The 44,962-nt window shown below is 62.3% G+C and carries 36 protein-coding genes and 1 tRNA gene; 16 read left to right on the top strand and 21 right to left on the bottom strand.

Annotated features, from left to right (window positions below):
- Both VNT00_RS14125 and VNT00_RS14120 read right to left on the bottom strand, forming a co-directional pair.
- Nucleotides 1–563, bottom strand: a 563-nt coding sequence (locus VNT00_RS14125; protein ID WP_325588539.1) for a biotin/lipoyl-containing protein, incomplete at its 3' end; no start/stop codon positions are given.
- 29 nt (nucleotides 564–592) lie between these two features.
- Entirely contained in the window at nucleotides 593–3,466 is a 2,874-nt protein-coding gene (locus VNT00_RS14120; RefSeq protein WP_325588537.1) for a 2-oxoglutarate dehydrogenase E1 component, read from the bottom strand.
- Between the two features lie 365 nt (nucleotides 3,467–3,831).
- Between VNT00_RS14120 and VNT00_RS14115 the strand changes: the two genes are divergently transcribed.
- Nucleotides 3,832–6,123, top strand: a complete 2,292-nt coding sequence (locus VNT00_RS14115; protein WP_325588535.1) for an NADP-dependent malic enzyme — start codon at nucleotides 3,832–3,834, stop codon at nucleotides 6,121–6,123.
- Nucleotides 6,124–6,592: 469 nt separating this feature from the next.
- Here VNT00_RS14115 and gltA read toward each other — a convergent pair whose 3' ends face one another.
- The 7 genes from gltA to VNT00_RS14080 form a co-directional block, all read right to left on the bottom strand.
- The gene (gene gltA / locus VNT00_RS14110) at nucleotides 6,593–7,897 is read right to left on the bottom strand and encodes a citrate synthase (RefSeq protein ID WP_325588533.1); all 1,305 of its coding nucleotides are present in this window, start codon (nucleotides 7,895–7,897) and stop codon (nucleotides 6,593–6,595) included.
- Nucleotides 7,898–7,915: 18 nt separating this feature from the next.
- Nucleotides 7,916–8,176, bottom strand: coding sequence for an FAD assembly factor SdhE (locus VNT00_RS14105; protein WP_325588531.1), 261 nt, complete (start codon nucleotides 8,174–8,176; stop codon nucleotides 7,916–7,918).
- A gap of 14 nt (nucleotides 8,177–8,190) precedes the next feature.
- Nucleotides 8,191–8,907 (bottom strand): succinate dehydrogenase iron-sulfur subunit, encoded by a 717-nt coding sequence (locus tag VNT00_RS14100; protein WP_325588529.1) that lies wholly within the window; start codon nucleotides 8,905–8,907, stop codon nucleotides 8,191–8,193.
- A 13-nt stretch (nucleotides 8,908–8,920) separates the two neighbouring features.
- Nucleotides 8,921–10,699: a succinate dehydrogenase flavoprotein subunit gene (gene sdhA / locus VNT00_RS14095; RefSeq protein WP_325588527.1), complete on the bottom strand. Its 1,779-nt coding sequence runs from the start codon at nucleotides 10,697–10,699 to the stop codon at nucleotides 8,921–8,923.
- A 3-nt stretch (nucleotides 10,700–10,702) separates the two neighbouring features.
- On the bottom strand, nucleotides 10,703–11,086 hold the full coding sequence (gene sdhD / locus VNT00_RS14090; protein WP_325588525.1) for a succinate dehydrogenase, hydrophobic membrane anchor protein: 384 nt from the start codon (nucleotides 11,084–11,086) through the stop codon (nucleotides 10,703–10,705).
- Nucleotides 11,086–11,499, bottom strand: coding sequence for a succinate dehydrogenase, cytochrome b556 subunit (gene sdhC / locus VNT00_RS14085; RefSeq protein ID WP_325588523.1), 414 nt, complete (start codon nucleotides 11,497–11,499; stop codon nucleotides 11,086–11,088). The genes sdhD and sdhC overlap by 1 nt, the downstream gene beginning before the upstream one ends.
- 96 nt (nucleotides 11,500–11,595) lie before the next feature.
- A complete protein-coding gene (locus VNT00_RS14080; RefSeq protein WP_325588520.1) occupies nucleotides 11,596–12,363 on the bottom strand; it encodes a GntR family transcriptional regulator in 768 nt (255 codons plus the stop codon).
- A 316-nt stretch (nucleotides 12,364–12,679) separates the two neighbouring features.
- On the opposite strand from VNT00_RS14080, the gene VNT00_RS14075 reads away from it, so the two are divergent.
- Nucleotides 12,680–13,669, top strand: coding sequence for a malate dehydrogenase (locus VNT00_RS14075; RefSeq protein WP_325588518.1), 990 nt, complete (start codon nucleotides 12,680–12,682; stop codon nucleotides 13,667–13,669).
- 112 nt (nucleotides 13,670–13,781) lie between these two features.
- Here the strand turns inward: VNT00_RS14075 and prpR are convergent, their stop codons facing one another.
- Nucleotides 13,782–15,743, bottom strand: coding sequence for a propionate catabolism operon regulatory protein PrpR (gene prpR, locus VNT00_RS14070; RefSeq protein WP_325588516.1), 1,962 nt, complete (start codon nucleotides 15,741–15,743; stop codon nucleotides 13,782–13,784).
- A 252-nt stretch (nucleotides 15,744–15,995) separates the two neighbouring features.
- Here prpR and prpB point away from each other — a divergent pair, with 252 nt between their 5' ends.
- The 9 genes from prpB (at nucleotide 15,996) to efp (ending at nucleotide 29,012) form a co-directional block, all read left to right on the top strand.
- Nucleotides 15,996–16,901 (top strand): methylisocitrate lyase, encoded by a 906-nt coding sequence (gene prpB / locus VNT00_RS14065; RefSeq protein ID WP_325588514.1) that lies wholly within the window; start codon nucleotides 15,996–15,998, stop codon nucleotides 16,899–16,901.
- A gap of 24 nt (nucleotides 16,902–16,925) precedes the next feature.
- Entirely contained in the window at nucleotides 16,926–18,098 is a 1,173-nt protein-coding gene (gene prpC, locus VNT00_RS14060; protein ID WP_325588512.1) for a bifunctional 2-methylcitrate synthase/citrate synthase, read from the top strand.
- A 15-nt stretch (nucleotides 18,099–18,113) separates the two neighbouring features.
- Entirely contained in the window at nucleotides 18,114–19,565 is a 1,452-nt protein-coding gene (locus tag VNT00_RS14055; protein ID WP_325588510.1) for a bifunctional 2-methylcitrate dehydratase/aconitate hydratase, read from the top strand.
- Nucleotides 19,566–19,898: 333 nt separating this feature from the next.
- On the top strand, nucleotides 19,899–20,174 hold the full coding sequence (locus tag VNT00_RS14050; RefSeq protein ID WP_325588508.1) for a GNAT family N-acetyltransferase: 276 nt from the start codon (nucleotides 19,899–19,901) through the stop codon (nucleotides 20,172–20,174).
- Between the two features lie 200 nt (nucleotides 20,175–20,374).
- Nucleotides 20,375–22,966 (top strand): bifunctional aconitate hydratase 2/2-methylisocitrate dehydratase, encoded by a 2,592-nt coding sequence (acnB, locus tag VNT00_RS14045; protein WP_325588506.1) that lies wholly within the window; start codon nucleotides 20,375–20,377, stop codon nucleotides 22,964–22,966.
- A gap of 166 nt (nucleotides 22,967–23,132) precedes the next feature.
- On the top strand, nucleotides 23,133–25,835 hold the full coding sequence (gene acnA / locus VNT00_RS14040; RefSeq protein WP_325588504.1) for an aconitate hydratase AcnA: 2,703 nt from the start codon (nucleotides 23,133–23,135) through the stop codon (nucleotides 25,833–25,835).
- A 156-nt stretch (nucleotides 25,836–25,991) separates the two neighbouring features.
- Nucleotides 25,992–27,197: a DUF2863 family protein gene (locus VNT00_RS14035; RefSeq protein ID WP_325588502.1), complete on the top strand. Its 1,206-nt coding sequence runs from the start codon at nucleotides 25,992–25,994 to the stop codon at nucleotides 27,195–27,197.
- Between the two features lie 54 nt (nucleotides 27,198–27,251).
- The gene (gene earP / locus VNT00_RS14030) at nucleotides 27,252–28,373 is read left to right on the top strand and encodes an elongation factor P maturation arginine rhamnosyltransferase EarP (protein ID WP_325588501.1); all 1,122 of its coding nucleotides are present in this window, start codon (nucleotides 27,252–27,254) and stop codon (nucleotides 28,371–28,373) included.
- An 81-nt stretch (nucleotides 28,374–28,454) separates the two neighbouring features.
- A complete protein-coding gene (efp, locus tag VNT00_RS14025; protein ID WP_325588500.1) occupies nucleotides 28,455–29,012 on the top strand; it encodes an elongation factor P in 558 nt (185 codons plus the stop codon).
- Between the two features lie 26 nt (nucleotides 29,013–29,038).
- Here the strand turns inward: efp and VNT00_RS14020 are convergent, their stop codons facing one another.
- From VNT00_RS14020 to VNT00_RS13985, 8 genes are all read right to left on the bottom strand, one after another.
- Complete coding sequence (locus VNT00_RS14020) at nucleotides 29,039–29,533, bottom strand: DUF1178 family protein (RefSeq protein ID WP_325588499.1); 495 nt, start codon at nucleotides 29,531–29,533, stop codon at nucleotides 29,039–29,041.
- A gap of 79 nt (nucleotides 29,534–29,612) precedes the next feature.
- A complete protein-coding gene (locus VNT00_RS14015) occupies nucleotides 29,613–31,367 on the bottom strand; it encodes an ABC transporter ATP-binding protein (protein WP_325588498.1) in 1,755 nt (584 codons plus the stop codon).
- Nucleotides 31,364–32,827, bottom strand: a complete 1,464-nt coding sequence (locus VNT00_RS14010; RefSeq protein ID WP_325588497.1) for an ABC transporter permease — start codon at nucleotides 32,825–32,827, stop codon at nucleotides 31,364–31,366. Before VNT00_RS14010 ends, VNT00_RS14015 begins: the two co-directional genes overlap by 4 nt.
- 14 nt (nucleotides 32,828–32,841) lie before the next feature.
- Nucleotides 32,842–33,819, bottom strand: coding sequence for an ABC transporter permease (locus VNT00_RS14005; protein ID WP_325588495.1), 978 nt, complete (start codon nucleotides 33,817–33,819; stop codon nucleotides 32,842–32,844).
- A complete protein-coding gene (locus VNT00_RS14000; protein ID WP_325588541.1) occupies nucleotides 33,816–36,032 on the bottom strand; it encodes an ABC transporter substrate-binding protein in 2,217 nt (738 codons plus the stop codon). The genes VNT00_RS14005 and VNT00_RS14000 overlap by 4 nt, the downstream gene beginning before the upstream one ends.
- On the bottom strand, nucleotides 36,026–36,631 hold the full coding sequence (locus tag VNT00_RS13995; RefSeq protein WP_325588493.1) for a thermonuclease family protein: 606 nt from the start codon (nucleotides 36,629–36,631) through the stop codon (nucleotides 36,026–36,028). The genes VNT00_RS14000 and VNT00_RS13995 overlap by 7 nt, the downstream gene beginning before the upstream one ends.
- A 150-nt stretch (nucleotides 36,632–36,781) precedes the next feature.
- The gene (locus VNT00_RS13990; protein ID WP_325588491.1) at nucleotides 36,782–38,422 is read right to left on the bottom strand and encodes an isovaleryl-CoA dehydrogenase; all 1,641 of its coding nucleotides are present in this window, start codon (nucleotides 38,420–38,422) and stop codon (nucleotides 36,782–36,784) included.
- A gap of 43 nt (nucleotides 38,423–38,465) precedes the next feature.
- The gene (locus tag VNT00_RS13985; protein WP_325588490.1) at nucleotides 38,466–39,461 is read right to left on the bottom strand and encodes a magnesium and cobalt transport protein CorA; all 996 of its coding nucleotides are present in this window, start codon (nucleotides 39,459–39,461) and stop codon (nucleotides 38,466–38,468) included.
- A gap of 162 nt (nucleotides 39,462–39,623) precedes the next feature.
- Between VNT00_RS13985 and VNT00_RS13980 the strand changes: the two genes are divergently transcribed.
- Together VNT00_RS13980 and VNT00_RS13975 are read left to right on the top strand one after the other, a co-directional pair.
- Nucleotides 39,624–39,998, top strand: a complete 375-nt coding sequence (locus VNT00_RS13980) for a DUF423 domain-containing protein (RefSeq protein ID WP_325588488.1) — start codon at nucleotides 39,624–39,626, stop codon at nucleotides 39,996–39,998.
- Nucleotides 39,999–40,008: 10 nt separating this feature from the next.
- Nucleotides 40,009–41,055, top strand: a complete 1,047-nt coding sequence (locus VNT00_RS13975) for an adenosine deaminase (protein ID WP_325588486.1) — start codon at nucleotides 40,009–40,011, stop codon at nucleotides 41,053–41,055.
- A gap of 48 nt (nucleotides 41,056–41,103) precedes the next feature.
- On the opposite strand, the gene VNT00_RS13970 is transcribed toward VNT00_RS13975, so the two are convergent.
- Nucleotides 41,104–41,313 (bottom strand): cold-shock protein, encoded by a 210-nt coding sequence (locus VNT00_RS13970; RefSeq protein ID WP_325588484.1) that lies wholly within the window; start codon nucleotides 41,311–41,313, stop codon nucleotides 41,104–41,106.
- A 182-nt stretch (nucleotides 41,314–41,495) separates the two neighbouring features.
- On the opposite strand from VNT00_RS13970, the gene VNT00_RS13965 reads away from it, so the two are divergent.
- The gene (locus VNT00_RS13965) at nucleotides 41,496–42,059 is read left to right on the top strand and encodes a DNA-3-methyladenine glycosylase (protein WP_325588482.1); all 564 of its coding nucleotides are present in this window, start codon (nucleotides 41,496–41,498) and stop codon (nucleotides 42,057–42,059) included.
- Between the two features lie 126 nt (nucleotides 42,060–42,185).
- On the opposite strand, the gene VNT00_RS13960 is transcribed toward VNT00_RS13965, so the two are convergent.
- Nucleotides 42,186–42,824 (bottom strand): NAD(P)-dependent oxidoreductase, encoded by a 639-nt coding sequence (locus VNT00_RS13960; RefSeq protein WP_325588480.1) that lies wholly within the window; start codon nucleotides 42,822–42,824, stop codon nucleotides 42,186–42,188.
- A gap of 153 nt (nucleotides 42,825–42,977) precedes the next feature.
- Here VNT00_RS13960 and VNT00_RS13955 point away from each other — a divergent pair, with 153 nt between their 5' ends.
- Entirely contained in the window at nucleotides 42,978–43,889 is a 912-nt protein-coding gene (locus VNT00_RS13955; RefSeq protein WP_325588478.1) for a LysR family transcriptional regulator, read from the top strand.
- Nucleotides 43,890–43,988: 99 nt separating this feature from the next.
- On the opposite strand, the gene VNT00_RS13950 is transcribed toward VNT00_RS13955, so the two are convergent.
- On the bottom strand, nucleotides 43,989–44,438 hold the full coding sequence (locus VNT00_RS13950; protein WP_325588476.1) for a DUF3293 domain-containing protein: 450 nt from the start codon (nucleotides 44,436–44,438) through the stop codon (nucleotides 43,989–43,991).
- Between the two features lie 222 nt (nucleotides 44,439–44,660).
- Here VNT00_RS13950 and VNT00_RS13945 point away from each other — a divergent pair.
- Nucleotides 44,661–44,737 (top strand) — tRNA-Arg (locus VNT00_RS13945).
- Nucleotides 44,738–44,962: the final 225 nt, after the last annotated feature.

The following is a 44,962-nucleotide window of genomic DNA, read 5'->3' as shown; positions in this document are numbered from 1 at the left end:
ACGCGGGCGCGCAGGCGGCTCATGGGAACGCGCTGCTCGGGGCGGCCGTCCAGCGAAAGCGTGGGAGGCGCGACGGGCGCGGCGGCCTTCTTGGCGGGAGCCGAACCGGCTTCCAGCGCATCGCCCTTGGTGATGCGTCCGCCACGGCCCGAGCCTTCGACGGATGCCGGATCGATGCCCTTGTCGGCAAGGATCTTGCCGGCGGCGGGCGAAGCCACCGACGAGACAGCGGCGGCCACAGGCGCAGCGGCGGGCGCAGAGGCGGCGGCAGGCGCGGGAGCCGGTGCAGCGGCGGCGGCCGGGGCGGCGGCGCCAGCCTTGGCTTCGGTGTCGATGCGGGCCAGGACTTCGCCGGCCGTCACGGTGCTGCCGTCGGCCTTGACGATTTCGGTGAGCACGCCCGAAGCCGGCGCCGGCACTTCCAGAACCACCTTGTCGGTCTCGACTTCGATCAGGATTTCATCGGCAGTCACCGCTTCGCCCGGCTGCTTTTTCCAGGTGAGCAAAGTGGCCTCGGAAATCGACTCGGAAAGCTGGGGAACGAGAACCTCTGTAATAGCCATGATATGTATTCCGTAATGAAAGATATTTGTTATTTAGTCAGCATGAAGCCCTTGAACTTGCCCGCCATTGCCTGCTCGAGCAGCGCTTTCTGCTGCTCTTGGTGCTTGGCAAGGTAGCCCACAGCCGGCGATGCCGACGCGGAACGTCCTGCGTATCCCAGCTTCTGGCCTTCGGACATGTTCTCGTACAGGTGGTGCTGGACATAGAACCAGGGCCCCTGATTCTGAGGCTCGTCCTGGGCCCAGACGATTTCCTTGGCGTTGGTGTATTTTTGCAGCTCGGCCTGGAATGCCTTGTGGGCAAACGGGTAAAGCTGTTCGATGCGCACGATGGCGACGTCGTTGCGCCCAGCTTCGGTGCGGGCATGAACCAGATCGTAATACACCTTGCCCGAGCAAACCACGACGCGCTTGACGGCTGCCGGATCGATGGCTTCGTCCTGCTCGCCGATGACGGGCAGGAACTGGCCGCCGGTGGCCAGGTCGGCCAACGGCGACGTGGCGTCCTTGTTACGCAGCAGGGACTTGGGCGTAAAGAGAATGAGCGGCTTGCGGAATGCGCGGATCATTTGACGGCGCAGCACGTGGAAGATCTGCGCGCCGTTGCTGGGCTGAACCACCTGCATGTTGTTGTCGGCGCAAAGTTGCAGGAAGCGCTCGATGCGGGCGGAAGAGTGCTCGGGGCCCTGGCCTTCGTAGCCGTGCGGCAGCATGAGCACTAGGCCGCACTGGCGGCCCCACTTGGCTTCGCCCGAACTGATGAACTGGTCGATGACGACCTGGGCGCCGTTGACGAAATCGCCGAACTGCGCTTCCCAGATGGTAAGCGTATTGGGTTCGGCTGTGGCATAGCCGTACTCGAAGCCCAGCACGGCTTCTTCGGAAAGCACCGAGTCGATGACCGTGAACGTCGCCTGGTTTTCGGAAACGTTTTGCAGCGGAATATACGTGCCGTCGTCCCAGCGCTCGCGCTTTTGATCGTGCAGAACCGCATGGCGGTGCGAGAACGTGCCGCGGCCGGAGTCCTGGCCGGTGATGCGGATGTTGTAGCCCGACGAAAGCAGCGTGGCGAATGCCAGGTGCTCGCCCATGCCCCAGTCCAGCTTTTGCTCGCCGCGCGCCATTTTGAGGCGGTCGTTGAGCAGCTTGTTGACCAGGGGGTGAACCGTGAAGTTCTCGGGCACGATGGTGAGCTTTTCGCCGATGCGGGTCAGCTCGGTCAGGGGCACGCCGGTGTCGGCCTGGTCGGTCCACTTGGCATTGAGGAAGGGAGTCCAGTCGGTGGAGTACTTGTTCTTGTAGTCGGTAAGAACAGGCTCGACCGTGCGCTGGCCGTCTTCCATGAGCTGGCGGTAGTCCTTGACCATTTGGTCGGGTTCGCCCTCGGACAGGACGCCCTGCGCAACCAGCTTGTCGCCGTACAGCTTGCGCGTGCCCGGATGCTGGCCGATGCTTTTGTACATGAGCGGCTGGGTGAGCGAAGGCGTGTCTTGTTCGTTGTGGCCCAGCTTGCGGAAGCACACGATGTCGACGACGACGTCGTGTTCGAATTCGCGGCGGTAGTCCAGCGCAAGCTGCGTGACATACACGACGGCTTCGGGATCGTCGCCGTTGACGTGGAAGACCGGCGCTTCGATCATCTTGACCACGTCGGTGCAATACAGCGTGGAACGCGTATCGCGCGGATCGGAGGTAGTGAAGCCAATTTGGTTGTTGATGACGATATGCAGCGTGCCGCCCGTGCCATAGCCGCGGGTTTGCGCCAGATTGAGCGTTTCCATGACGACGCCCTGGCCGGCGAAAGCGGCATCGCCGTGCACCAGCACCGGCAGGACTTGGCTGCCGTCGTCGTCGCCGCGGCGGTCCTGGCGGGCGCGTACGCTGCCTTCGACCACGGGATTGACGATTTCAAGGTGCGACGGATTGAACGCCAGCGACAGGTGGACGGGGCCGCTGCGCGTGGACAGGTCGCTGGAAAAGCCGTTGTGGTATTTGACGTCGCCGTCGGTCAGGCCCTGGGCATGCTTGCCTTCGAACTCGGCAAACAGGTCGCCGGGCATCTTGCCCATGATGTTGACCAGCATGTTCAGGCGGCCGCGGTGAGCCATGCCGACCACGATTTCCTGCACGCCGTTGTCGCCCGCATGGTTGACGACTTCGTCCATGGCGGCGATGAAGCTTTCGCCGCCTTCCAGCGAGAAGCGCTTTTGCCCCACGTATTTGGTGTGCAGGAAGCGCTCGAGGCCTTCGGCCTCGGTGAGCTGCTGCAGGATGTGGCGCTTGCGTTCGGCCGGAAGGGCCGGCACGCCAGTGGTGGACTCAAGGCGTTCCTGGATCCAGCGCTTGGCGGCCGGATCGGAGATGTGCATGAATTCGGCGCCGACGTTGCGGCAATAGGTGTCGCGCAATGCCTTCAGCATGTCGCGCATGGTCATGGTGTCGGCTTTGGTGAAATAGGTGTTCGTAGCCGAATACACCTGGTCCAGGTCGGCCTCGGTGAGCCCGTAGAAGCCCGGGTCGAGCTCGGGGATGTCGGGGCGGCCGTGGCGCTTCAGCGGATCGAGGTCGGCAAAGCGCGGACCGAGCGAGCGATAGGCGGCGATGATGGACTGTACATAGACCTGCTTGCTCGCGACGGAGAGGTCGGGTTCTTGTGCACGCACGACGAAAGCATTGGCCTTGGCGCGCTGCGCGAACGACTCGACGATGGGCGCATGGGCCTGGTCGCGGGTGACTTCGCGGCCATCGGTGGCAGGTTGATGCTGGAGCTGATCGAAGTAGTCGCGCCATTGATCCGCCACGGACGAGGGATTGTCCAGGTAGGATTCGTAGAGTTCCTCTACGTAAGGGGCGTTACTGCCGAAAAGATAGGAATTGGATGAAAGTTCTATTTCCGATGACATAAATGCGCTTCACCTATGCGAGCGTCTCGCTCGTTTTGATGCAGGGAACAACCTTCCGCGACACGGCCAGACCGGTTAGCGGATAGCAGGGCAGAAGGCAACGTACGACGCCTTGATTAGCCGTATTGCCGTCCAGTATACCCAGATTCAAAGTGGAAAGTAACGCCGCCCGGCCGAAAAGCCCCAGAAAAAGGCCCAAACGAAGTCCAAACGTTGACTATAAGTGACACCGGCCCGCAGCGCCGCGGGCCGGGCCTTGCGCCGGGGACCGCCACCACCCCAGGCTCGAAAAGATTACACTTATGTCTCGCAAATATGACTGGCTTCGGCCGGAACACTAAAAATCGCCTCAGGAGCTACACCCCATGGACGCCAACGCGGATCTCTCGAAACTGGCACTCGATTACCATGCCAACCCCGTCCCGGGAAAAATCTCGGTCACGCCGACCAAAACCCTTGCCAACCAGGACGACTTGTCATTGGCCTACTCCCCCGGCGTGGCAGTAGCCAGCATGGCCATCCACGAAGGCGGCGACGACGCGGCCGCGAAATACACATCGCGCTCCAACCTGGTGGGCGTCATCACCAACGGCACGGCGGTGCTGGGCCTGGGCAATATCGGCCCCCTGGCCGCCAAGCCCGTCATGGAAGGCAAGGGCTGCCTGTTCAAGAAATTCGCCGGCATCGACGTCTTCGACATCGAACTTGCCGAGAACGATCCCGACAAGCTGGTGGACATCATCGCCGCGCTCGAGCCCACGCTTGGCGGGGTCAACCTCGAAGACATCAAGGCGCCCGAATGCTTCTATATTGAAAAGAAGCTGCGCGAGCGCATGAAGATCCCCGTCTTCCACGACGACCAGCACGGCACGGCCATCATTTCCTCGGCGGCGATTCTCAACGGCCTCAAGGTCCTGGGCAAAGACATCGGCAAAGTCAAACTAGTCTGCTCGGGCGCGGGCGCCGCCGCCATCGCCTGCCTCAACCTGCTGGTCAACCTGGGCCTGGAACGCTCCAACATCTACGTGGTCGACTCGCGCGGCGTCATCTGGGAAGGCCGCGACGCCAACATGGAACCCACCAAGGCGGCCTACGCGCAAAAAACCGAGGCCCGCACTCTGGCCGACGTCTGCCGCGACGCCGACGTGTTCCTGGGCTGCTCGGCGCCTGGCGTCCTTACCGCCGACATGCTCAAGACCATGGCGCCCCAGCCGCTCATTCTGGCGCTGGCCAACCCCGAGCCGGAGATCCGCCCCGAGATCGCCAAGGCCGCCCGCCCCGACTGCATCATCGCCACCGGCCGTTCCGACTACCCCAACCAGGTCAACAACGTCCTGTGCTTCCCGTTTATTTTCCGCGGCGCCATGGACGTCGGCGCCACGGTCATCAACGAGGAAATGAAGCTGGCCTGCGTCAAGGCCATCGCCGAACTCGCCCAGGCCGAACAAAACGACGAAGTGGCCAACGCCTATGCCGGCGAAGAACTTTCGTTCGGGCCCGACTACATCATTCCCAAACCTTTCGATCCCCGCCTGATCATCAAGATCGCCCCGGCGGTGGCTGAGGCCGCCATGGCCTCGGGCGTGGCCAGACGCCCCATCGAAAACATGGAAGCCTACCGCCAGCGCCTCATGAGCATCGTGTACCACACCGGCCAGCTCATGCGCCCGCTGTTCATGCAGGCCAAGAACGGGCCCAAGCGGGTCATCTACGCCGACGGCGAAGACGAACGCGTGCTGCGCGCCGCGCAAACCGTCATCGACGAAAACATCGCCCAGCCCATTCTCGTCGGCCGCCCCGCCGTCATCCAGATGCGCATCGAGAAATTCGGCCTGCGCCTGGCCATCGGCGACAACATCGAAGTGGTCAACCCCGAAGACGACAGCCGCTTCAACGACACCTGGAAAGCCTATTACAAGCTGCAGGGCCGCAACGGCGTCACCCCCGAAATCGCCAAGGCCATGGTGCGCAAGCACAACTCGCTCATCGGCGTCATGCTGCTGCAGCGCGGAGACGCCGACGCCATGCTGTGCGGCGTCGCCAGCCGCTACGACAATCAGCTCAAGTACGTCCAGGAAGTCATCGGCCTGAAGTCCGACGTCAAGACGTTCGCGGCCATGAACGTGCTGATGCTGCCCGATCAAACGCTGTTCATCTGCGACACCCACGTCAACGAAAACCCCAGCGCCGAGGAAATCGCCGACATGGCCATCCAGGCCGCGGCCGAAGTCCAGCGTTTCGGCGTCGTGCCCAAAATCGCCCTGCTGTCGCACTCCAACTTCGGCAGCCGCCCGACCGAATCGTCGCGCAAAATGGCCGAAGCACGCCAACTCATCGGCGAGCTCGCCCCTCACCTGGAAGTGGACGGCGAAATGCACGCCGACTCGGCCCTGTCCGAAAAAGTGCGCCTCAAGGCCTTCCCCGACTCCACGCTCAAGGGCCCGGCCAACCTGCTGATCATGCCCAACCTGGACACCGGCAACATCACCTACAACATGCTGAAAATGACCGGCAGCCACGGCGTGGCCATGGGCCCCGTGCTGTTGGGCGCAGCGCGCCCCGTGCACATCCTCACCACCAGCGCCACGGTGCGCCGCATCGTCAACATGACCGCCCTCGCAGTGGTCGATGCCCAACAGGAGGCCGGGCAGGTGTAACCCCCTTCCCCGCCTGCCTCAAGGCGCTGCACCTTGGTTATGCAAACCAAAGGGCGGCGCCTTTTTCATGGGTGGTTGCTGGTTGCTGGTACCTAAGACGGCGAGGGAGGCGCATCGTGAACAGCGATGCCGCTACCGTGTACTGGCCTCAGGCTGGCGGGCCAGGGGCTGGAGGAGCGAATTTGAGCGCGCCGGCCGGAGCGCCCGGATCAAGGAGGCAAGCGAGCGCATGTTTGAGGACGATGTTTACGGCCAGCCGGGGGCTGGCCGTTCGTCCGAGTTCGCGAGCGCCTTGATCCGGGTGCTCTGGCCGGGAAGCCCAGGCGCAGCCTGGGCCGCGCGAGCTGAGCGGATCCAGCTCCTGGCCCGCCAGCCCTCAAGAACTCAAAAACGCCACCTACAAAAAAGCGCCCCGAAAAGGGCGCTTTTCTGTTCGCAGGGCGCCGCCGGCCCCCTGCTCCGCAAGCCATTAACGCTTGGCGGGAACGTCGCGAACCGCCGAGCCCGTGTACAGTTGGCGGGGACGGCCGATCTTGTAGTCGGGATCGGACAGCATTTCGTTCCATTGAGCGATCCAGCCCACCGTGCGGGCCAGCGCGAAGATGGCCGTGAACAGCGAGGTGGGGATGCCGATGGCGCGTTGAACGATGCCCGAGTAGAAGTCCACGTTCGGGTACAGCTTGCGATCCACGAAGTACTTGTCTTCCAACGCAATGCGTTCCAGTTCCATGGCCAGCTTGAACAGTGGATCGTTTTCCAGGCCAAGTGCGCTGAGCACTTCCTTGCAGGTTTCCTGCATGAGCTTGGCGCGAGGATCGTAGTTCTTGTAGACACGATGGCCGAAGCCCATCAGGCGCACACCCGAATTCTTGTCCTTGACCTTTTCCATGAACTCGCCGACCTTGGCCACGCCGCCATTGGCTTGCAGCTCTTCGAGCATTTGCAGGCAAGCCTCGTTGGCGCCGCCGTGAGCAGGACCCCACAGGCACGCCACGCCGGCGGCAATTGCCGCGAAAGGATTGGTGCCCGACGAACCGCAAAGACGCACGGTGGACGTGGAGGCGTTCTGCTCGTGATCCGCGTGCAGGATGAAGATGCGATCCAGCGCGCGCTCGACCACGTCGTTGACCTTGTAGTCTTCGCACGGAGTGGCGAACATCATGCGCACGAAATTACCCGTGTAGGACAGGTCGTTTTGCGGGTAGATGAACGGCTGGCCTTGCGAATACTTGTACGCCATGGCCACCAGGGTGGGCATCTTGGCGATGAGGCGGATTGCCGAGATTTCGCGATGGCGCGGATTGGTGATGTCCAGCGAGTCATGGTAGAACGCCGACAGCGCTCCCACCAGGCCGGTCAGAACCGCCATGGGGTGGGCATCGCGACGGAAGCCGCGCAGGAAGAAATGCAGTTGCTCGTGCACCAGCGAATGATGGGTGACCAGAGAATCGAACTCGGCCTTTTGCGCCGCATTGGGCAGGTCGCCGTTCAGGATCAGGTAGCTGACATCCATGAAGTCGCAGCTCTTGGCCAACTGGTCGATGGGGTAGCCGCGATACAGCAACTGGCCCTTGTCGCCATCGATGTAGGTGATGGCCGATTCGCACGACGCCGTCGCAAGAAAGCCGGGGTCGTACGTGAACATGCCGCTTTGGCCATACAGTTTGCGGATGTCGATGACATCGGGACCGACCGTGCCGGAGTAGACGGGGAATTCGATGGGCGCACTGCCATCGGAGAACGATAGCGTGGCTTTTTTATCTGACAGTTGCATCACTTTATTCCTCAAAAATTATAGCTCTCGCATTTGCGAGATCAGCCGGCGTATGTCGGGTGTGTCGTACACGCCCGAAAGCTCGACTCGACCAAGCAAAACGTCAAGTAACTCGTTATCGCCCATCTCAAAAAGCTGAGACAAGGCCGACACATCGATATCGGTCAGTTGATCTTCGAACTGATCAAGAAACTTCGTGATGATCAGGTCGTTTTCCAACAAACCACGGCGCGCGCGCCAACGCAGACGCGCGCGCTCAAGCTCGGACAGTTTATTCATGCTTTGAACTGTCGTTAGATACTGCGGCGAACCAAGAGTTCCTTGATTTTGCCAATAGCCGCCGACGGGTTGAGCCCCTTCGGACAGACATCGGCGCAGTTCATGATGGTATGGCAGCGGAACAGCCGATAGGGATCTTCAAGGTTGTCCAGGCGCTCGCCGGTGGCTTCGTCGCGCGTATCGACGATGAACCGGTAAGCCTGCAGCAAGCCGGCGGGGCCGACGAATTTGTCGGGATTCCACCAGAAGGACGGGCAAGCCGTGGAGCAGCACGCGCACAGGATGCATTCGTACAGCCCGTCGAGCTGCTCGCGCGCCTCGGGGGTTTGCAGCCGCTCTTTCTCGGGAGGCGGCTGGTCGTTGATGAGGTAGGGCTTGATCGAATGGTACTGGTTGAAGAAGTGGGTCATGTCGACGATGAGGTCGCGCACGACGGGCAAGCCGGGCAAGGGGCGCAGAACGATGGGCTGCTTGATGTCGTTCAGGTTGGTGATGCAGGCCAGGCCGTTCTTGCCGTTGATGTTCATGGCGTCGGAACCGCATACGCCCTCGCGGCAGGAGCGGCGCAGGGCCAGGCTGTCGTCGACGTCGTGCTTGATGCGGATGAGCGCGTCGAGCAGCATCTTGTCGTTGGGCTGCAGCTCGACCTCGAGCTTCTGCATGTAGGGGCGCTCGTCCTTGTCAGGATCGTAGCGGTAGATTTCAAATTTGACGATTCGTTTTTCGCTCATTTCTATATCCTGCTTAGAAGGTCCGTGCCTTGGGAGGGAAGCTGTCGACGGTCAACGGCTTCATCTGCACAGGCTTGTACTCGAGGCGCCGGTCTTCGGAGAACCACATTGTGTGGAGCAGCCAGTTCACGTCGTCGCGCTCGGGGTAGTCGTCCAGCGCATGCGCGCCGCGGCTTTCCGTGCGATTGGCCGCCGACTTGGTCGTGGCCAGGGCGACTTCCTTCATGTTGGCAAGCTCGAGCGCCTCGATGCGGGCGGTATTCCAGACCTTGGACTTGTCCTTGAAATGGACGTTGTCGCAACGCTCGGCGATTTCTTCCATCTGGGTGACGCCTTCGTTGAGCAGCTTGAGCGTACGGAACACGCCGCAGTGCGCCTGCATGCTGTCGCGCATGGTGTTGTGCACCTCGTAGACGTTTTCGCCCGAGGCGCGGGTTTCGAGCTTGTCGACGCGGGCGAGCGACTGGTCGATGGAGGACTCGGGAATCGGCTGGTGAGCGTGCTGGCGTTCCGGGTGCGAGGCAACGATGTGGTTGCCGGCCGCGCGGCCGAACACGATGAGGTCGAGCAGCGAATTGGTGCCCAGGCGGTTGGCGCCGTGCACCGAGGTGGCCGCGCACTCGCCGACGGCATACAGGCCTTGCACAGGCTTGCTTGCGCCGTTGACCCAATCCATGACCTGGCCCTGGACATTGGTTGGGATGCCGCCCATCTGGTAGTGGATGGTCGGGATGACGGGGATCGGATCCTTGATGGGATCGACGTTGGCGAACTTGATGGCGATTTCACGAATGGACGGCAGGCGCTTCATGATGGTTTCGGCGCCGATGTGATCCAGCTTCAGCAGGATGTGGTCGGCGTTGGGGCCGACGCCGCGCCCCTCTTTGATTTCCTGGTCCATGGAGCGCGAGACGAAGTCGCGGGGCGCCAGGTCTTTGAGCGTGGGCGCGTAGCGCTCCATGAAACGCTCGCCGTCCTTGTTCAGCAGGATGCCGCCTTCGCCGCGCACGCCCTCGGTGATGAGCACGCCCGCGCCGGCCACGCCGGTGGGGTGGAACTGCCAGAACTCCATGTCTTCGAGGGGCAGGCCGGCGCGCGCCGCCATGCCCAGGCCGTCGCCGGTGTTGATGAAGGCATTGGTGGAAGCGGCCCAGATGCGGCCGGCGCCGCCGGTGGCCAGCACCGTGGTCTTGGCTTCCAGCACGTAGATGTCGCCGGTTTCCATTTCGAGGGCGGTAACGCCCAGGACGTCGCCGGCTTCGTTGCGCAGCAGGTCGAGCGCCATCCACTCGACGAAGAACTGGGTGCGGGCCGCGACGTTGCGCTGATACAAGGTGTGCAGCATGGCGTGGCCGGTGCGGTCGGCCGCGGCACAGGCGCGCTGCACGGGTTTTTCACCGAAGTTGGCGGTATGGCCGCCGAACGGACGCTGGTAGATGGTGCCGTCGGCATTGCGGTCGAACGGCATGCCGAAGTGCTCGAGCTCGTACACGGCGTTGGGAGCCTCGCGGCACATGAATTCGATGGCGTCCTGGTCGCCGAGCCAGTCGGAGCCCTTGACCGTATCGTACATATGCCAATACCAGTGGTCTTCGCTCATGTTGCCCAGCGAGGCGCTGACGCCGCCCTGCGCGGCCACGGTGTGCGAACGGGTGGGGAACACCTTGGACAGCACGGCAACCGATAAGCCTGCCTGTGCCAGTTGCAGCGAGCAACGCATGCCGGATCCGCCGGCGCCTACGACCACCACATCGAACTGGCGGCGAGGTAAGGATTTTTTGACAGCAGCCACGGCTTATAGACTCCAGAGAATTTTTGCGAAAAAGACAATAGACCCGACCAGCCACAAGATGGTCAGCACTTGCAGGAACAAGCGCAGGCCGGCCGATGTGACGTAGTCCATCCAGATGTCGCGAACCCCGATCCATGCATGCCAGGCCAGCGAGAAGAAAGCCAGCGTCGCCAGCAACTGCCCGACAGGCAGCGCGCCGACATGGAATACGAAAAGATGTTGCCAGGTTTCAAAGCTCATGCCCGACGAGAAAATGAAACCGAAGAAGAGAATAAGCGTGTACACGGCCATGATGATGGCGGTGCAGCGCTGGACGATGAAGTCGAGCGTGCCGTAATGGGCGCCGACCACCAGGCGTTTTGTACCAAGACGTTCGTGCGTAGCCATTACCATGCCCCAAAGAGTTTAAGACCGAAAACCACAGTCAATGCCAGGCTGATGCCGAAGACGACGCCGGCGCTTTTCTGGGCGGTAACCTTGTCGTTGCCGACGTGCAGGTCGAGGGTGAGGTAGCGGATGCCGGCGCAGAAGTGATGCAGATAACCCCATATAAGCACCAGCAGCACGATCTTACAGAGGGGATTGGAGGTCCATTCCTGGATGGATGCGTAGCTTTCAGCCGAAGTCACGCTGCGCCCGAAAAGCGGAATGATTACGAGCGGCAGGCACAAGAACAACAAGGCGCCGCTCGCCCTGTGCAAAATAGAGGATTTTCCCGCAAGAGGAAGACGGTAGCTCAGGATCTGCGGAACGCTAAGATTGCGATACTGCGGACGCGGCTTGGAAGCTGAATCGGACATGATGGCCTCAAGGTTATAACAATTAATTTATTGCAAAGTACTGCCGATATTTTCACCGATTTAGGGTGTACGTATCAAATGGATAGAAAAAACTTGTCAATTCAAACTGTTCCTGTAATGGAACCGTTCGGTCACGTATAAGCCTCTGCGCACTTCGACGGGGCGATCGCCGTAAGTGAACGATACGCGCTCGACCTGCAGCAAGGGGCTGGAAGGAGCGACTTGCAGTAACTGGGCTTGTTCGGCGCTGGCCGACACCGCCTTGATCTTCTCTTCGGCCCGCACCATGCTAATCCCAAACTCGGACTCGAACAAACCATACAGCGGGCCCCGGTAACGGGAAAGGGAATCCGCGGTCAGGCCGCGAAACACCGAGCCCGGCAGCCAGATGTCGTCGAGAATGGTGGGCACCTGCTCGAACGAGAGCAGGCGGCGCAGATTGACCACGGCGTCGGCGGCCCGCAAGTCGAGCAGGCGCGCGATATCGGTGGGCGCCTTGACCCGCCGGCAATCCAGGATCTGGCTGCCCGTCATTTTGGGCTGGCCGTCGTCGGAGGTAAGCCTCAGGAAGCGGAAACGCACCTTGGCTTCATGGTGCGTTGCAACAAACGTACCCTTGCCCTGGCGGCGCAGCAGCAGGTTTTCCGCGGCCAGCTCGTCGATGGCCTTGCGCACCGTGCCCTGGCTTACCTGGAAACGGGCGGCAAGCTCGAGTTCGCTGGGTATGGATTCGCCGGGCTTCCATTCGCCGCGATCCAGGCTTTGCAGCAACAACCCCTTGATCTGCTGGTACAGCGGACTATACGCCGCGCTGCTGACAGCGCGCTCGTCCGGTGCTTGATCATTTGACGGGATATCGGACATGGCTACGCGGCTGGAGCACCTGAACAGAAAATTTAAGATTAAAGCATCGAGATAAAACGCGTAGCATTTTCGCACGGATTGACGATTCTGTCTAACACTCTTGTGTCTTATATAAGATATAAGATGTTTGACTGCAATCTCGATTTCCTCTAACCTTCAAACGATTTAAACTGTCGGGTATTAGTGCGCTGTCCGGCCGGTTTCCCGTGCGAACCTGCCAAACGGGGCACTAGCGTCCAGCCCCTCCGCCTGAATGCGAATCAGGCAAGCCGGAAGCCACTCAGCCAACCACTCATCTTTTCACTGGAGATTGTTCATGTCCAAACCCGCCATGCGTGTCGCCGTCACCGGCGCTGCCGGCCAAATCGGTTACGCCCTGCTGTTCCGCATCGCCTCGGGCGAAATGCTTGGTAAAGACCAGCCTGTCATCCTGCAACTGCTCGAGATCCCCGACGAAAAAGCCCAGAAAGCGCTGAAGGGCGTCATGATGGAACTGGACGACTGCGCCTTCCCGCTGCTGGCCGGCATGACCGCGCACAGCGATCCGCGCGAAGCGTTCAAGGATGTCGAAGTCGCGCTGCTGGTCGGTTCACGCCCCCGCGGACCCGGCATGGAACGCAAAGACCTGCTCCAGGTCAATGCGCAAATCTTCACCGCCCAGGGCAAGGCGCTCAATGAAGTGGCCAACCGCAACGTCAAGGTGCTGGTCGTGGGCAACCCCGCCAACACCAATGCCTACATCGCCATGAAGTCGGCGCCCGACCTACCCGCCAAGAACTTCACCGCCATGCTGCGCCTGGACCACAACCGCGCGCTTTCGCAACTGGCCGCCAAATCCGGCAAGAAAGTCGCCGACATCGAAAAACTGGTCGTATGGGGCAATCACTCGCCCACCATGTACCCGGACATCCGCTTTGCCACCGTCGGCGGCCAAAGCCTTGAAAAACTCATCAACGACGACGCCTGGAACCGCGACACCTTCATCCCCACCGTCGGCAAGCGCGGCGCGGCCATCATCGAGGCCCGCGGACTTTCGTCGGCCGCTTCGGCCGCCAATGCCGCCATCGACCACGTCCGCGACTGGGTTCTGGGCAGCAACGGCAAGTGGGTCACCATGGGCGTGCCCTCCGACGGCTCCTACGGCATTCCCGAAGGCATCGTATACGGCGTGCCCGTCACCACGGCCAACGGCGAATACACCCGCGTCGCCGGCCTTGAAATCAACGAATTCTCGCGCGAGCGCATGGACAAGACGCTCAACGAGCTGCTCGAAGAGCGCGATGGCGTGAAAGACCTGCTGAAGTAATTCACCCCAGGGCCGCCAAGGGCGCCGCCGCGTGCGCCTTGTCGGATACGGAAAACCGGTTTCCGAAACGGCCCGCCCTGCTGATGAACCCCGCTGTTGCAACCGGCGGGGTTTATTTTTTGCCCCAGGCGCCGATGGCCCGGCCCCCGCGCTTGAGCTTGCGCCATAGCGTGCTGCGGCTGATGTTGAGGCGTTGCGCCGCAAGCGTCTTGTCCCCATGGCATTCCCTCAGGACCGCCTGGATATGCTCGAGCTCCGCCGCTTCGCGGCTGTCGCGCAGTCCCGCGGCTTCCTCCACGCCCTCCTGCGCGAACAGCTCCGGGGCGATTTCCTTCAACCGGTCTTGCGCCGCGCCGCCATCGACCCCGACAGTATCGTAAAAGACCAGGCCGCGCTCGATCAGGTTTTCCAGCTCGCGGATATTCCCGGGCCAGGAATACCCCCTGCCCGCCTCCACGATGGCGTCGACGACGGCATCGCCGAACCCGCTCTCGTAATGCAAACGCCGGGCGATCTTCTTTTTCAGGCTTGCGGCCAGCAAAGGCAGGTCGCCGGCGCGCTGGCGCAATGGCGGCAGATTGACCAGCAGGATGTTCAGGCGGTAATACAGGTCGCCGCGAAACTGGCCGGCGGCGACGCTGGCGGCCAGGTCCCGGTGCGTCGCGGCCATCACCCGCACGTCGACCGGAGTGGGTTCGGTGGCGCCAACCCGCAGCACTTCTTTTTCCTGCAGCACCCGCAACAGCCTCGTTTGCAGGGACAACGGCATCTCGCCGATTTCGTCGAGAAAGATAGTGCCGGTATGAGCCGCTTCGAACAAGCCCGTCTTGCCCCCGCGGCTGGATCCGGTGAAAGCCCCCTCCACATAGCCGAACAACTCGCTTTCCAGCAAGGCCTCGGGAAAAGCAGCGCAATTGATCGCCACGAAAGGCTGGGCGCTTCGGGCGCTGGCATTGTGGATGCCCTGCGCCAGCAACTCCTTGCCCGTACCGCTCTCGCCAATGATGAGTACCGTGGCCCGGCTTCGTGCGCAGCTCAGCGCCCTCTCCCTGACCCGCTCGATCAAGGGGCCGGCGCCGACGATGTCGTCCAGCACATATCGGGCGGGAGTAGCCCTGGGCTGGCTGCGCGAGCGCAGATTTCGGTCCAGCCGCTGGATGGTCGCCGGATCCTGGCAAATCAGGACGGCGCCGGTTTGTCGGCCCTGCTCGATGACGGGAATGCGGGTGGTGACCAGGGTCTTGCCGCCCACGTCCTGCACCTGCTCGATTTCGGCCCGCCCCGAACGCAGTGTGCCGCTTAGCTCCAGGCCCGGGAACACCGAGCTCAGGCGCTGCCCGACAAGCCTGTCCGCGGGATGCCCGATGATTTTTTCCATGGAGAGGTTCAGGGTTTCGATGCGCTCGTCCAGGTCGACGGCCACGACGCCGTCCTTGAGATGGCCGAGGATGGTGTTCAATTTTTCGCGCTTGGCCTGCTCCAGCCTGGAAACGCGGGCCACTTCGATGGCGTCGTCCATGGCTTCGCGGACCGACTGCTGCGAATACAGCAGAACGCCTTGCAAGCCGTAGCTGCGGGCCAGATCCACCACCATGCCGGGCGCCACGACGACGTCGATGCCCAGATGCTTGAGCTCCTGCACGCTGGCCTCCGCGTCGAGCTCGGTCTTGTAAACCCGGAACTCCAGCCGCAAATCGAATATTTCGTTGAAGCGCGCCATTTCGGCGGGAACCGACCCATACGTGACCAGGGCGATGCGCCGCGAATAGCGCGAAGCCTTGGCCAGCGCGTGCATCATGTCGAAGCCGCCCACCTTGACCAGCACCACGGGCACGTCCAGGTGCTGGCGCAAAAACCCGCCGTTGGAGCCGGCCGCCACCACGGCGTCGACGCCGCGGTCCTGGCGCTCGGCGGTAATGTCGGCCAGCGCATCGCCGTACGCCTTGTCCAGTATATGTATTTCGGCAATGGCGCTATATTCTGGAGCAAGCTCCTCCAGCAATGTGCGCAGGCCGTGGAACCCCACGGCGACGACCCGCAAAGGACGCGAATAGGAGGCAATGAACGGAGCCATGATGAACATTTTCTTCAATAATGACATCATTGAAACATAAATGTGTCATTTTTAAAACATCAGCCCACCCAAGTTTGTGGCCGGACGAACGTGCCTCTGTGTTTCCCTCATGGAAATCATGGCTTTACACGCGGCATCGTCCTCGATGCAACCGATGCGAAAAAGCTGGCACGTCTCTTGCTTAATGAATCTTTGCTTGATGAACGTTCGCCTGGCAAAAACACACCACCACCAAATTCAAAGAGACCCATCGTGCCCGCAACTCCTACCCTTCCCCAATCGGCCGGCGCCCTGTTCCGGCAAGCGCTGAAAGAAGAATCCCCCCTGCAAATCGTCGGCGCCATCAATGCCAACCATGCATTGCTGGCCAAAAGGGCCGGATACCGGGCCATCTACGTTTCGGGCGGCGGCGTTGCCGCCGGCTCGCTGGGGCTGCCCGACCTCGGCATCAACACACTGGACGACGTGCTGACCGACGTGCGGCGCATCACCGATGTCTGCGACACCCCCTTGCTGGTCGACATCGACACCGGCTTCGGGCCCTCGGCGTTCAATATCGCCCGCACGATCAAGAGCCTGATCAAGTTCGGCGCGGCCGGCTGCCACATCGAGGACCAGGTGGGCGCCAAGCGCTGCGGCCATCGTCCCGGCAAGGAAATCGTGTCGACCCAGGAAATGGCCGACCGGGTCAAGGCCGCCGTCGACGCAAGAACCGACGGACAATTCTTCATCATCGCCCGCACCGACGCCATCGCCGTGGACGGCGTGGACGCCGCGCTGGAGCGCGCCCAGGCCTGCGTGGCTGCCGGTGCGGACGCCATTTTCGCCGAGGCTTCCTACGACCTGGAAACCTACCGGAAATTCTCGCAGGCGCTGGACGTGCCCATACTGGCCAACATTACCGAATTCGGCAAGACCCCGCTGTTCAGCGTGCAGGAGCTGGCTTCGGCGGGCGTCGACATGGCGCTTTACCCGTTGTCGGCCTTCCGTGCCATGAACAAGGCCGCGGAAACCATCTACGACGCGATCCGCCGCGACGGCCATCAGAAAAATGTCATCGACATGATGCAGACTCGCGAAGAACTGTACGAACGCATCGGCTACCATGCTTTCGAAGCGAAGCTCGACGCGCTGTTCCAGCAAGGCAAATCCAATTAATCGCAACACCTCCAGGAGAGCGACATGGCGACTACCGCAAAAGCAAAAACCGAGACACCCAGCACCTTCAAGCCCAAGAAATCCGTAGCGCTGTCGGGCATCGTGGCCGGCAATACGGCCTTGTGCACAGTGGGCCGCAGCGGCAACGACCTGCACTACCGCGGCTACGATATTCTGGACATCGCCCACACCAGCGAATTCGAGGAAATCGCCCACCTGCTGGTGCACGGCGCCTTGCCCAACAAGGCCGAACTCAAGGCCTACAAGGAAAAACTGCGCAAGCTGCGCGGCCTCCCGGCCCAGTTGCAAACCGCGCTGGAATCGCTGCCCGCCGCCAGCCATCCCATGGACGTCATGCGTACGGCAGTCTCGGTACTGGGTTGCGTCCTGCCGGAAAAGGACGACCATAACATTCCCGATGCGCGGGACATCGCCGACCGCCTGATGGCCAACCTGGGCTCGGCCCTGCTGTACTGGTACCACTACAGCCATAACGGCCGCATCATCGACGTGCAAACGGACGACGACAGCATCGGCGGACACTTCCTGCACCTGCTGCACGGAGTCGAGCCCAGCGACGAATGGGTGCGCGCCATGCACACATCGCTCAACCTGTATGCCGAGCACGAATTCAACGCGTCCACCTTTGCCTGCCGCGTCATTGCCGGCACCGGGTCCGACATGTACTCGGCCATCACCGGGGGCATCGGCGCCCTGCGCGGGCCCAAGCACGGCGGCGCCAACGAAGTGGCCTTCGAAATTCAGAAGCGCTACGGCTCGCCCGACGAGGCCGAGGCCGACATCCGCCGCCGCGTCGAGAACAAAGAGGTCGTCATCGGATTCGGCCATCCCGTCTACACGGTTTCGGATCCCCGCAACCAGGTCATCAAGGAAGTTGCCCGCAAGCTTTCCAAGAGCGCGCAGAACATGAAAATGTTCAACATCGCCGAACGGCTCGAAACGGTAATGTGGGACGCGAAAAAAATGTTCCCCAACCTCGACTGGTTCTCGGCGGTGTCCTACCACATGATGGGCGTGCCCACGGCCATGTTTACTCCGCTGTTCGTCATCGCCCGCACGGCCGGATGGTCGGCGCACATCATCGAGCAGCGCATCGACAACAAGATCATCCGTCCGACGGCCAATTACGTCGGCCCCGAAGATCAAAAATTCGTTCCCCTGGCAAAACGCAAATAAACTTAGGAAGCATTCATGTCGGCAGCCATTTCCAACATCCGTCCCGAACCCGATCAGGTATTGGTCGATATCGTGGACTACGTCCTGAACTATCAAATCAAAAGCGAGCTGGCCTACGAAACCGCCCGCAACTGCCTCATAGACACCCTGGGCTGCGGCCTGGAAGCGCTGGAATACCCCGCCTGCAAAAAGCTGATGGGGCCCATCGTTCCGGGCACGATCGTGCCCAACGGCGCCAAGGTGCCAGGCACGCAGTTCCAGCTCGATCCCGTGCAGGCGGCCTTCAACATCGGCGCAATGATCCGCTGGCTCGACTTCAACGATACCTGGCTGGCCGCCGAGTGGGGCCATCCTTCGGATAACCTGGGCGGCATCCTGGCCACGGCCGACTGGCTGTCGCGCAATGCGGTGGCGGCCGGCAAAGCGCCCCTGACCATGCGCGACGTGCTGACCGGCATGATCAAGGCCCACGAAATCCAAGGGTGCATCGCACTGGAAAACTCGTTCAACAAAGTCGGCCTGGATCACGTCGTCCTGGTCAAGGTGGCTTCGACCGCCGTCGTGGCGCAATTGCTGGGCCTGAGCCGCGAAGAAACCATCAACGCCGTTTCGCTGGCCTGGGTGGACGGACAAAGCCTGCGCACCTATCGCCACGCCCCCAACACGGGCAGCCGCAAGAGCTGGGCCGCCGGCGACGCCACCAGCCGCGCCGTGCGCCTGGCGTTGATCGCCAGGACCGGCGAAATGGGCTACCCCTCGGTGCTCAGCGCCAAGACCTGGGGCTTCTACGATGTGCTGTTCAAGGGCCAGCCCTTCAAGTTCCAGCGTCCCTACGGCAGCTACGTCATGGAAAATGTGCTGTTCAAGATTTCCTTCCCCGCGGAGTTCCATTCGCAAACCGCCGTGGAATGCGCCATGGACATCCACCAGAAGCTGAAGGCCGCGGGCAAGTCCAGCGACGACATCGCCAGGATCACCATCCGCACGCACGAAGCCTGCATCCGCATCATCGACAAGAAAGGCCCGCTGAACAACCCCGCCGACCGCGATCACTGCATCCAGTACATGGTGGCCGTGCCGGTGCTGTTCGGCCGCCTCACCGCCGGCGACTACGAAGATGAAATCGCCGCCGACCCGCGCATCGACGCGCTGCGCGACAAGATCGTATGCGTCGAGGATCCCGCCTTCACCGCCGACTACCACGACCCGGAAAAACGCTCCATCGCCAATGCCCTGACCGTGGAGTTCAGGGACGGCAGCAAGCTGGATGAAATCGTCTGCGAATACCCCATCGGCCACAAGCGCCGCCGCAAAGACGGCATTCCCCTGCTGGAAGCCAAGTTCCGCACCAACCTGGCCCGCCAGTTCCCGGCACGCCAGCAGCAGCGCATTCTGGACGTTTCACTCGACCAGGCACGTCTGGAAGCCATGCCCGTGCACGAGTACGTGGACCTGTACGTCATTTAGCAGCGACGCTTGCCCCCCCCCACGACCCCTGGCCGGCGGATTCGGGCCGGGGGCTGTGGCTCAGGTGCGCAGACTAGCGACGAATACGAATCGCGGCGTGTCCTCAAACCCACACCTGAAAGCGATCTGAACGATAAATCGCGCAATTTTGCCGGCACCGTTCTAAAATCCTCATATGCACAGAGTCCGAAACTCAAATCATGACCGCGAAACCCTTCTTGCACGACGCGCCGGCATCCATACCCGCCATCGTTCAAGGCCAAACGAAGCACCTCGCTGACGCCCAGAGAGGTGCTTTTTTCATTCCTACCCTTCCTTTTGAAAAGAACCGCCGTGAGCCGCCCTATTGAACACCGCCCGGATCTGCAACGCTTCCAATGGATCGAAAACGGCATTTTGTGCGTTCTCGAGTACGAACTCAGCAACAACACCATGACCATCATCCATACAGGCGTCCCCCAGGCTGTCGGCGGGCGGGGCATCGCCGCCGACCTGACCATGCACGCCCTGGACACCGCGCGCAGCCAGGGCTGGCTGGTGCGCCCGCTTTGCTCATACGCGGACGCCTATATCCGGCGCCACACGGAGTACGCCGATTTGCTGGCATAACGCCGTCGTTCTCAAAGCAGTCGGCTTGACTCCGCCTGCCGACGTCTCAAGAACTCCAGACAATCACCCAATAGCAACACTTCCGTATTTTCTCAAGTCTTATATAAGATATAAGACATAAGACATTTGCCTCAAACCGCGCCACCCCTTACAATTGAGGCAAAGATCCTCCCTTCCAATCCGACCATAGGGCACGCCTCATGCTGGAAAAATACCGCCAACACGTTGCCGAACGCGCCGCGTTAGGCATTCCTCCCCTTCCTCTTTCGGCTCAGCAAACCGCCGACCTCATCGAGCTGCTTAAAAACCCGCCCGCGGGCGAAGAAGCCTTCCTGCTCGAGCTGTTGACGCACCGCGTGCCGGCCGGCGTCGACGATGCCGCCAAGGTCAAGGCCTCGTACCTGGCCGCCCTTGCCTTCGGCTCGGAAACCTGTTCCCTCATCGACGGCAAGAAAGCCACCGAATTGCTCGGCACCATGCTGGGCGGCTACAACATCAGCCCCCTCATCGAGCTGCTCGACAACGCCGAACTGGCCGGCACCGCGGCCCAGGGCCTGAAGAACACCCTGCTCATGTTCGATGCCTTCCACGACGTCAAGGAAAAGGCCGACAAGGGCAATGCCCACGCCAAAGGCATTCTGCAAAGCTGGGCCGACGCCGAATGGTTCACCAGCCGCCCCGAAGTCCCCGAGAGCCTGACCATCACGGTTTTCAAGGTTGCCGGCGAAACCAACACCGACGACCTGTCGCCCGCCCCCGACGCGACCACCCGCCCGGACATCCCTCTGCACGCCCTGGCCATGCTCAAGAACAAGCGCGAAGGCGCGGCGTTCCAGCCCGAAGAAGACGGCAAGCGCGGCCCGGTCGCCTTCATCGAATCGCTCAAGGAAAAAGGCCACCTCGTCGCCTACGTGGGCGACGTGGTCGGCACCGGCTCCAGCCGCAAGTCCGCCACCAACTCGGTGCTGTGGTTCACCGGCGAAGACATCCCCTATGTGCCCAACAAGCGCTTCGGCGGCGTCTGCCTGGGCAACAAGATCGCCCCCATCTTCTACAACACCATGGAAGACTCGGGCGCGCTGCCCATCGAACTGGACGTTTCCAAAATGGAAATGGGCGATGTGGTCGAGCTGCGCCCCTACGAGGGCAAAGCCCTGAAGGACGGCAAGGTCATCGCCGAATTCACCATCAAGTCCGACGTCCTGCTCGACGAAGTCCGCGCCGGCGGCCGCATTCCGCTGATCATCGGCCGCGGCCTCACCGCCAAGGCCCGCGAAGCGCTGGGCCTGCCCCCTTCCACGCTGTTCCGCCTGCCCCAGGCCCCCGCCGATTCCGGCAAGGGCTATTCGCTGGCCCAGAAAATGGTCGGCCGCGCCTGCGGCCTTCCCGAAGGCAAGGGCGTGCGCCCCGGCACCTACTGCGAGCCGCGCATGACCTCCGTCGGCAGCCAGGACACCACCGGCCCCATGACCCGCGACGAGCTCAAAGACCTCGCCTGCCTGGGCTTCTCGGCCGACCTGGTCATGCAGTCGTTCTGCCATACGGCCGCCTATCCCAAGCCCGTGGACGTCAAGACCCACCACACGCTGCCCGATTTCATCAGCACGCGCGGCGGCGTTGCCCTGCGCCCGGGCGACGGCATCATCCATAGCTGGCTGAACCGCATGCTGCTGCCCGACACCGTCGGCACCGGCGGCGACTCGCACACCCGCTTCCCCATCGGCATCTCGTTCCCGGCGGGCTCCGGCCTGGTCGCCTTCGCGGCCGCCACCGGCGTCATGCCCCTGGACATGCCCGAATCCGTGCTGGTGCGCTTCAAGGGCGAGCTGCAGCCCGGCGTCACCCTGCGCGACCTGGTCAACGCCATTCCCCTGTACGCCATCAAGCAAGGCCTGCTCACCGTGGCCAAGCAGGGCAAGAAGAACATCTTCTCGGGCCGCATCCTCGAAATCGAGGGCCTGCCCAACCTGAAGATCGAACAGGCTTTCGAGCTTACCGACGCTTCGGCCGAACGCTCGGCCGCCGGCTGCACCGTGCGCCTCAACAAAGAACCCATCATCGAGTACATCAACAGCAACATCGTGATGCTCAAGTGGATGATCGCCAACGGCTACGAAGACGAGCGCTCGCTGGCCCGCCGCATCAAGGCCATGGAAGCCTGGCTGGCCGATCCCCAACTGCTCGAACCCGATGCCGACGCTGAATACGCGGCCGTCATCGAGATCGACCTGGCCGACGTGCACGAACCCATCGTCGCCTGCCCGAACGACCCGGACGACGTCAAAACGCTGTCCGACGTGGCCGGCGCGGTCATCGACGAAGTGTTCATCGGCAGCTGCATGACCAATATCGGCCACTTCCGCGCCGCTTCCAAGCTGCTCGAAGGCAAGCGCGACATTCCCACCAAGCTGTGGATCGCGCCGCCCACCAAGATGGACGCGCAGCAACTGACCGAAGAAGGCCACTACGGCGTCTTCGGCACGGCCGGCGCCCGCACCGAAATGCCGGGCTGCTCGCTGTGCATGGGCAACCAGGCTCAGGTTCGCGAAGGCGCCACCGTGATGTCGACCAGCACCCGCAACTTCCCGAACCGCCTGGGCAAGAACAGCAACGTATACCTGGGTTCGGCCGAGCTGGCCGCCATCTGCTCTCGTCTGGGCCGCATCCCCACGAAGGAAGAGTACATGGCCGACATGGGCGTCATCAACCAAAGCGGCAAGCAGATCTATCAGTACCTGAACTTCGACCAGATCGAAGAGTACAAAGAGATCGCAGACTCCGTCGGCGTGTAAGCGCCGGTTCGGCGCACCGCTGCAACCCATCCCCCCGGCAGCCCGCCGCGGGGGATTTTTTTCGCCCCCAAAATGCCGCAATCAAGCCTAAAATAGCCGGGAGCGAAGCGGGCGCCGTCCGCCTCGCACCAGACTTCCCTCGGCTTTCCATCGTACGGAGCAAGACATGTCGACCAATACCCTGAACACCCTGAAAAAATTCAAGATAGGCAGCAAAAGCGCGAATCTCTATTCGCTGCCCGCGCTGGGCAAAAGTCTGGGGGTCGACGTCAGCCGCCTGCCGGTGTCCATCCGCATCGTCCTGGAGTCCGTCCTGCGCAATTGCGACGGCAGGAAAATCACCGAGGAACATGTGCGCCAATTGGCCAACTGGAAGCCCAACGCCCCGCGCAACACCGAAATCCCCTTCGTGGTCGCCCGCGTGGTCCTGCAGGACTTCACCGGCGTTCCGCTGCTGGTCGACATCGCCGCCATGCGCTCGGTGGCGCAAAAAGAAGGCAAGGATCCCAAGCGCATCGAGCCCATGGTGCCCGTCGACCTGGTGGTCGACCACTCCGTCATGATCGACCACTTCGGCACCAAAAGCGCGCTCGAGCAAAACATGAAGATCGAGTTCCATCGCAACAACGAGCGCTACGAATTCCTCAAGTGGGGCATGCAGGCCTTCAATACGTTCGGCGTCGTGCCGCCGGGCTTCGGCATCGTGCACCAGGTCAACCTGGAACACCTGGCCCGCGGCGTGCACTTCGACGCCGCCAATAACGTCTATTATCCCGACACCCTGGTCGGCACCGACAGCCACACCACCATGATCAACGGCATCGGCGTCGTAGGCTGGGGGGTGGGCGGCATCGAGGCCGAAGCCGGCATGCTGGGCCAGCCGCTGTACATTCTTACCCCGGACGTCGTAGGCGTCGAACTCACCGGCGAGCTGCGCGGCGGCGTCACGGCCACCGATCTCGTGCTCACCATCACCGAGCTGCTGCGCAAGGAAAAAGTGGTGGGCAAGTTCGTGGAATTCTGCGGGCCCGGCACCGCCAGCCTGTCCGTCACCGACCGCGCCACCATCGGCAATATGTCGCCCGAATACGGCGCCACCATGGGGTTTTTTCCCGTTGACGACCGCACCATCGAATACTTCAAGGGCACGGGCCGCAGCGACGATGAAATCGAGGCCTTCAAGGCCTACTTCAAGGCCCAGGGCATGTACGGCATTCCCAAGGCCAAGAACATCGACTACTCGCAACTGGTCAAGCTCGACCTGTCCACCGTCACACCCTCGCTGGCCGGCCCCAAGCGTCCCCAGGACCGCATCGAGCTGGGCGACGCCAAAGACACTTTCGCCCGCCTGTTCTCCGAGCAGTCCGCCAGCGGCTTCAACCAGCCGCCGGAAAGGCTGGATCAAACCTTTACCACCAGCGCCGGCACCAAGATCAAGAACGGCGATATCCTCATCGCCGCCATCACCTCGTGCACCAACACTTCGAACCCAAGCGTCCTGCTGGCGGCGGGGCTGATGGCCAAAAAGGCCGTCGAGGCCGGGCTCAAGATTCCCAAGCACATCAAAACATCGCTGGCGCCCGGATCGCGCGTCGTCACCGAATACCTCACCAAGACCGGCCTGCTGCCCTACCTGGAAAAACTGGGCTTCAACGTCGCCGCCTACGGTTGCACCACCTGTATCGGCAATTCGGGCGACCTGACCCCCGACATCAACGAGGCCATCACGCAAAACAATCTGGTCTGCGCCGCCGTGCTGTCGGGCAACCGCAATTTCGAAGCCCGCATCCATCCCAACATCAAGGCCAATTTCCTCGCATCGCCCCCGCTGGTCCTGGCCTATGCGCTGGCGGGCACGATGCAGCGCAACCTCATGACCGAGCCCGTGGGCAAGGGCAAAAAGGGCGATGTGTGGCTGGGCGACATCTGGCCCAGCAACGCCGAAATCCAGGCGCTGTTGGGCACGGCGCTGAACCCCGCCGCTTTCCGCAGCAACTACGCCCAGATCAAGTCCAATCCGGGCAAGCTCTGGAAAAACATCAACGGCGTCGACGGCGACACCTACACCTGGCCGGTATCCACCTACATTGCCGAGCCCCCGTTCTTCGACGATTTCGGCATGAAGCCGGCGCCCATGCCGGCGGTGCGCAACGCCCGGGCCCTGGCCATTTTCGGCAATTCGGTCACCACCGACCATATCTCGCCGGCAGGCTCCATCAAGGAATCCTCGCCCGCCGGCCAATGGCTCAAGGCCCACGGCGTCGAAAAACAGGATTTCAACAGCTACGGTTCGCGCCGCGGCAACCACGAGGTCATGATGCGCGGCACGTTCGCCAACGTGCGCATCAAGAACCTCATGATTCCTCCCAATGCCGACGGCAGCCGCTTCGAAGGCGGCGAAACCATACACCAGCCATCGGGCGAGCGGCTTCCCATTTTCGATGCCGCCATGAAGTACATCGGCGAGAACGTGCCCAGCGTCGTCTTCGGCGGCGAAGAATACGGCACAGGCTCGTCGCGCGACTGGGCCGCCAAAGGCACGCAGCTGCTGGGCGTCAAGGCGGTCATCGCGCGCAGCTTCGAGCGCATCCACCGCAGCAACCTGGTGGGCATGGGCGTGCTTCCGCTGCAGTTCAAGGGCCAGGACACCGTCGAATCGCTGGGCATCGCCGGCGACGAAACCTACGACATCTCGGGCCTGGAAAACGGCATCAAGCCGCAGCAGGACGTCACGCTCACCATACATCGCAAAGACGGCACGTCGCAAAACGTGCCCTTGCTGCTGCGCATCGATACCGCAACCGAAGTCGACTACTACGAACACGGCGGCATCCTGCCCTACGTGCTGCGCGAGCTGCTGGCCGCCTGAAGGCGCTAGGGCCTGTTAACAGGCCCTAGGCATCACTCGGGGTTAAACTAGCAGGGAAGATCGGGGAAACCCCGCAGCGGGCGGCATGTGCCGCACCGGCACGCCGCCCGCTGAATCGCTCGATGCACTTTTAACAGCTTTCAATCGTATCCACTCATGCCCCGTATGCCCCTCCCTCACCACCACCGTCTGTCACGCGACACCCAGCGCCTGGCCAAGCTGGCCCAATCGCTGGCGCTCTCGGGCAGCCGGCTCGAAGACATCTACTGGGAAAACCTGCTCGGCGCCCAATTATCGCGGCTTCTACAGGGTAAAAAGAACCAGGCCATCGAGCACGCACTCGACTACCTCCTGGCGAACAACGTCAACGCCTACGAGATCCTGATCGAACAGGCGGAAACGCATTCCGAATCGGCCACGCTGTTGGCCGACGAACAAGCCTACGACATCCTGCTGTTCGCGGCGCCCGCCGTCGTCTGGACCCGCTACCAATTGCCCGCGCAGTACTCGCTGCGGCACAATCTTTCCGCCATCGAACAGCAGCTGAAAACGCATATTCTGGCCCCGGCCGCAAAACTGGCCCTGCTGGACGAACTTGTCAGCTTCGACCAGATGCCGCAAACCTTCCACGACACCTGGGCCTGGACCCACCGTCTGGGCCAAAAGGCGCTTGGCCAAAAAGCCGAGGCCTGCGAAATCCGCTCCATACCCAGCAACGAAGGTATGCTGGCCGACGCCCGCTTCGTCGTTGGCGCCGTTGCCGTTCCCAAGGGCCAGCCGCTATTCCTGTGGCAAAGCGACGACACCGCCGCCGTCACGCGCGAGCAATGCCTGGAAAACTGGACACAAGCCAGCGCGGCCACCATCACTCCCATGTTCACCGGCTGCTCCATCGAATACCTGCTGCCCGATGCCTACTACATCAACAGCCGCGAGGCCGACCGCCGCATACGCCCCCTGGCGCTCAAGGCCGCGGTCACCTGGCTGCAAACGGTGGCCCGCCTGCCGGGCGACGAACTGCGCGCCACCATCGCCGCCTGCGGCGACAACGTCATCGAAGAATACCGGGTGGGCTTCAGCACCCAGCACAGCAACGACATCATCTACGGCAGCATCTGGCCCGTTCTGAGCAAGGAAGAATCCGTCGCCGACAGCATCAATGCCGAACAGGCCGATATTCCCGATGAAATCGCCGCCCTGCTGAACGAAATGGGCGTCGTCGACGTGCGGCGCTTGTCCGGGCTGTATGCCGTCGAATTCTGCGACGACTGCGGCGCGCCGTATTTCCCCAACCCGCTGGGCGAAATGCTGCACCCCGAGCTGCCCGAAGAAATCGACCTCGATCCGGTTCATCTGCACTGATCGCCCCGGGCCCCGCCAGCCCGGCGGACGCCGCGAGCACGCAGGCTTCCATCCATGCCAGCCGCCCCTCCAAGCTTCGACATTTTCTGCCGGGTCGTCGACAACTACGGCGACATCGGCGTATGCTGGCGGCTCGCCCGCCAATTGGCTAGCCTGAATGCACCCGCCCCCGTCAGGCTGTGGGTGGACGACATGCAGGCCTTTGCCCGCATCGAACCCGCCGTCGATGCCGGGCAAGGCATGCAAGCGGCGCGGGGCGTCGAAATCATCCACTGGTCGCACGACCTTCCCGAACTCGCCCCGCACGACGTCGTCATCGAAGCCTTTGCCTGCGAGCTGCCTCCCAACTTCGTATCCCGCATGGCCGACCGGGACAGCCTGTGCATCAACCTCGAATACCTGAGCGCCGAAAAATGGGTGGAAAGCTGCCATGCCATGCCGTCGCTGCAGGCCAATGGGCTGCGCAAATGCTTCTACTTCCCCGGCTTCACCCCCGCAACCGGCGGCCTGCTGCGCGAACCCGGCCTGCTGGAAACACGCGACGCCTGGCTGTCCCGGCCCGGCGAGCGCTGGCGCCTGCTGCAAACACTGGGCATGCCGGATTCCTGGATCAAGGGCCTGCAATCGGGCTGGCGGCAGGCCTATCTGTTCTGCTACCGCAACGCGCCTGCCGAGGCCCTGGTACAGGCGTTGAACAGCGGGGCCGAGCCCAGCGTGCTCATCGTTCCGGAGGGCGTCTATCCTTCGCTGGCGGACCTGGCCGCCAGCCATGTCCATGTCTTTGAAGCCCCCTTCGTATCCCAGGAGGATTTCGACCGCCTGCTATGGAGCAGCGACCTGAATTTCGTGCGGGGCGAGGATTCGCTGGCGCGCGCCATATGGGCCGGCAAGCCATTCGTCTGGCAGATTTATCAGCAGGAAGACGCCGCCCACCTCGAAAAGCTGCGCGCGTGGCTTGACCTGGCGCCTTTCGGCCGCCAGGTCGAACCGCTGACGCTGGCCTGGAACACAGGAAATGCCGCCGACGCTGGCACGGCGCTGCAAGCCCTGCTGGCTCGCGACGCACAGGACGCATGGCGCCGGCAGACACGGCAATGGTGCGACGAACTGGCCGCCCGGACAGGGCTGGCCGAGTCGCTTGTCGGCTTCTGCGCGAAAAATCGGGGAAAAGAGTAAAATTATGCGTTTTATCAGTCTCGCTCCGGCCCCTGGTGGCCCATCCATGGAGCACTAAATTTTCCGGAGTAGTCATCAAAGATGAAAACAGCACAAGAATTACGTGTTGGCAACGTTGTTATGGTCGGCAGCGAGCCGTTGGTCGTTCTGAAGACCGAATACAATAAATCGGGCCGCAACGCGGCCGTCGTGAAGCTCAAGTTCAAGAATCTGCTTACATCCTCGGGCAGCGAATCGGTTTACAAGGCCGACGAAAAATTCGAGATCGTCGTGCTCGAGCACAAAGAGTGCACCTACTCGTATTTCGCCGATCCCATGTATGTGTTCATGGACGAAGAATACAACCAGTACGAAGTCGAAGCCGAAAGCATGGGCGATGCGCTGAACTTCCTGGAAGAAGGCATGACGGTGGAAGTCGTGTTCTACGAAGGCCGCGCCATTTCGGTCGAACTGCCCACCATCATCGTGCGCGAAATCATCTACACCGAGCCCGCCGTCAAGGGCGATACCTCGGGCAAGGTGCTCAAGCCCGCAAAAATCAACACCGGCGTCGAAATCGCCGTGCCGTTGTTCTGCAATATCGGCGACAAGATCGAAATCGATACGCGCACCAGCGAATACCGCAGCCGCGTCATGTAATTGTTGCCGCCCTGCCCCGGCCGGGTTTACTGCAGGCGGTCGTCGTCGAGGTAATCCGGAATGGGCAGCACGGCAATGCCGTCGCGCACCAGCGACTCGCGCTCTTGCGCGGTCGCCGTGCCGCGAATGGCCCGGTGCTCGATTTCCCCTTCGTGCATGCGCCTGGCTTCCTGAACGAAATTGCCGCCGACATCTTCGGTGTTGCGCACCAACTGGCGCATGTACTGCATGACCTGAGCCTGCAGCCTGGCCAGTTGTTCGGCCCCGGGCGCCGCAACAGGATGCGCGCCGCCACTATCCTCCATCGATACCTGCCCGCCGGCCCCGCGCTGGGCGTCGGCCTTGCCGTGCCCCATATTCAGGCGCGGCGCCGAAAGCTTGCGGCTGATTTGCGTGCTTTCGCACATGGGGCAGCTCAGCAGGCCCTTGGCCTGCTGGGTTTCGTAGTTTTCGTGCGAAGCGAACCAGCCTTCGAAGACGTGGCCGAACTCGCACTGGAGGTCGAATACTTTCAGGGACATATCCACTACTTTGGGGCTCGGCCAGGAAAAACAAGGCCTTGTCGCCCCATTATAAGCGTTGCGGCTCCCCCGCGCGGCCCTACAGGCGAGGCACCGCCGCCAGCAGGCGCCGCGTCTCGGCGTGCCGGGGAGACTCCAGCACGTCCCGGGTTGCCCCTGTTTCGACGATGCGCCCCTTGTGCATCACCGCGATGCGGTCGGACAAATACTCCACCACGCCGAAATTGTGAGTGATGAATAAATACCCCATGTTGAATTCCTGCTGCAAAGCTTTGAGCAGCTCGAGTATCTGCGCCTGAACCGACACGTCCAGCGCCGAAGTCGGCTCGTCGCAGACCAGCACCTGGGGCTCCACCGAAAGCGCCCTCGCGATCGCAATGCGCTGGCGCTGGCCGCCCGAGAACTCATGGGGATAGCGCCGCACCGTATCGCGGGGCAGACCCACGCTGTCCAGCAGGTTCTGAATGCGCGCCCGGCGGTCGTCCCGCGAGCGTTCGGGCCGCAGAGCCGCAACGCCCTCCTCCAGAATGTCGCCCACCAGCATGCGCGGATTCAGCGAGGCATAGGGGTCCTGGAAAACGATCTGCAGCGATTGGCGCAAGCGCTTCAAACTGGATCGGCTCGCCGTGAACACCGGCACCCCCCCCAGCTCGACCTGGCCGCCGACCTGCGCCTGTTTCTCCAGCAAACGCAGCAAGGCCTTGGCTGTCGTCGTCTTGCCGCAGCCCGACTCACCCAGCAGCGCCAGGGTTTCACCCGCCACGACGTCGAACGACACGCCATCGACGACCGGCGTCATGTCCGCATGGCGGCCGAACAGACCCTGGCGCCGTGGATAAGCCACCGTCAGGTCCCTGACGGCGAGGATCGCGGCAGCCGTGTTCGAAGAAAACCCCTGAAGCCCGCTGCGGGAATCCGTCGTGCCTGCGCCGGGAATCGCGACCTCGGCCGGGGCCGCGCCAGCCTCACCCGGCAGCGGTTCGCCGGGGTTGAGCAGGGAACGCCCGCGTTTGGCGAAAGTGGGAATGGCCGCCAGCAACTGGCGGGCGTAGGGATGATCGGGCGAACGGAAAAAAGCCGGCGCATCGACTGTCAGGACGATCTTGCCATCGCGCATCAGGGCGACATGGTCGGCAACCTGCCTGACCACGGCAAGGTCATGGGTGATCAGCAGAATGGCCAACCCCATCTCGCGCTGGACGTCGGCCAGCAACTGCAATATCTGCGCCTGCACGGTCACGTCCAGGGCGGTCGTGGGCTCGTCGGCGATCAATAGCCGGGGCTGCGCCGCCAGCGCTATGGCGATCATCACTCGCTGCTTCTGCCCCCCGGAGAACTGAAAGGGGTAGTCGTTGAAGCGCCGCTCGGGCTCGGGGATGCCCACTCGCCTAAGCCAGTCCACGCCGCGCTGGACTGCCTGCGCGCCCCGCAGCGGCGTGTGGGCATGCAGGACTTCCAGTATCTGCCGGCCCACCGTCATGACGGGATTCAAGCTGGTCGAAGGCTCCTGGAAAATAATGCCGATCCGCCCGCCGCGCACGGCGCGCATGCGCGATTCGGGCAGGCGGTTCAGGTCGATCTGCTCGAGCTCGACCTGGCCGGCGACAATTCGCCCCGCCTCGGGCAAGAGACGCAGCAAGGCCAGCGCCGTCATGCTTTTGCCGCAGCCCGACTCCCCCACCAGCGCAAAGGTCTGTCCGCGCGCAACAGCAAGGCTCAGCGCGGCAACCGCATCGCGAACACCTGTGTCGCTTTCGATGCGCACCGACAAATCGCGCACCGACATCACGATGGAGGAATGGGCGGCATGCCCCGGCTCGTCGCGCATCGTCATGCCTCGTCCTCCTGCATTGCTTGCGGCTTGCGATCCCCCGCCCCCGGGCGCCGGGCACGGAACCGGCGCACGCGCGGATCGAAGGCATCCTGCACGGCATCCGCCAGAATATTGGCGGACAGCACCAACGCCAGCAGGAACACGAAAGCCGTCAGAAGATTCCACCAGATCATGGGATCGCGCGACATTTCAAGCCGCGCCGCATCGATCATGGTGCCGAACGACGGCGTGGTCGGATCCACCCCTATGCCCAGGTAGGACAGGACCGCCTCGTAAAGCACCAGCCCCGAGAACTCCAGCACCATGGTGATCAGGACGATGTGCATGACGTTGGGCAGAATATGCCTGAGCATGATCCGCCAGGACCCCAGGCCGAAGGCCCGGGCCGCCTGCACGTACTCCAGTTCGCGCAGTTTAAGGGTCTCGGCCCGCAACAGCCGGCACAACCCGGCCCAGCCCGTCAGTCCCAGAATCAGGCACAGCAGGAACAGGCGCAGGTCCGCGCGCGCCGCGACGGTTGGAAACAGAGCGGGGTTGCTGTCGATATAGACCTGCATCATCAAGACGCAGGCGGCGATCAGCAGCACGCCGGGTATGGACGTAAGCGTGGTGTAGAGATACTGGATGGCATCGTCGATCCGGCCGCGAAAATACCCCGCCGAAATGCCGAAAATCAACGCTGGCGGCAGCATGGCCAGCGTGGTCAGGGTGCCGATGACCAGCGCCGTGCGCAGGCTTTTCAGCCCCTGGCGCAGCACGTCGTTGCCGGTGCGGTCCGTGCCCAGCACATGATAGTCCAGGCTCAGTGAAACAGCCATGCCGGCCAGCACCGCCAGCACGCAGAACATCACCCACATGGCGCGCCAGGGAATGTTCGTTTCGCCCCGCCTCCAGCGCCTCCAGGCTCCACGCCAGGAGCCCTCGCCGCGCGCGCCCGCCAGAATCATAAGCACCGCCATCGCCGCGCCGGCGGCCAGTCCGGCCACGGCGCCGGCGACGGCGCGCCTGAGCACGTCGGCGCGGTGGTCGCTGTCCTGCTTCAGGCGGGTGCCGGCGTGCTTGAGCCGCGGGTAGTCGCGCACCGCCTCGCCGTCGATGAACTGGGTTTCCTTGGTGAACTGCCTGATGGCCAGCGGCGCCGAGTAGGTGGCTTCGGACTGTCCCATCTGCGTCAGGGACAGCAGGTCGTCCAGCGCCGAGCGTAAAACCGGCGAGTACACGGCTGGCGCATTGCCCGCGGAGGGCGACAGCAAAGGTCTGTAATGCACGGAATCCAGCACGCCGAGCAGCACAAAGACCCCCAGCATCATGGCCGCGCACATGGCCGGCGGCCGGCGGCCCACGGTCGCCCAGGCGGCGCGCAGCGACGCACTGCGCGCCGCCCTGAACCCATAAATCAGGACGCCCGCCAGAAGGCAGAATATGAAAATATCGGTCCACAGGAAAACGAAGTCTGGCATAGTGTCGGCAGGCCCTAATCAAACCTCACCCTGGGATCGGCCAGCGTATAGGAAATATCGGCCAGGATCAGCCCCACGATATACAAGGCCGAGCCCAAAAACACCATGGCCCTTACGATGGAGAAGTCCTGGGCGTTGATGGCGTCGATGGTGTAGCTGCCCAGGCCCGGGATCCCGAAGAAGGATTCCGAAATCAGGCTGCCCATGAACAGCAGGGGCAGCGCCGATACGGTTCCGGTAAGTATGGGCAGCAAGGCATTGCGCAGCACATGCCGGAACAGCACGACATGTTCCGCCAAGCCTTTGGCGCGGGCCGTGCGCACATAGTCCTTGCCGGCTTCTTCCAGGAACAGGGTGCGGTAGAAACGGGTCTCGCCCCCAAGCCGGGAGACAATGCCCACCAGTACCGGCAACGCCAGAAAGCGCACGCTGGCCCAGCCATCGATAAAGCCCGAATAGGGAACCCAGCGCAAGACCTTGGCGAACAGCCACTGCCCCGCAATGATGTAGAACAGGCTGGATATGGACAGCAGCACCACGCACAGCACCACGCCGTAGAAATCCAGCGGCGTGCCCCTGAAGAACACCAGCAGCACGGCCAGCACGATGCAGGCGAACAAGCCCAGGATGAATGTCGGCACGGCCAGGGCCAGGCTGGGCCACATGCGCTGGGCGATTTCATGGCCGATGTCCCGCCCTCCGTCGGAAAAGCCGAAATCGAAGCGCAGCAGCGGCAGCGACCGTTCGTAGAACACGGTATCGGTCAAGGCCGCGGCGCCCTTGGCCTGGGCGTTGAATATCAGCGGCTTGTCGTAGCCGCGCTCGGCCTTCCATTTTTCGATGGCGTCCTGGCTGACCCGCTGGCCGCCGATGGAAAGGCGCGCCATGTCGTCGGGCGTGTTCACGGCGAAAAACAGCGCGAAGGTCAAAAGGTTCACGCCCACCAGAATCAACACGCCGTACAACAGCCGCCGGAAAACATAGCCGATCATGGACGCTCCTTTGAAGAAGCGTGGCCGCCCAGGGCGGTCAGCGCCTCGCGACGCCTGATGACGCGATAGGCGGGATAGACGCCGGCCAGCAGCAACGCCAGCAGCAGCCAGGCGGGCCACCAGACCGGACGATTCCATTGCCGGATTTTTTCGGCCCGCATCGCGGGATCGAGGCGATAGTACTGCAGCGTATTGCGCACCATCTGCGTCGGCTTGGCATTGTGCACCCAAGCCTGGTAGGCCCCGCCCGATTTGGGAAAATAGCCGAACATCCAGGGCATGTCGGCCTGGACGATAGCCACCATCTTGTGAATGATCGCGTTCTTCTCGGGGCCGTCGTCCAGATACCGCATCTGCTCGAACAGTCGGTCGAACTCGGGGTTCTCGTAATTGGAGGCGTTCTCGCCGCCCTTGCCCGCCTTGGCATTGGGCCCGTAGAGCAAGAACAGGAAGTTCTCGGCATCGGGATAATCGGCTACCCAGCCCCACATGAACATCTGCGTGCTGCCCCGGCTCATCTTGTCCTGGAAACGGTTGTAGTCGGTCGCCCTGACTTCGAGTTCGACATTGAGGGCCTTCAGTTGCCGGCGCATCCAGTCCAGGGTAGCGCTGGAGCCCAGGCCGCCGGCCGAATCGAAATGCAGGATCAAGGGCTTGCCCGTGACCGCATCGCGCCCATCCGGGTATCCCGCCTGCGCAAGCAACCGCCTGGCTTCATCCAGCGATCGCCGTTCGGCATGCCCGTCTTTATAGACATACACGCTTTTGTTCAAGCCTTCGGGGGGAGGCTGGTAGCCGGGCACGCCGGGCGGGATCGGGCCCTGCGCCACCTGGGCCTGGTCATTCTGGAAGATGGACACATATTGCTCCCAGTTGAACGCAATGCTGATGGCCTGGCGCAGCTTGCGGTTCTTTTCCTGCTGCTCGGGCGTTGCGCCCTTGCCCACCACCGGGTCGAGCCAATTGAAGCCCAGGTAGTAGATCTGCGCCTCGGTCGAGGTAAGCAGCTGCAGGCCGTGATCCTTGTACAGCGCCGCCTTTTCGGCGGAATCGCCCGCTGCCACCCGCATGGCCACGCCGTAGCCGCCTCCATCGACTTCGGGAATATCGTAATACCCTTGAAGAAACTTGCCCATCAGCGGCACGCTTTCTTTTTCCAGAGAAAACACGATGCGGTCGATGAACGGCGTGGGCTTGCCGCAATCGGCCAGCAGCCCCGCCTGCTCGTCGCCGGGCGCCCCCTCGCAAGGATAGGGATCGCCCCGGAAATTCGGGTTTCTGGCCAGGACATGGCGGCGATTGGGGATGGATTCGACCAGCATGTAGGGCCCCGTCCCGACGGGCCAGGTATTCAGCGACAGATCGTGCGCGGCCATTCCCGGCTGGGCGTAGAACCGGTCGGCCTCCCAGGGTATGGGCGCCGTAAAGGTCATGGCCAGCCAGTACTTGAACTGCGGGTATTTTCCCTTGACCTTGATGCGCAGCGTATGGCTGTCAAGCGCCTGGACGCCGTCGAAAGCGTACTTGCGCAAATCCAGCCACTGTTTTCTTGCGCCGGCGGCCTGATCGATCTTTTTAAGACGCTGCCCGTATTCGCGCATGCCCACGATGTGTCCGGCCAGTACCGAAAACGCCGGCGACACCACGCGAGGACTGGCCAGGCGCCGGAAAGCATAGACGTAATCGTCGGCCGTCAGTTCGCGCGTGCCGGTGCGGGGAAAATCGGGAATGCCGAATTTATTTTCCAGTTCGTGGCCGGCCAAAGGCCAGTACACATATTTGCCCGATGCGTCGCGCGCGAACGCGGGATGCGGCGCAAACAGCACGCCCCGCTTGATGGGAATGTCGTACACGCTCAGGGCGACGGACTGGCCGGGCGCATCGTCGGGCAGGCGCCGGCCGTCCTTGTCATAGTAGACGGCGGGCACGACAGCGGCAGCCGCCTTGGGTATCAAGCGGTAGGGGCGCTCCAGATAGGCGTATTGATACAGCGGATCATAGATCGAATAGGTAAACGGGGTTTCATCGGTCGAGTACGAGCTAGCCGGATCCAGATACTTGGGCGAACGCTGCGCAAAAGCGGTATACAGCACGTTGCGGCCGGCGGAATCGCGCTCGTACGGGCTATTGACGGCGACTCGCGAGCAAGCCGCCAGAAGCAGCGCCAGGCACAGGCAACACAGCCGCTTGCCCAGCCGCCGCGCCGTCAGCATCGGCCTTTTTTCCAGCAGCCATAGCGCCAGGCCCAGGGCTTGACCGGATCGGGATCCCGCCACAGGCCCAGCCGGGCTTCGCGCGCCTTTTGCTCCAGCCCCGGCAGGGATGGGTCGCGCATGAACTTGCCCCGCCCTTCCATATTGGCCCAAGCCATGCCGGCAGCGACCTGGCGCTGGTTGGCGGTGCTGCCATCGGCAAGGGGAACGTTGCACACATTGCGGCCGTACTGGTCTTTTTCGTAGCAATCCAGCGCCAGCGTTTTGCCGGCGATGAGGTCGGCCAATGCTTTCTTCGAAGCCTGGCCCATGGGCTGGCCCGGGCGCTCGCGGCCCTTGCCCGTTTCCGGCGCATCGATGCTCGCCATGCGAACACGCTGCTGCCGGCCATCCACCATGATCGTGAAGGTATCGCCGTCGGCCACATGCACGACCCTGCCGCGCAGGTGAAAGGCAATGTGGCTGCGCTCGCCGCCGGCGGCAGGATGTTCGTAGGCCAGCGCCGCGCCCTGGCCCGCCAGCACCAAAGCCAGCGCGGCCAGGCCAAGCCGTACGGAATACCACCGGCCCGGCGGCAAAAAATACTGCAATACCCTCATGACTTCCTCGCGTGAACCCGGCCTATGACTACCGTGCGGTTTGATTGACTCGAATACGGCGGCCAATCGGACGACGCGCCGGCCTGCTTTCGAAATACTAGCTGGATTATACGTACGCCCCCCTGCACGGTACAGGGGCCACGCGGCGCTCTACGTGTGCCAGGCCCGCTGAATGACGGCGGCCGGGGCGACTTTGCCGGCCGTCACGCCATACACACGCCCGCCCGCGCCTGAAAAGCGCGAAGCCACGAAGGCATCGGCCGCCATGGTCGTGGAATGGCGCCGCAAAAGACCTGCCTGCACCAGCAGCACCAGTTGCTGCGCCACAAACCGGGCGCTGGACTCCAGTTCCTGCCCTTCCAACCGGAAAACCCCGGCCAGTTCATCGACCGCCCGCTCCAGCAAAGGCTCTCCTGCCGCATCATCCCGTAGCGAGGCCAGCAAGGCCTCGGCCAGATCCGGCTCGCGCCGTAAAGCCCGCAGCACATCCAGGCACATGACATTGCCGGATCCTTCCCAGATGGAATTGACGGGCGCCTCGCGCAGCAGCCGGGGCATGGGGCCGTTTTCGATATAGCCATTGCCGCCCCAGACCTCCATGCATTCGGCCGCGGCCTCGATGGTGCGCTTGCAGACCCAGAACTTGGAGGCCGGCGTCAACACGCGGCGATAGGCCCGCTCCAGCACCGAACCGGACTCGTCGAACGCCCGCGCCAGGCGCAAGGCCAGCATGGTCGCCGCTTCGCTTTCCAGGGCAAGGTCGGCAAGCACGCTGCGCATCAATGGCTGCTGAACAAGCAGCTTGCCGAAGGCCATCCGGTGCCTCGCATGATGCAAGGCCTGGACCACGGCCTGGCGCAACAAGGCGGTGCTGCCCAGCACGCAATCCAGGCGCGTGTACGATGCCATCTCGACCAAGGTGGGAATGCCCCGGCCGGGCTCTCCGACCAGAACCCCGTAAGCGTCCTGAAACTCGACCTCGACACTGGCGTTGGAGCGGTTGCCCATTTTGTCTTTGGCCCGCTGGATGCACACCGTGTTCTTGCGCCCCTCGGGATGCCAGCGCGGCACGAAAAAGCAGGAGAACTGTTCTTCGTGCGAGGCCAAAACCAAATGGGCGTCGGACATGGGCGACGAAAGAAACCACTTGTGCCCCGTAATGCGATAGGCGCCGCCCCGCCCGCCCACGCCCAGCGGTGCCGCGCGTGTCGTATTGCTGCGCAAGTCGGAGCCGCCCTGCTTCTCCGTCATGCCCATGCCGACCATCATGCCGGTCTTGGAGGACAGCGGGCCGTCGGTTTCGTCGTACTGCGACGAATACAGCAGCGGCCTGATGGTTTCGAACCACGGCTCGTTGCGCAGGACGGGAATGGCGGCCGAAGTCATGGTCACGGGACACAGCGACCCCGCCTCGACCTGGCCATGCAGCAGATATGTGGCGGCCCGCGCAACGTGGGCGCCGGGCCGAGGGTTCGCCCACGCCGACGAGTGCATGCCCTGCTGGAAGGCCATGCGCATGAACTGGTGCCAGCCCGGGTGAAAAACCACACGGTCGACGCGCCGGCCGACGCGATCGAATATTTCGGCCTCGGGAGCATGGCGGTTTATCTCGGCCGCCAGCACCAGGGTTTCGCGGCGGCCCAGCAGCGCGCCGTATTCCGTCAAGGCCGCCTCGTGCCAGCCTGCGCCTTCGCGCTGCACCGCCTGCTGCAGAATGCGGTCGGCCTGGTATAGGTTGTAATCGTCCAGGTCTGGAACCTGGTTCGTTATTTCATGCGTCGTCCAACTCATGATGCCACCTCGCTTTCTTGCCGCGGCCGCGCGGCCATCGGCATTACAGCCAGCCGGCCTTCCTGAACCGCCAGAACAGAATACAGCACACACCAAACGTCGCGCCCAGGACCAAAGGATAGCCATAGGGCATGCTCAGCTCGGGCATGTCCTTGAAGTTCATGCCGTAGATGCCGGCGACGGCCGTGGGCACGGCCAGAATGGCCGCCCAGGCAGCCAGCTTCTTGGTGATGTCGGTTTGCTGCGCCTGCCCTATCATGAGCCCCGCCTCAAAGGCAAAGGCCAGCGCATCGCGCAGGCTGGCCACTAGTTCGTTGACCCGCGTGACCCGATCGGCGACTTCGCCGAAAAACGCGCGGCTGTCCGGATCGACGTGCTTCATGTCGACGCGCGCCAGGCGCCGGCATATTTCGGCCATGGGCGCAATCGCCGTATACATGCGCAATAGATCGCGGCGCAGCTTGTACATTTTGCGCACATCGTGGGGATGAAAACCCCGCAGCAGGAATTGCTGCTCGATGGTTTCAACGCCCTTTTCCATGTGGTTGATGGCGGTCACGTAATGATCGACCAGCAAATCAAGGACCGCCGATGCCACGTAATCGCTGCCGCGCCCCAGCAATTCGGGCGAGTTCTGCAGATGGTCTCGCAAATCGGCGTGACCTTGAGTCGTGCCGCGCCGGATGGTAATAAGAAAATTGGGGCCTACCAGTATCTGGGTTTCGCCGAAGCTGGGGCGCAAATGAGCGACTTCCACCGTGATGGCGACGACCAAGGTAAGCACATCGTATTCCAGGATTTTGGGCCTGCGATGAGGCTCGAGGATTTCCTCGATGGCTCGCTGCGTAAACCCCAACTGCCCGCCCAGGCTGCGCACGACTTCGGGCGACGGCTCTTTCAGCCCTATCCAGAGCAGGCTGCCATCGTCGGCAATATGCTTGCCCGCTTCGTCCAGGGGCACCTCCTGGGCGGGTTGGCCGCGGCGATACAATACCGACGCGACAACGCAGGAAGCCGCGGCTTGATCGGGTGTGGGCATATCCGCCATGAAACTCCATCCTTTATGCTAAAACTGTTTCTTGCCTGCCGCGGACGCCTTGCCATCCGCCCGGCCGCGCGAAAACGGCGGCATCACCCATGATATTGCAGCCGCAAACAATCCGAAAGACTTGACACCCAGCCCCCTGAAAGGAAACTTCGAATGACGGACCGCCAGCTTGTCGTTGTAGCCGCCCTGACCCTGCTTGTCGGCGTTGCCGCGGGCGCATTCGGCGCCCACGGACTGAAGCGGGTCATCTCGCCCGATCTGCTGGCCGTATGGCAAACCGCCGTGCTGTACCAGTTGATCCATGGGCTGGGCATGCTGGCCATTGCCGCCCTGGGAGCCCGATTCGGCTCGCCGCTGCTGAGCCTGGCCGGCGGCTTCATGTTTGCCGGCATCGTACTGTTCAGCGGCAGCCTCTACATCCTTGCGCTGTCGGGCACCAAGTGGCTGGGCGCCATCACTCCCATCGGCGGCCTTGACTTCATCGTCGCCTGGGCCATGGTTGCCCTGGCCGCCTACCGGGCCTCGTAAAGGAATCGCCATGAACGCCTCCGCGCCAGACCAGGACCTTGCCGATTTCGTCGCCGGCCTGCCCAAGGCCGAACTGCACCTGCATATCGAAGGCACGCTCGAGCCCGAACTGATTTTCGCGCTGGCCCAGCGCAACGGCATCGCCTTGCCCTACCCTTCGGAGCAGGCCCTGCGCGAAGCCTATGCCTTCACAGACCTGCAATCCTTTCTGGATCTGTACTACGCCGGGGCGGGGGTGCTCATTACCGAGCAGGACTTCTACGACATGACGGCCGCCTACCTGCGCCGCGCCCGCCGCGACGGCGTGCGCCATGCCGAAATCATGTTCGACCCGCAAACCCACACGGCAAGGGGTGTCGACATCCGCATCGTGTTCGCCGGCATTGCGCGCGCGCTGCGCGACGCCCGCCAGTCCACCGGCATCACCAGCTATCTGCTGATGAGCTTTCTGCGTCACTTGACGGAACAAGAGGCTTTCGACACCCTGGAAGCGGCCTTGCCTCTGCGCGAGGAATACGCCGATCTCTGGATCGGCATCGGCCTGGATTCCTCCGAGCGCGGCAATCCTCCGGAAAAATTCGCGCGCGTCTACCAGCGCTGCAAGGAACTGGGCTTTCGCCTGGTGGCGCACGCCGGCGAAGAAGGGCCGCCCTCGTACGTGCGCGACGCGCTGGACATCCTGCATGCCGAACGCATCGACCACGGCGTGCGCGCCGAAGAAGACCCCGAGCTGCTGCAACAGCTCATCGACGAACAAGTGCCTTTCACCGTCTGTCCGCTATCCAATCTGAAGCTGTGCGTGGTGGACCGGCTCGACCAGCACAATCTGGCGCGGCTGCTGCGCCAGGGTGCAATGGTCACCGTCAACTCCGACGATCCGGCGTATTTCGGCGGCTACGTGGCGCAAAACTATATCGCCTGCGCACAGGCGCTGGGGCTTTCGCGCCAGGAGCTGGGCACCCTGGCGCGCAACAGCATCACCGCCTCGTTCCTGCCCGACGCGCAAAAACAGGCCTTGCTGGGCGAGCTGGACGGCTATCTGAAAAAAGCGGTCTGAAAAACAAAAAACCGCCTTTCGGCGGTTTTTTGGGAAGCCAATCGGTTATTAGATAACCTGGATGGATTTGGCTTGGGGACCTTTTTGGCCTTCGGCGGCTACGTAGGAAACGCGTTGGTTTTCTTCGAGCGACTTGAAGCCGGTGCCGAGGATATCGGTATGGTGAGCGAAGAGGTCTTTGCCGCCTGCTTCAGGCTTGATGAAGCCGTAGCCCTTTTCGTTGTTGAACCATTTGACGATGCCAGTTTCTGTTTGCATTATTTTGCAATCCTTCATAATTAAGAGCAACATGCCCTGTGGAACAGACTCTCAAGGAGAAGAATATAAGAGCAAAAAAGTACTGATATGGGTACTGGCTTGTACAAACATCAACGAACTTGAAAATCTGGCCTCATATCATATGAATTCAATCCGAAAAAGTCAATTTAATTTGAAAAACAATGCCTTCCACGCCAAAAATACTTCCCCGGCGGTTTTTCAGCCGGGAAACCACGCAGGTCGCCCGCGAGCTTCTGGGCAAGCTGCTGCTTCACTCGATTGACGGCGAACAGCGCATCGGCCGCGTCGTCGAAGTCGAAGCCTACCTGGGCCCCGCCGATCTGGCCGCCCACACCTCCAAAGGCCTCACGCCCCGCACCCGCGCCATGTTCGGCCCTCCCGGCCATGCCTATGTCTATCTGGTGTATGGCATGCACACGTGCATGAACGTCGTCACCGAGCCCGCCGGCACCGGCACCGCCATACTGCTGCGCGCGCTCGAGCCCGTGCAAAACCTGGCAAGCAAGACCAGCGGCCCCGGACTGCTGTGCAAAGCCATGGGCATTACCCTGCAGGACTATGGACGCGATCTGTGCAGCGACGATTTCCATTTTGCCGAAGATCCCGCCGCCCAGCCCTTCAACATCGTGGCAAGGCCCCGCATCGGGGTCGACTACGCCGGCGAATGGGCGCACAAGCCGCTGCGCTTCTACATGGAAGGCAACAAGTACGTTTCAAGAAAATAGGCGCCGCCCGTGCGATGACGACGTGGCAGCGCCATGAATGCCTTTGCCGGCTTCGGGCATGACGCCGGCGGATGACCACGCGGGCGGCCATTCGCTGACTGCCTGTTTTTAGCTGGCTGCCTGTTTTTAGTAAGCAGCGTGAAAACGCTTGCGCGAGTGGGCCGGCTTTTCCAGTTCGTCGACCATGGCAACCGCATAGTCTTCCAGCGACAGCCGGCTTTCGCCTTTGTCGTCCGTCAGCAGCGTATCGGTGCCCAGACGGAACTTGCCGGTGCGCGTGCCCGGCTCGATGATCGCTGCCGGGCTCAACATGGTCCAGTCCAGCGTATTTTCCTGCCTGAGCAGTTTCAGCGCGTCATAAGCGCCCTGCGCCGTGGCTTTCCACTGCTCGGGGAATTCGGGGGTATCGAGCAGCAGCTTGCCCGGCGCGACCTCCAGCGAAGCGGCGCCGCCCACCACCAGCAAGCGCGGCACGCCCGCCTGCTTGGTCGCGGCAATAATAGCTTTCACACCCTTCACATAGTAGCCGTGAATATCCGCCTGCGCATGGCCGCTGAAGGCGCAGATCACGGCATCGTGGCCGCGCAGCTGGGCCGCCAGCGCTGCCTCGTCCATGACATCTACCTTGAGCGCCACGAGGTTGGCGGCCGGCGCGATTTTCTCGGGGTGCAGAACCAGCGCCGTCACCTGGTGATGCCGCGCCAAGGCTTCGGCCAATATCCTCGACCCGACAAAGCCCGAGGCGCCTATGAGTGCAATCTTCATGAATTTCTCCGCAAATGACAGTTCCCGGTCAACGGACCGGAGCTTCTTTACTACCTTCTGGAAATCATCATCGCATAAGGAGGTTGTATAGATAAACAAATGAATCAATAATTCATTATTATTGATTTCTTATTAATCTTATCAATCGGCACCATGGCGCTTCCCGGACAGATCGATCTCAACGACCTGCTGATATTCGACGCCGTCGTCGAAAGCGGCAACTTCACGGCCGCCGCCGAAAGGCTGGGCGTGGCCGCCGCCAAAATCAGCGTCGAAATCAGCCGGCTCGAATCGCGCCTTGGCATCGCGCTCTTTACCCGCACCACGCGCAAGGTCGTGCTGACCGACGCCGGGCTGGCCCTGCATCGGCAATGCCAGCCCCTGCTGCGCGGCCTGCAGCGCGCCATCGACGAAGTCGGTTCAGGCAAGCCGGAATTGACCGGAACGCTGCGCATCAGCACCACCGTCGACCACGCCGTGCAATCGCTGGCGCCCGCGCTGGCCCGGTTCGCAAAACTGCATCCCGAGCTGCACATCGACTTGCGCACCGACGACCGCATCGCCGATCTCGTCAGCGAAGGCATAGACCTGAGCATACGCCTGGGCTGGCTGCGGGACTCGTCGATGCGCGCCGTCAAGCTGGGAGAGTTCGAGCAATACATTGTGGCCTCGCCCGATTACCTGCGCGGCAAGACGCCGCCCTCGCGCCCCGAAGACCTCCTGGGGCTCGACTGGATAGCCCTGACCCTGCTTTCGGCGCCCCTCACATGGCGCATGACGCACCGCTCGGGCGAAGAGAAAACGCTGCACGTGAAGTCCCGCTTCCGGGTGGATTCCCCCGCGGCATTGCGTTCGCTGCTGCAAAGCGGCGCCGGCGTATCGGTCATCGACCAGCACAACGCGCAGGAAGACATCAAGGCCAGGCGCCTTGTATGGCTGCTACAGGACTGGCAACTGCAAACCGGCGGAATCTACGCCATCTACCCGCCCGGCCGCCACCTCACCAACAAGGTCAGGACCTTCATCGACTTCTACCGCGGCTATCTAGAGAACCTGGCGCATTGACGGCCGGCGAGGATCGAACATCGGCGCATTGCCCCGGCATGCCGGCACTGCACCGGCCTCTTGGCACAACACGCCAGCCGCGGCGAGCCGCACGCCCCATCAACGCAGCAATACCAGGCGGGGCACGGCGCGCGGCCCGCAGCAGACCACCGCATTCTGTTCGTATTTATTGCCCAGGACGCGGGCCTCGTCCCGCGTCAGTCCCAGAACCAGGAAGCTGGACTCCGGCGGCCATGTTCCGGCCGGATGCCGGCCCGCGCCGCAAAGGAACAAACGGTTCATATCCCGCAAGTCGCCGGCCAGTTGCTGCTGACGCCGTGCATTAAGCTGCGCATCGACAAGCCTGCCAAAAGGATTGCAAGCGGTCAGGTAAGCGCTGCAATCGACGCCATGCCGCGCATGCAGCCGCGCGAGCGGCTCGCTGAACCGGCCGATCGTCAGGAAAAAAGGCGTATCGTCCTCGACACCATATTCGGTTTCACGATAGGCCTTCAGGGTTGCTGCATCGATGCAGGAAATGGCCATCCCCTCAAAACAGGTTCCAGGCATTCATTTTCATGCCGGATCCGGGCCCACCATACATGGCGGGCAAGACTGATCTTACCAGCCAGACCTGCCCGGCCGCCTTCGCCGCCCAACGAGATCGCAGGCCTATCCCGCCGGCAACAAGCGCCTCTTCCGAGTTTTTCGCGGATAGTCGAATCCAGCCTGATTTTGCCGCGCCGGAAAAGACAGCGAAAAAAAGTTGTGTTATAGTTATGCCTCTTTACAGCGGCTGTAGCTCAGTTGGATAGAGTACTTGGCTACGAACCAAGGGGTCGTGGGTTCGAATCCTGCCAGCCGCGCCAGAATTACACTAGTCTTATCAACTAGTTAAAACCGCCTAGAGTTCCAACTCTCTAGGCGGTTTTTCTTTGCATGTGTGAGTTTTGGGCTCTTCCCCATTAACGGGGGATCTGGGCATTCATCAAACTCGGTTAATCACACCATTCCAACCGCACTGAGCCAAGACTCTCATGCGGTAATTCTCAAAATTCCTGAACCCGTACGCTCTGCGTGAGAGCATCTCCATT

The sequence above is a fragment of the Eoetvoesiella sp. genome (assembly GCF_035555955.1).
Lineage (GTDB): Bacteria > Pseudomonadota > Gammaproteobacteria > Burkholderiales > Burkholderiaceae_B > Eoetvoesia.
The sequence above is the reverse complement of the archived record's forward strand: the minus strand, read 5'-3'. Positions and strand labels throughout refer to the sequence as shown.

Coding starts and splice junctions, on each gene's coding strand:
- VNT00_RS14120 (WP_325588537.1), bottom strand. CDS start 3,466: ATGTCATCGGAAATAGAACTTTCATCCAATTCCTATCTTTTCGGCAGT.
- VNT00_RS14115 (WP_325588535.1), top strand. CDS start 3,832: ATGGACGCCAACGCGGATCTCTCGAAACTGGCACTCGATTACCATGCC.
- gltA (WP_325588533.1), bottom strand. CDS start 7,897: ATGCAACTGTCAGATAAAAAAGCCACGCTATCGTTCTCCGATGGCAGT.
- VNT00_RS14105 (WP_325588531.1), bottom strand. CDS start 8,176: ATGAATAAACTGTCCGAGCTTGAGCGCGCGCGTCTGCGTTGGCGCGCG.
- VNT00_RS14100 (WP_325588529.1), bottom strand. CDS start 8,907: ATGAGCGAAAAACGAATCGTCAAATTTGAAATCTACCGCTACGATCCT.
- sdhD (WP_325588525.1), bottom strand. CDS start 11,086: ATGGCTACGCACGAACGTCTTGGTACAAAACGCCTGGTGGTCGGCGCC.
- sdhC (WP_325588523.1), bottom strand. CDS start 11,499: ATGTCCGATTCAGCTTCCAAGCCGCGTCCGCAGTATCGCAATCTTAGC.
- VNT00_RS14080 (WP_325588520.1), bottom strand. CDS start 12,363: ATGTCCGATATCCCGTCAAATGATCAAGCACCGGACGAGCGCGCTGTC.
- VNT00_RS14075 (WP_325588518.1), top strand. CDS start 12,680: ATGTCCAAACCCGCCATGCGTGTCGCCGTCACCGGCGCTGCCGGCCAA.
- prpR (WP_325588516.1), bottom strand. CDS start 15,743: ATGGCTCCGTTCATTGCCTCCTATTCGCGTCCTTTGCGGGTCGTCGCC.
- prpC (WP_325588512.1), top strand. CDS start 16,926: ATGGCGACTACCGCAAAAGCAAAAACCGAGACACCCAGCACCTTCAAG.
- VNT00_RS14055 (WP_325588510.1), top strand. CDS start 18,114: ATGTCGGCAGCCATTTCCAACATCCGTCCCGAACCCGATCAGGTATTG.
- acnB (WP_325588506.1), top strand. CDS start 20,375: ATGCTGGAAAAATACCGCCAACACGTTGCCGAACGCGCCGCGTTAGGC.
- acnA (WP_325588504.1), top strand. CDS start 23,133: ATGTCGACCAATACCCTGAACACCCTGAAAAAATTCAAGATAGGCAGC.
- VNT00_RS14035 (WP_325588502.1), top strand. CDS start 25,992: ATGCCCCGTATGCCCCTCCCTCACCACCACCGTCTGTCACGCGACACC.
- earP (WP_325588501.1), top strand. CDS start 27,252: ATGCCAGCCGCCCCTCCAAGCTTCGACATTTTCTGCCGGGTCGTCGAC.
- efp (WP_325588500.1), top strand. CDS start 28,455: ATGAAAACAGCACAAGAATTACGTGTTGGCAACGTTGTTATGGTCGGC.
- VNT00_RS14020 (WP_325588499.1), bottom strand. CDS start 29,533: ATGTCCCTGAAAGTATTCGACCTCCAGTGCGAGTTCGGCCACGTCTTC.
- VNT00_RS14015 (WP_325588498.1), bottom strand. CDS start 31,367: ATGACGATGCGCGACGAGCCGGGGCATGCCGCCCATTCCTCCATCGTG.
- VNT00_RS14010 (WP_325588497.1), bottom strand. CDS start 32,827: ATGCCAGACTTCGTTTTCCTGTGGACCGATATTTTCATATTCTGCCTT.
- VNT00_RS14005 (WP_325588495.1), bottom strand. CDS start 33,819: ATGATCGGCTATGTTTTCCGGCGGCTGTTGTACGGCGTGTTGATTCTG.
- VNT00_RS14000 (WP_325588541.1), bottom strand. CDS start 36,032: ATGCTGACGGCGCGGCGGCTGGGCAAGCGGCTGTGTTGCCTGTGCCTG.
- VNT00_RS13995 (WP_325588493.1), bottom strand. CDS start 36,631: ATGAGGGTATTGCAGTATTTTTTGCCGCCGGGCCGGTGGTATTCCGTA.
- VNT00_RS13990 (WP_325588491.1), bottom strand. CDS start 38,422: ATGAGTTGGACGACGCATGAAATAACGAACCAGGTTCCAGACCTGGAC.
- VNT00_RS13985 (WP_325588490.1), bottom strand. CDS start 39,461: ATGCCCACACCCGATCAAGCCGCGGCTTCCTGCGTTGTCGCGTCGGTA.
- VNT00_RS13980 (WP_325588488.1), top strand. CDS start 39,624: ATGACGGACCGCCAGCTTGTCGTTGTAGCCGCCCTGACCCTGCTTGTC.
- VNT00_RS13975 (WP_325588486.1), top strand. CDS start 40,009: ATGAACGCCTCCGCGCCAGACCAGGACCTTGCCGATTTCGTCGCCGGC.
- VNT00_RS13970 (WP_325588484.1), bottom strand. CDS start 41,313: ATGCAAACAGAAACTGGCATCGTCAAATGGTTCAACAACGAAAAGGGC.
- VNT00_RS13965 (WP_325588482.1), top strand. CDS start 41,496: ATGCCTTCCACGCCAAAAATACTTCCCCGGCGGTTTTTCAGCCGGGAA.
- VNT00_RS13960 (WP_325588480.1), bottom strand. CDS start 42,824: ATGAAGATTGCACTCATAGGCGCCTCGGGCTTTGTCGGGTCGAGGATA.
- VNT00_RS13955 (WP_325588478.1), top strand. CDS start 42,978: ATGGCGCTTCCCGGACAGATCGATCTCAACGACCTGCTGATATTCGAC.
- VNT00_RS13950 (WP_325588476.1), bottom strand. CDS start 44,438: ATGCCTGGAACCTGTTTTGAGGGGATGGCCATTTCCTGCATCGATGCA.